The sequence below is a fragment of the Empedobacter sp. GD03865 genome (assembly GCF_029840775.1).
Lineage (GTDB): Bacteria > Bacteroidota > Bacteroidia > Flavobacteriales > Weeksellaceae > Empedobacter > Empedobacter falsenii_B.
In genome coordinates this window covers 1-57671 of the sequence record NZ_JAOCDF010000017.1, presented here as the reverse complement: position 1 = coordinate 57671, position 57671 = coordinate 1, and the positions used below count along the sequence as shown (strand labels likewise).

The window sequence follows — 57671 nt, the reverse complement described above, 5'->3', positions numbered from 1 at the left end:
TCAAAACAAATATAAATTGTGACAGCTGTATCAAATCTGTAAAACCTTTTTTGGACGAAGCTGTAGGTAAAGACAATTGGAAAGTTGATACTTCTGATGAACGAAAAGTACTGACTGTGACAACAACCGAAGATGAAGAAGAAGTTGTAGAAGCTGTGACAGATGCAGGTTTTAAGATTCAGAAATTAGAAGAATAAATAAAAGCGATTCAGTAAACTGAATCGCTTTTTTGTTAGATTAACAATATATTCTTTCTTATTTTTTTACTACTTTTTGAGTAGAAGATTTTCCGTTAGAAGTAGTTTTAACTACATACGTCCCTTTAACTAATGAAGAAACATCTACATTTTGAACACCTTTAACTTCGAAAGATTTTACCAATTGTCCGTTAATATTGTAAACTTCTACAATTGTTTTATCTTTTACATTGAAAGAAGCTGTATTTGTCCATAATGTATTAGAAACTGCTTTAGTAGAAGTTAAATCATATACATTCATATTAACATCCCATAATTGAATGTTATCAATATCCAATGCATAAGCAGCATCTTTACCTACTTTTAAAGCAAAAAAGTCTTTTGTTAAATCAGCAACATTTAAATCTTTTTTATCAGATAAATCCAATGTTACCTTTACCCAATTTCCTTTTGTATCAATAACACCTGTATATTGATTACTTGCAGATGAAGAAATTTTTGAATCTGAAGATAAATCTCCTACATTATATGCGTAATATCCTCCATCACTTTTATATACATTTAATGATAAAGTTTTCCCTGATGTTCCTTTAACCCAAAAAGTAATTTCTTTTGGTTGAGTAGAAACAGTACCTCCTAATAATGATGTAAAAACATAATCATTTGCAGTTGGCGTTGTTGTAATATTTAAAGAATTAGATCCATTAACACCTTTACCAACTCCCTGAACAGCATACGATTTAAGACCGAATTTATTAACTCCTGTAGTAAACTTAGCCCAATCTTCAAAATCAGACCCAGGGATTGCGTTTACTTGAGCAAAAGATAATGTTGATAATGCAGCAACTGCTACTAAAGAATAGAATTTTTTCATATTGTATTTTTTTAATTATTTTTATAAAGATAATTAAAAAACTAAATGAAAACATATCTGTTATAAAATTAACGATTTGGTAAAATAAAAAAGCAGCCAAAAGGCTGCTTCAACTATAAATTTTAATTTTATTTCTTAGATATGAATTGCATGTCCATATGCATCTTCTACCGCTTCCATAATAGCTTCTGCCATTGTCGGGTGAGCGTGTACAGATTTCATAATTTCATGAGCTGTAGTCTCTAATTTACGTGCAACAACTGCCTCAGCAATCATTTCAGTTACTCCATCACCAATCATATGACATCCCAACCATTCACCGTATTTCGCATCAAAAACAACTTTTACGAATCCATCAGCAGCTCCATTTGCAACAGCTTTTCCGTTTGCAGAGAATGGGAATTTACCAACTTTCACTTCGTAACCTGCTTCTTTAGCTTTTGCTTCTGTAAGCCCAACAGACGCAATTTCTGGTGAACAATATGTACAACCTGGAATATTTCCGTAGTCGATTGGTTCTACTTTTTCACCAGCAATATGCTCAACACATAAAATACCTTGTGCAGATGCTAAGTGTGCTAAATCTGCTCCTTTTACAACATCACCAATTGCATAATATCCTTTTACAGATGTTTCACAAAAATCATTGATAACAATTTTACCTCTTTCAGTTGCAATACCAACTTCTTCAAGACCGATATTTTCTGTATTTGGAACAACACCAACAGCAGATAAAACAACTTCAGCTTCGATGATTTCTTCACCTTTAGCAGTTTTAATTGTTGCTTTTACTAAATCTCCAGTTGTATCAACTCCTGTAACTTCTGCATTTGTTAAGATATTGATTCCAGATTTTTTAAGAGATAGTTGTAATTGTTTCGAAATATCTTCATCTTCAACATTTACAATGCGTGGTAAAAACTCTACAATTGTCACTTTTGTTCCTAATGTATTGTAGAAATGAGCAAACTCAACTCCAATCGCTCCAGAACCTACAACAATCATTGATTTTGGTTGTTTTTCCATTGCTAATGCACCACGGTAACCAATTACTTTTTTACCATCTTGTGGTAAAGCTGGTAACTCGCGAGAACGTGCACCTGTTGCAATAATTATATTTTCTGAAGATAATTCACTAACAGAACCATCTGCTGCAGTAACTTTTACTTTTTTTCCTGGTAAAACTTTTGCTTCACCTTGAATTACTTCAATTTTGTTCTTCTTCATTAAGAATTGAACACCTTTACTCATACGATCCGCCACTCCTCTACTACGAGAAACAACATTTCCAAATTCGAATGAAATATCTGAAGGTAAGTTAATTCCAAAATCTTCTGCATGATTTAAGTATTTGAATACTTGAGCAGATTTTAATAAAGCTTTTGTAGGAATACATCCCCAGTTAAGGCAGATTCCACCTAATTCAGCTTTTTCTACGATTGCTACTTTTTTACCTAATTGTGCTGCTCTAATTGCTGCAACGTATCCTCCAGGACCACTTCCAATAACTATAATGTCGTAACTCATTTTTTCCATAATTTGAATGCTAATTTAATAATTATAACCCGAAAAAAAAGGAATTCCTTAAAATAGATTAAAATTTCTTACTTTTGCACTGTGAAAATATTCTTTGAAAATTACGCTGACGACTTACAGGTCGAAACTGAATTACCTTTAGAAGGTAGTTTATCACAAGCTATTGAGATTTTTCATAACCTACCTGATTATGACGGAAGTTATATTGGTTTGATGAATCAAGATGGGAATACTGTTCAGATTTCGAAATATGATCGATTTTTATTTTTAGTAGAAATCCCTGTTTATCAAGAACAAGCTTCATATTCAGTATTATTTACTTATTTTCAAGTAATGCAATTATTAGAAGATTTATACAAAGGATTTGATCCTTATAACATAAAAGGATTGAAATTTGAACAGTATTTAACAAAAGAAGCAACGAAATAATCGTTGCTTTTTTATTTTTATATATTATTTAGATTTTACTGCCAAATATATTTTTCACCTAAACTTAACGTTGATTTCATCACATATTTTCCTTCCTCATTTTTTTCGGTTAATACTAAAATAGGATAATATTCACCTGCGGGAACCAATTTTGTGATATTTGTAGTAAAATTTAGCTTTTCAATTTTAGTAAAAGCAGAAATTGGTGAAACATCTAGATTTAGAAGTTCAAATCCGTCTATTTCTTTAACTCCTGTTATATTTTGGTTTGAAAAATATACCATTAACTTTAAGTCATTTGTAGGTTTATAATCTAAATTCTGTATAGAATTATCAACTCCACCAACTGTAACCATCAACGAATTGAAATCAATTTCTAACTTCCAACCTCCAACTAATTTTAGTTTTTTATTTACATTCGCTATATTCAAAGAACTTTCTACAGGTGTATATATATCTGATAAAGTAGCGTCTATATTCTTTGTAGAAGCTAAAGTATTAGCATCTGTAACTTGAGGTAATTCTACATTCTTTACAACTTTATCAATTAAAATATTATTAGATTCTAAAGAAATTTTATTACTCAAAACTTTATAATTCAAAATAGAACCTGATTCTTTTTCTTTCAATAACAAAATTGGTGTATAATCTCCTTGTGCTAATGTTTGAAGATCTGAAGCTTTAAAAGTAACAATAACGTTATTGAAACTTGTTCCATTTCCTTCTAACTGCCCTAATTGTGCGTTTGTATTGATTTTATTCGGTAAATTATATAAATCTACAGATGTTTTTGATGGAGCAAAATATAAATCAAGAAATAAAGTCTGACTTGTTTTGTTTGAATAATTTGTCAATTTTCCTCCAGATATTTTATAGTTAGATGTATTTCCATCATTCGAAATTTTCCATACTCCTTCAAAAGAATAATCTTTATTAATTGTAGTTGGTAAATTAGTAATGTTTATACTATCTTGTTGAGCAGCAACAAAACTACTCGCCATAACAGTTGTGGTTAAAAATAGTTTAGTAAAAAAATTCATAGGTTATACTTTAAGCTTTCTCACAAAAATAAGAATTAAATTTACAAAAAGTGTTTAAAATCGGATATTTTAAAATTTATATATAAACTATTAATTTTTGATTAATTAATTTTGCGTCGAATTATAGAATTATGACTAAAATATCACCAAAAGATACCGACCAATTTGACGATTTTGTTCACAAGGAAACAACGACATTTGAAGAATTAACTGTTTTCGATCGCAACAATTTGGCACCAATATCTATTGATAATCAATTTGGTTTAATAGATAAAGAAGGAAATGTAATTATTCCTTTTCAATATCAAAAACTTGTGCTCACAACTGTTAATGCCTATAGCGCGCAAAAGGAGAATAAGTGGGGTATTATCACAAAATCTAACCAGATTTTGATTCCGTTCGAATATGATTTAACAAGTGATTTTATTGAAAATATTTGTGCTGTAAAAAAAGATGGAAAATGGGGTTTTATTGATTTATTAAATCAAGTTGTGATCCCATTCGAATATGATGGTTGTACAGATTTTAGAGCTGGTTTAGCTGGAGTTGAAAAAGATGGAAAATGGGGAATGATTGATAAAAACAATCAGTTAATTATAGATTATCAATACGAATATTTAACGCCAGTCGATCAAAATTTTGCCACTTTTGGAGAAGCTACTTCACTAAAAATTGAGCGTCCAGATATATTAGCTTATTTTCCATATTTCTTATCAAAAGAGAATTATTTGATGCATTTTGGTTTAATTTCAACCAAAAACGAACAAATTTTAGGTCCAATTTCTGAATTACCAATTTTAGAAAGTTTCGAGAATCAAGCTGTTATTCGTCAAAATTATCAATTAGGTTACTTAAAAAATGGAAAAGATTTTGTGAAATTTGAACAATTTACAATCGATCCGTACGAAGAAAAAATCTTAATACAATTAGGAGTAATGAAATAAAAAAAGAGCTTTTCTCAAAGCTCTTTTTTTATTATCTATTGTTTTGGTTTATACTGCATATGTTCATGATTTTCGCTCATCAACATTTTTTCCCCAACCACTTCAAAACCTTTTCTTTCGTACAATTTCTTTGCATTTGGGTTTGTAAAATCGACCAATAAACCTAAAGTTTTGCCTTGCTTATTTCCTATTCCATCAATCAAATAATCCAATATTTTAGAACCTATTCCTTTTCCTCTAAAATCTTCAGAAACTGCAATTGTGTCAATATATATTTCACCTGCTTGTGTTTCATCTTGCGGATGAATAATTTGGTTATAATCATTTTTCAATAATTCTAGAACTGGTTTTCGAAGTTCTTCTAATTTTCCTCCATCATAAAAAGTTGTTGTTCCAGCAAATTGATTATCATATTCTACAACAACTGTATTTTGATAACTATATTGATTTTCTTCTTGTTCAATTAATTTTTTCAAGAATAAAACTCCTTCTTCATAATCTGTTTTTCCAATAAAATCATAAACGATTTTATCCATCGCTAACATCATCAATCTTGCAATTGATAACGCATCTGTCTTTGTTGCTTCTCTAAAATTTAACATAAAAAATAGCCTTGAGATTTCTCAAGGCTAAGTTAGCAATAATTATTTTGAAATTATTTCGCTTTTAATTTATCTAACGTATTGTTATATCCTTCTTTTGCTTTTTCTCCAGCTTCTTTCGCTTCTGCTTTCACATCTTTTGCAGCTGCATTGATATCAGCTTTTGCATCTTTTGCAACAGTTTTAATATCTTCTTTTGCTTGATTAGCTTTTGCATCTACTTTATCTACAGTATTATTCACTCCATCTTTTACATCTTGCGCAGCATTATTTACAGCAGCTTTTGCATCAATCCACGCTTTATTAGCATCGTCATAAGCTTTTTGTGCAGCTTCTGTTGCAGCTTTATCACCTTTCGCTTTTGCTTCATCTAAAGCTTTTTTTGCTTCGTCTACTTTCGCTTTTGCATCAGTTTCTGATAATGTAGTTGTTGTAGTTGTCGTTTCTTTGATAACAGCCGTAGAATCATTAGCTAATGAATCTACAGTTACATTAGTTTCAGTTGTTTTTGAAGTTTCTTGTTTACAAGAAGTAGCAAATGATAATGAAGCAACTGCCACTAATACAAATAATTTTTTCATAGTTGTTTATTTAATTGTTTTAATAATAGAATCAATTCTAACAATTTTAATACCAAATTGCGAACGATTATTGAATTAAAATTAAATCTTTTCAGAAAATAAAACAAGATTCTTATAGATAATTATTGATTAGAAGCACTTAGCATACGATCATTTCCAGAAATATCTTTGTGAATGATTACATTTTGATAAAATTTTTGAAATAATTGTTTTGTCTCTTTTCCTAAATATTGATTGATTTCGCAATAAATTTTACCATTCTCTTTCAGATGATTTTTAGCAAAATCTATTACTCGTTCATAAAAAATTAAAGCATCATCATTTTCAACAAAAAGCGCCAAATGAGGTTCAAAATTCAAAACATTTTGATGCATTTCTTTTTTTTCAAGATTTCGGATATAAGGTGGATTTGAAATAATTACATCAAATTTATGGTTTAATTGAATGTCTTCCAGTAAATTATTGTGATAAAAATTTATATTAACTTTTAAATTTTCAGCATTTGATTGTGCTATTTTCAATGCATTTTCAGAAATATCTAATGCTGAAACATTTGCATTTGGAAATAATTTTGCCAACGAAATAGGAATACATCCTGTTCCTGTTCCTAAATCAATCATAGAAATATCTTGATTTTGAGCATAATCATTTCTAATTAATTCAACCAATTCTTCCGTTTCTGGACGAGGAATTAATGTATGTTCATTCACAAAAAAGAAATCGTTATAGAAAAAAGCTTTTCCAGTAATATGTTGTATCGGTTGACCTTTTTTTAATTGTTCTAAATCTGATAAAATTTCAGTCGTTAATTCAATTTCATCTCGGCTAGATAAATCAAGATTCAACTTATCTTCTACATAAATCATGAAAATATGAGAAGCTTCTTCTTTATCATATAGTAATTGCAATTTATCTAAAAACAATTGTTTTAGCTCAACTAAAGTCATTTTGTTAAATTTTTGTAAAGTTAGATTTTATTAATTGAAAGTGCACGATTCTTGATTTCTAAAAAGTAACCAAAAAAGAAATCACAATGAAAATGAATAAATTATTATGTGCTGTTACGATGTTATTTATTAGTCACCTTTCTTTTGCGCAGATAGAAATTGATGGAAATAATAAAAAACTAACGTTAGATTGTAAGGGACAAAAAGTAGAAGTTGGCGGAAGTGGACATGTGATCAATTTGAAAGGAGATTGTACCAAAGTTGAAATCATGGGAACAAATAATACAATATCTGTTAATGGATTAACTTCTGCTGAATTAGCTGGCGAAGGAAATACATTATATTATCGTAAAGCATTATCTAAAAATGGTAAATTACCTCAAATAATTGAGGGAAATAATAATACAATTATCAAAAAGCAGTAAAAATCTTTTCATTTATTATGTCTTTAATAGTTAGAATCTCTTTCTTAATTGTATTATTAAAGAAAGGGATTCTTTATTTCTTAACATTTCCTTATTTTTTTTTCAAATTGGTTCCTAGCTGATTATAAATAAAATGTATTAATTAACTTGTCTAAACAACAAAATATCAATTAACACAAATTATTTATGAAAAAAAATTACTTCCTACTAAGTATGATTTTACTTGGTATAGATTCTTTTGCGCAGGAATACAAAATGCCCGTTTCTAGTGTTACTTCTAAACAAGAGGCACAAAGTGGTAATGAAGCTACTTTTAGCGCAGATGGTATATTAACGACAATGTACCATTCTAAATGGAATCAAAATGGAATCCCAGATCAATTAGATTTTAGTTTCAACAGTCAAGTTAAATCTATAAAATCCCTTGCCTATTTTCCAAGGCAAACAGGTACTAATGGAATTTGGACAAATGTTGAAATTTTATATTCAACTAAAGATGATCCAACAAATTTCAAAACAGCGACTACGAGTGCTATAACATGGGCTGGAGATTCTACATCTAAAAAATTTGATTTTGATAAAGAAATTATCAATCCAGCAGTCATTAGAATAAAAGTGAATGCTGCTCTAGGAAATTTCTCGAGTGCTGCGGAAGTTGAGTTTTACTCGTCTGATCAAATTACTCCAATAGCTTCAGAGTGTGTAATACAAACAAATGAGTTCTCAAACTATAAGGATATGAAAGTTTCTCCATTAGTTGCAGGTTCGTCAGCATCAAGTTTTCAAACAGGAGAAAACATAGAGCAATCATTTGATGGAGATTACAATACGCTTTATCATTCTAACTACAATTCTACTGAAAAAACTTTCCCTATTTCATTAATTTATGCTTTTGATGGAAACACACCATTAGATTATCTGATCTATTATCCAAGAAATGATGGTGGAGTAAATGGTTTATTAGGAAAAGTAAAAGTTAGTTACAATACTATAGCTGATCCTACTTATATTGAAATTTCTACACAAGATTTTGCGCAAACAAATGATGTAAGAAATATATCTTTTCCATCACAGATAAAACCTTCTTCTATCAAATTAGAAATTTTAGATGGCAAAGGAAATTTTGCAAGTGTTGCCGAGATGGAATTTTATCAAAAAAATTCAAACAAGTTTGATCAGAAAAAGTATTCAACAATTTTTAAAGATGATTTATTCTCAGAATTAAATTCAGGCGTAAATCAACAAACAATTAATGGAATTACTACATCTCCTTTTGTTAAATCTTTAGCACAATGCCTATTAGATAATAAATACAAAAAAATAGATCGTGTTAACGAACATAAAGCATATAAAACAATAGCTTCTATCAATAAAGAATACAAAATTGGAAATTACAATGCTTACGAAAATCCAACAGGAATAGTTTTTTCGGAAAAAACAACTAGCGTTATGTTTGTAAGTGGTATTCCTTCTGGTGAAAGTGTATATTTACGTGTTAGAGATTCTGCTAACGAAGCAAATGTAACTGATATCTCTTACCCTTTATCAAATGGAATAAATGCTATTGAAATGAAAAATAATGGATTAGGATATATTTCTTATTATTCTGATTCTAATAATCTACCAAATATAAAATTAAATGTAGTATCAGGTATCGTAAATGGTGTTTATAATACCTACTCTACAACAACTGAAAAATGGAAAGAAATAGTAGAAAATAATGTATATTCTAAAGTAGATATTGTAGGATATTACACACACCTTATTATTGATAAAACTCCTGTAAAATTATATAATGTTAATTCTCCTCAAGCATTAATAGATAAATACGATGCTATCACAAAATCTGAACGAGAATTGATGGGATTCTTCAAATACAATAAAGACTTCAATACAAAACAATTAGTTTACACAGAGAATAAAGGTGGTTGGTTTGCTGGCGGAACTGGAGCACATTTAGATTTAACTTGGGGTGCTGCAAACTCAGCTTCTCCAACAGGATTAGATGTTTGGGGTATAGCTCATGAATTGGGACATGTTAACCAAATTAGACCAGATTTAAAATGGACTGGAACTACAGAAGTTACAAATAATATTTATTCAGTTTGGGCTACTTATAATCTAATAAAACAAAATGGAAGTATTAATTATCTAAGAGTTGAATCGGAAACAGGAGATGCTACTAATTATCCTAAAGTATCAGGAAACAGATATGGTGAATTTATCAAACATACATTAATCGACAAAAAAAGTTTTAATGATATTGATGATGATCCTCATTTCAGAAAATTAGTTCCATTTTGGCAATTAAGTTTGTATTATCAATTAGCTGGAGCTGCTAAAGGTGCACCAACTTTAGCTTTTGATAATGATATGTCAGACGAGTTAAAAAATACTACTGTTTCACCTTCAACTGGTATTGATTACGCACATTGGTTTGCTTATACTGCTGAACAAGCAAGAAATAGAGATTCTTCTAAAATAACAATGGGTCAAAATAATCTAAATTTCGCTAAAGATTTAGCAGATGCTGTACAAGAGGACTTAACTGACTTCTTTACAAATATCGGATTCTTTACTCCTGTTACTAAAGAAATTGATGACTACGGAAAAGTTACTATCATTGTCACGCAAGAAATGATTGATGAAGCAAAATCGTATATCAAATCCAAAAATTATCCAAAACCAGTTTCTCCAGTAATGCATTACTTAAACTCATTTAATGTAAATATTTACAAAGACAAATTAAAACTTTCTGGGAAAACAGGTGAAGGTGCTAGTATTGTAACAAATACGAACGGAACGTTTTTAACTGTTGAAACTGCAAAATGGGCAAATGCTGTTGCTTACGAAACTTACAATGAAGAAGACGAATTAATTTCTGTTTCTGTTTTAGGTACAGGAGATGTTACGTTTAAAAATACATTTGTAGATTTCCCAGTCAATGCTAAAAAAGTATATGCTGTTGGTTTCGATGGCGCTAAAATACTAGTTTATCCAACTAATTTATCTACTAACGAAAGTATCAAATCTACGGATTTTAATATTGTTCCAAATCCAATCAAAAATGACTCAAACATTAAGATTACACTTAACAATTCAAAAGGACAATACAATTTAAGTGTAATTGACATCAATGGAAAAGTCATCACAAATTCGATTGGAAATATAGATGAATTGAATAAAACTATCAATTCAAAATTCAAATCATTACCAAAAGGTATCTATATTGTTACATTGAAAAATGAAACTTCAAATTACACGAAAAAGATTATTAAAGAATAGTTTAACACGTATAATTCATAAACAAAAAACTCCCGCAAATGCGGGAGTTTTTACTACTATATAAAAGATAATTATTTCGCTTTATACTTCGCGATTCCATCTTGTAACCATTTTAGGTAAACTTCTACATCAAGTTCAGCTTCTAAAGGTTTAGAAAAACGATTCAAATCTTTATCAACCAAAATATAATAAGGTTGAGCATTTGCATTGAAATGTTCAATCTCGAAAGAAGTCCATTTGTTACCAACTGTTTTCAAATTACGATCTAACGCTTTCGAAAATACTTTTTGATCTTCTGGTAATTCTTTTGCTTCGTCAACATATAACGAAACTAAAACAACATCTTCAGCCAAAATTTTCTTCACACGCTCATCGCTCCAAACACGTTCTTCAACTTTACGGCAATTTGCACACGCATGCCCTGTGAAATCTAACAACATTGGTTTTCCAACTTTCGTTGCGTAAGCTGCTGCTTGATCAAAATCTTTGAATGCAGGAATTCCATGAGGTCCAGCAACCATATTTGGATCATCAAATTTAGCTGTTGCTTGTCCACCTCCTACACCTTCGTGGAAACCTCGTGGCGCTTCAGAATAGGTCATTGGAGGTGTTAAACCACTTAATAGTTTTAATGGTCCACCCCATAAACCTGGAATCATGTAAATCGCAAATGATATCGAAACCAATGCAAATAACATTCTCGGAACACCAATTGTTTGCACAGGTGAGTCTAATTCTAATCTAAATTTACCTAAAAGATATAATCCTAAGAAGATAAAAATTGCAATCCAAAATGCTAAGAAAATTTCTCTTGGTAACCAATTCATTTGCCAAACTAAATCTGCGTTTGATAAGAACTTCAAGGCAAAAGCTAATTCAATAAATCCTAAAGAAACTTTGATTGTATTTAACCATCCACCAGATTTTGGCATTGAATTTAACCAACCAGGGAACATCGCAAACAATGTAAATGGAATCGCTAATGCTAAAGAGAAGCCAAACATTCCTACGATTAATGAATAATAGTTTCCTCCTTGCGTAGCTTGAACTAATAACGAACCAATAATTGGTCCTGTACAAGAGAATGATACTAATGCTAACGTGAATGCCATAAAGAAGATTCCAATTAATCCGCCTTTATCAGCACCTTTATCAGCTGCATTTACCCATTTACTTGGTAATGTTAATTCAAAAGCACCAAAGAATGAAATTGCAAATACAATAAAAATTGCAAAGAATGCTAAATTCACCCACGGATTTGTTGACATTTCATTTAGGACAGATGGTCCAAAAATAACTGTCGCCAATAAACCTAATGCAACATAAATAACAATGATTGATAAACCATAAATAAAGGCTTTTCCAACTCCTTCTCCTTTCGATTTACTTTGTTTTGTAAACATACTTACTGTCAAAGGGATCATTGGGAAAATACAAGGCATTAATAACGCCGCTAATCCTCCTAAAAATCCTAAAGAAAAGATTTTCAATAAACCATTATCTTTCTTTTCGTTATCTGCTAATAAAGAATCATCAACTTTTTTGATTGTATCTTGTGTAGTCGTAACAACTGCTGTAGAATCATCTTGAACAGAATCTTGCGTAATTTCAGTTACTGCTACTGTATCTTTTGCTTCTGTAGCATCTGCTGGCTTCGCCTCTTCTTTCGTTTCTTCAACTTTTGCAGACGGCGTTAATTTTATTGTTCCGCTTGTTTCATCTGGTGGCAAACAACGTTCGGCATCACACATCTGAAATTCGATTGTGTATGATACATTTACAGGTTTATCACCCGAAACTTTTACTTTTTGAACAAATTTTACTTGATTTTCGTAATATTTTTCATCTTGTTCAAAAATTTGGCTGTATTTATCTATACGTTTTCCAATTTCTCGCGCACCTCCAACTAATTTTGCATTTGCAGCTGGTTTAAATGATGCACTTGCTGGAATTCCAATTCCTCCATCAGGATGTTTCATTGAATAAAGGTGCCAACCTTTATCAATTTTTCCTGTTACCTCGATTTCAAACTCATTCTGTCCAACCTCCTTCACCGAACTCGACCATTTTGCAGGACTAAATAATTGTGCGTTGACTAAAATTGGAAACAAAAAAAGTATCCAAAGTTTCTTTAACATACTGTAATGTTTAAAAAGTTTTTACTTGTTTCTGTCGTTTTGAAACGTTCATCCAAACGATGATTTACCACCCAAATAATCTGATCTTTTTGGTCACAAAGCAACCAAACCTTCTCTTTTTCTAACTTAGAAAGTTTCAAATCTTTCATAAACTTACTCAACAATTTTTTTTGACCTTTCATTCCAATTGGATAAAAGAAATCTCCCTCTTTCACTTTTCTAAGTTTAAGCGGAAATAATATTGATGTAAAGTCTACTATTTCAGTAGCGTTTTCGTGTGGATTTATCGATTTCACGAACTTCAAATTTAACGAATTCATTTCAATTAACTCATCAAAAATCGTTAATTCATCTTCATTTTCTTCTTCTATTTTTTGCAACAACAAATTTTCTCGATTTTTAATTAATCGATAAGTTGCTGATTTTATTTCACTTCCCGTTTCTGCATCCAAAAATTTTAAAATTTCTTTGCTCGACGAAAATCCATATTTTTCGAACAAATAATGTAAAAATGTTTCTAATGGTTGAAGTTTTTTTAATGCTGAAATTTCAATTTCAATCGGATTATCTCCTGAGAATAAATCACTTCTAACTTCTCCAACTTTATTTTGTACAATTTGATAATTATCATTGATATGATTTAAACTTGACAAAAAATTCTCATCAAATTGCGGATGAAGCTCTTTTAGAATTGGTGTAATGTGATGACGAATCTTATTTCTAGTATAATCATCCGTCGCATTCGTATAATCTTCTCGCCAATTTATTTCATTTGATTTTGCATATTCCAACAAATCATTTTTTGTAAAATTTAAAAGTGGACGAAAGATTTTTCCATTATCAATTTGCATTCCAACCAAACCTTTCAAACCTGTTCCACGAGAAAGATTAATCAAAAAAGTTTCAATATTATCATCCAAATGATGAGCTGTCACCAAAACATCCAAACGATTTTGTTGTTGAACTTGCTCAAACCACTCATAACGCAAATTTCGGCAAGCCATTTCTACCGAATAATTTCCTACTTTCTGATAAGCCACAACATCAAAACGAGTCGAATGAAACGGTATATTATATTTTCCACAATATTCTCTCACAAACAATTCATCGCCATTCGCGTCATCTTCACGCAACTGAAAATTACAATGTGCCACCTGAAAATTTGCAGCTGTTTGACGGAATAAATCTAACAAAACCATACTATCAATCCCTCCACTAATCGCCAATAAATAACGATGCGTAGAAAAAGAATGTTGTTCTAAAAGTTCTTTAAACTCTTGTTGTATAGATCTATTTTTCATGAAATACAAATGTTCGAAATTAGGAAGAATTCTCGAAAAAGAGTTATACTTTTTTTCTTCATTCTTATAAAATTTTACAATAAAAAAGCCTGAAAAACTCAGGCTAAAGATTTATTTTAAACTTTCTAAAGATTTATTTTCAAGAATTTCTAAAGTCGAATCTCTCAATTCAACCATCACCTTATTCAATGTACAAATGCCTTCGTTAGGGCAATCATCACATTTTTCGTAGTAATTTTTACTTACACAAGGTAAAAGCGCGATTGGTCCTTCTAAAACACGAATCAAAGATGCTAAACTAATATCTTTCGCATCACGTGCCAAATAATATCCACCACCTTTCCCTTGTTTCGAATTGACGAAACCTAACTTTTTTAAATCCAATAAAATAGCCTCCAAGAATTTTTTCGGAATAACTTCTGTTTCAGAAATTTGTCCAATTAAAACTGGTTTGTTACTTTCTTGTCTGGCCAAATGAGCCATTGCTTTTAGTCCGTATTTTGTCTTTTTTGATAACAATTCTATAAGATTTAACTACAAAAATAACGTTGATTGTCGTATAAAACAAATATAAAATTAAATCGTTGAACCGAGATTTAAAAATATTTCATCAAAAAATCAATTACCTTTTGAGTTGTAGAATTATAAGGATAATTGAGAAATTTTGATGGCGCTAAAAAACGATTAACTTTTAAAATCGGTTTCATATGTGAAAAATCTTTGAAACCTGCATAACCTGTTGAAGTTCCAATTCCAGAATTATTAACTCCGCCAAAAGGCAAATTTGGATGTAAGATTTGCACCAATGTTTCGTTAATTACCACAGAACCAGATGAAGTTTGATTTTTAATTTTATCAATAAAAATAGAATCTTTCGAAAAAATATATAAAGCTAAAGGCTTCTCTTTCTGATTAATAGATTTAATTACTTCATTTATTTCTTTAAATGTATAAATCGGAAAAATTGGTCCAAATATTTCTTCATCATTAATTTTTGCATTTATTGGAACATCTGTCAATAAAGTTGGTTTAATGTACAATTCAGCTTCAATGTATTCATTTCCAAAAGGACAATTTGCACAATTTTCTATTGCATTTTCAATCAAGTTTTTTAATCGATTATAATTTTGAAGATTTACAATTCTCGCTAAATCTTTCGATTGAGCAGGATTTTTTCCAAAAACTTTTTCAATATGTTCAATAAACATATTTATAAATTGCTCTTGAAATTCTTCTTTAATCAAAATATAATCTGGCGCAATACATGTTTGACCAAAATTTATCAATTTTCCCCAAACTGCTTTTTCAACCACTTCTTGCATCGGAATTGTTCCATCAATAATCAAAGGCGACTTTCCCCCTAACTCCAACGTCACCGAAGAAAGATGTTTTGCACCTGCTTGCATCACAATTTTACCCACTTTTGGCGAACCTGTAAAATGAATATGATTAAATTTTTTGGTTAACAAATAAGTTGTTTCCTCAATTTCTCCTTCAACTAGAGCGACATGATTTTCTTCAAAAACTTCAGAAATAATTTTATTAAGAACTTTTGAGACATTTGGACAAAACTCCGAAGGTTTAAGAATTGCTGTATTTCCAGCCGAAATACAAGCAACCAAATGCACTAAACACAATTGAAAAGGATAATTCCAAGGCGAAATAATCAAACAATTTCCCAAAGCTTCCGGTTGAATTTGCGCTTTTGAACCGAAAAAAAGTAGATTATTTGAAACTGATTTCGTTTTTGTCCAACAATTCAAATTCTTTCGAAATAATCGAATTTCAGCTAAAACTGGAAATATTTCGGTAGAATCAGCTTCAATTTTAGATTTTCTTAAATCCAAAAACAATGCTTCTTCTATTTCAGCACGATGATTTAGAATTGAATTTTCTAAGTTTTTCAAACTTTCTTTCCGCTGATAAACAGTAAGATGACGAATATTTGCTTTATTCTCACATTGCTTATCATAAATCTCATCTATTTTCGTTTTAAAATCTGACACATGAAAAAATTTGAACGTTAATTTACTACTATTTTGAGTATTTTTAATCCCAAAAAGCAACAAATGAAAAATAATCTTACTTTGGTTGATAAATTAAATCACATCAAAAATTTATTTATTATTGGTAAAAGTGATGGTAATTTGAATGAAAAAGAAATTCAAATTATCTCTGATATTGCCAAATATCATGAACTTTCTGCCAAAGATGTAAGTTATATTCTGAATGAAAACACGAAGTTTGATTTTACGTTGCCTAAAACATTTACTGATCGACTTTCTTTGTTGTACGACGCTGTTTTGTTAATGGTTGTGGATTTGAATATTCATCAAAATGAAAAAGCAATTTGTATTGATTTAGCTAAAAAATTTGAGTTTAATCCACAAATTATTGATGAATTAATCGAGGATATTTTGAGTTATATTTTAGAAGGAAAAGAATGTGATGAAGTGATGGAATATCTGATTAAATACTCGCATCCAAAGCAAAATTTGAATTAAATTTTTATTGAAAAAGTTGATAAATCGTTAACAAAGAAATCACACTCGTTACTCCTCCTATTACATAGTTGATATTCTTCAAAATAAATGAATCTTCTTCCGATTTTGAGTTAAAAAATTTCAGATACAGTCCAAAAATAATCATCGAACCAACTACAACTCCTAAAGCAAAAACTGAGCTATTTGGTTGCCCAAAAACATTAACATTATACGAAACCAACGTTGCGCTTAAAAACACATAAAAAGGTATAGGAAAAACATTTATAGCAGACAACAATAATCCATAAATGAATTTATTTTTTTTGTTTTACATCACCTTGTTGTTTTAGCTTTTTATTCTTCTTTTTTTGATCTTGTTTCTTCGCAAAAAAGAGAAAATAAATCGTAATAATTACAAAAACAGCTAATCCAACTTCCCTAAATATTTTGGTAACTTCTTCATTAAAATCAATAAATTTTGCTAGAAAAATTGCTAAATAAACCTGAATTGCAATCGTAACCGCAGTTCCAGACATAAAAGTATATGCACTTTTAGTTCCTTCTTGTTTCCCAATTTTCACCACCGTCATATTCAACAATCCAGGAATGGATGATCCAATAAAAGCTGTGAAAATTCCGATTAAAAGTAGTTCTAAATACTGCATTAATTCTTTTTAAAAAGGTTTGCAAATTTAGACAAACTTGTTGGAGAAACCTATTGAAGTAATATGAATCATTCAAAAAAATATTACTTAAACGTCCATATTAACGCTGATTCTATTGATGAATTGAAAATTGTAAAATGATTTTGAGAAGGATCATGTAAATAATTCCAATTTGATTTCAAGTTATCTTTTTCGCGTAATTTTTCTACAAATTGATCTGTAAACTTTGAAATTGAAACTGTTTTAGAACTTGAAATCCAAATCTTTTTATTTACTAACAGATTAAAATCAAATTTTTCAAAATAAGAATCAAACAATTCGTGATTATTCCACCAAAGCGAAGGATCAATTGCAATAAAAGAATCAAAATAATGAGGAAAATAAAACAATATATCCATTACCAACAATCCGCCTAAAGACTCACCTACAATGATTTTCGAGTTATTTGTCTTGTAATTTTTCGAAATATAAGGAAGCAATTCTAACACAATAAATTTTTCAAAATTCTCTGCATTTCCATATTCTGGAACCCATTTTTTGTCTTTTACAACATTTGTATTTCTTGTAAAATCAAAATTTCGATTGATATTTTCGATTCCCACAATCATCAATGGTTGAATACGATTTGATTTAATTAACTCATCAATAAGCTTTGTTATTTGTTTAAATTTCTCATTAATGCCGCCATCCAATAAATACAAAACAGGCAAACTTTCATTTTTAAAACGTTCTGGAATCCAAACAAAAATATTTCTTTCTTGATTTAAAAATTCAGAATATAACTTTTCCTTTTTGTAATTTAATTCGCTTGACATATCTACTTTTTTGAGACTTTATTAAAGTTAATTGAAAAAAATCAATAAAAAAACCACTCCAAAATTTGGAGTGGTTTTTCATATATTTTAAAAATTAAATTAAAATTACAAAGCTTGTAACTGCTCTTCAATTTGTGCAATTTTTTCTAAAGCATCTGCCTCTTTTTTGCGTTCTGCATTAATCACTTGTTCTGGCGCACCAGCAACAAATTTTTCGTTTGATAATTTTTTACGAACAGAATTTAAGAAACCTTTGTTGTAATCCAACTCTTTTTGTAATTTCTCACGCTCAGCTTCAATATCGATATTATCAGACATCGGAACCATAAATTCTAACGTACCAACACGGAAAGCAAAACCTTTTTCTGGTTTATCACCTGTATTGAAATTAGAAACATTTCCTAATTTAGAGAACACATCTACATAAATTTCATTCGCAGCTTGAGCATCAGCAAAAACTTCTAATGCTTCTTTTGGTGACATTCCTTTTTCTGAACGTAATCCACGAATAGCAGTTGTTGCTTCTTTTGTATTTTCAAAATTCTTGATAATCTCTTCATTGAAAGATGTTACTTCAGGATATTTAGAAATAATTAAGGCTTCGTTTTCTGTTCTTTCAGCAATTAAATGCCAAATTTCTTCTGTTAAGAAAGGCATAAATGGATGTAAAACTTTCAATACATTTTCTAAATAAGAAATTGTTGCTGCATAAGTTTTTGCATCAATTGGCTCACCAAAAGTAGGTTTAATTGCTTCTAAGTACCAAGAACAGAAATCATCCCAAATCAATTTATAAATTACCATCAATGAATCAGATAAACGATATTGATCGTAATTATGTTCGATATCTGCTAATGCTTGTTGGAATTTATTTTCGAACCATTCAACCGCTTTTGTTTGAGCAGAAGTTTGTTCTAAATCTTCTTTCACTTCCCAACCTTTTATTAGACGGAAAGCATTCCAAATTTTATTCGCAAAATTACGTCCTTGTAGACACAAATCAACATCGAAAGGTAAATCGTTCCCAGCAGGCGCTGTTAGCAACATTCCCATACGCGTAGCATCTGCACCATATTCGTTCATCAATTCGATTGGATCTGGTGAATTCCCTAACGATTTTGACATTTTACGCCCTTGTTTATCACGAACAATTCCTGTGAAATATACATTTTCGAAAGGTAATTCGTTACGATACTCATATCCAGCCACAATCATACGCGCAACCCAAAAGAAAATAATATCTGGACCAGTTACTAAATCTTGTGTTGGATAATAATAATTGATTTCTTCATTTTCTGGCTCATTGATTCCGTTGAAAACAGAAATTGGCCATAACCAAGAAGAAAACCAAGTATCTAATGCATCTTCGTCTTGACGTAAATCTTCAATTGTTAATGCTGCATTTCCTGTTTTTTCTTGTGCTAATGGTAAAGCTTCTTCTTTTGTTAAAGCCACAACGAAATCTTCGTTTCCATCACCATAGAAAAATGCAGGAATTTGGTGTCCCCACCATAATTGACGAGAAATGTTCCAATCTGTTACATTTTCCATCCAATTACGATACGTATTTTTAAATTTCGCAGGATGAAATTTAATTGTATCATTCATTACATTATCTAATGCAGGTTTTGCTAAATCTGTCATTTTCAAGAACCATTGATTTGAGATTTTTGGCTCAATCACAACTCCTGTTCTTTCAGATGTTCCTACATTGTTTTTATAATCTTCTATTTTTTCAAGTAAACCTTTTTCTTCTAATTCTTTCTCGATTTCTTTACGAACTTTGAAGCGATCCATTCCTGCATATTGCATTCCATAATCGTTCAATTTAGCATCATCAGTAAAGATATCTATGAATTCTAAATTATGTTTTTTACCTAATTCGTAATCATTTGTATCGTGCGCAGGCGTTACTTTAAGACATCCTGTACCGAATTCTAAATCAACATATTCATCTTCAATAATGCTAACTTCTCGACCAACGATAGGAACTATTACTTTTTGACCTTTTAACCATTGATAACGTTCGTCATTTGGATTGATACAAACTGCAGTATCCCCAAAAATTGTTTCTGGACGAGTTGTTGCAACCACAATATATTTATCTGAACCAACAACTTTATATTTTAAATAGAATAACTTTCCATTTTTCTCTTTGTAAATAACTTCTTCGTCAGAAATATTTGTTTTTGCTTCTGGATCCCAATTTACCATACGGTATCCGCGGTAAATTAATCCTTTGTTATATAAATCAACAAAAACACGTTGAACAGATTCAGATAAATCTGGATCCATCGTAAATTTTGTACGATCCCAATCGCAAGAAGCTCCTAACTTTTTTAATTGGTCTAAAATAATTCCACCATGCTTATGCGTCCAATCCCAAGCATGATTAAGAAATTCTTCACGACCAATATCAAATTTAGAAACACCTTCCTCTTTTAATTTCGCAACAACTTTCGCTTCAGTAGCAATCGAAGCATGGTCTGTCCCTGGTACCCAACAAGCATTAAACCCACGCATACGCGCACGACGAATTAAAACGTCCTGAATCGTATTATTCAACATATGTCCCATGTGTAAGACTCCTGTTACATTTGGTGGTGGAATGACGATTGTGTAAGCTTTTCTTTCATCTGGAGTAGATTTAAAAAACTTCTTCTCCATCCAGTATTCATACCATTTTCCTTCAACTTCCGTTGGCGTATATTTAGATGCGATTTCCATTATTTATATATGACTTAAAATAAATTTGGGCAAATTTACACAATCTGCCTTAAACTGCCTAGTATATTAAATATATATTATAAAATTGGAATGTTATTTGTAATAAATTCGAAAGTAATTTTATTTAAAGTAAAATTCTTTTGTACATTTGATTATAAATTAATTATCGTCATGAAAAAATTAATGTTTTTAGGTGCTTTTGCTTTAGGCGTTACAAGTTTATTTGCTCAAACACTTAGTTTAGAAAAAGAAGAAATTCAATTTGGAAATATAAAGTTGAATACTGAAGTAACAGCTAAGATGAAAGTAACCAATTCTGGTGATAAACCTTTAATTCTTAAAAGCGTTGTTGGATCTTGTGGATGTACAGTTCCTGAATATCCTACAACACCTATCGAACCAGGGAAATCTGCGGATATTACCGTTAAATATTCAAGTGGTTCTGTGACTGGAGATTTTAATAAATCCGTAACAATCACATCTAACGATCCTGTTTCTTCACGAAAAATATTTAGAATAAAAGGAAAAGCAGAATAATAGTAAAGCAAGTTATTTAACTTGCTTTTTTTGTTCCTCTTTAATAAATTCTAAAATATTATTATACATTCTTTCATCCATTTCTTTTAAATAAAACCCTTTTTTAATATCTGTAGAATCAATCTGTTGAGGATAAGCATTATTTATTAGATAAGAATTCAAACTAGAAGCACCAATTGCTTGGATTGTAGCAGAATAAATTAATGGATAATCTGTTGGATAATTGTAATCTATATTTCCTAGCTTCTTTTTTACCGTTTTTATATCATCATATTGTCCAGGAATCAATAATTGATTCACCTCTATTTTCTTGATAAAAGAAAACGTTTGTATGATTCTTAAATTTTCTAAAAAAGGAAATAACATAAAAGTTGACAACAATAAAACTAACAAAAAACTAATTAAATATGAATACTTCTCAAGTTTTCTTATATTAAAAAACATTAATAAAATTATCAAATCTATAACCAAAACATCTAACAAAAACCTAAATTGAAGCGAGAAAACTAACATCAAAATCAGTTTTATCCAGCAAGAAATATTTAGAATTTTTAATCTATAGCTTTTTGAATATAAGGTTACTATCGACGAAATAAAAGTTAATCCAAAAATTACAAAAATTATTAAAGATCGAAGTGAATTTTGGAAAAAATTAGCTTTTAAATATTCTGAAAAATTCATTTTTGCAACTTCTTCAAACGTAAACGAATCTTTAAGTGGAATAAATTTTCCGTTCTGTGCAGATAGTTCATATAAATGCTGTGGTGAAGCCCATTTCAAACTATTTATTGAAGAAAATTCTAAAGGAAATAAAGGATTTGCTGAAACAATTATTCCTTTACAACAGAATAATAAAGCAATAAAAACGAGTAAAAATAAATTCTTATCTTTTAAACTCTTGTATTCTTTATTTCTTAGATATTCAATTCCAAAAAACAAAATTAAAATAATACTTATTGGTTTAATTACAAATAAAATAGTAGCGTAAAAAAGGTAATCAGATGCTTTATTTTTATAACGTAAATATTCATTGATTAATAGAATCGAAAGAACAAAAACAGGAAGATCTGGCGAAGGAGTATTTAGAAAAAATAAAAAAATGAGATTAAAAATGAGTAGTTTTTTCTGCTTCAATTCAAAAACATAGAGATTGAAGATTAAAAATATACAAAAATTCAATCGATAATAAATATCTAATGTTTCGTTAATCGAAGCTTGCAAAATATGCCAGAAACTATTTTGTGCCAAAACCCATTCAAAATTGGAAAGACCTTTTACAAAACCAGCAAAGTCTAACCATTTTATTGTTGGAATATAATAACCAAAATGATCTAAAATAAAAGGATATGTAACTGCAACCAACAATCCAACAAAAGTAAAAGCATAAAAATATCGCGATATATTTTTCAGTTTCAACAAACTTACTTTCACTTCGTTTCTATGATAAATTAACGATAAAATAGCAATTGAAATTAATACTACTTCGTATGTGAAGTTTAATGGAAGAAAAAATGCTACTAAAAAACTTATCAATCCTACTCCTATCATCCCATTTATAACTGTAAACGAAATAGTTGAGTTTATTCTAGGGAAAATTTTCTGAAATAAAAATCCAATCCCTAAAAAAAAGAGAAATAAGACGATTGATAAAAAAAACTGTAAAACCATTATCTACCTAATAATCTTGAAGTCACATGATTACTAAATGTTTCAATTTCATTTGATTTTAGAAATTTAACCTTCATTGTTCCATCAAAATCTTCAACAGAAATGATTTCAATTTCATCATTCAAATGAATATTTTTTGAATTCAAATACTTCAAAAATTCATCCGAAGAACCAATAACAGCGCATATTTCTACTTTATCACCTTCTTTAAATTCGGCCAATTTTTTGTAATTGATAATTTCTATTTTTCCATTTTTATCTGGAATTGGAGAACCATGCGGATCTAATTTAGGAAAATTCAATAATTCGTCCATTTTATCGAAAAAAATTGGACTTTGAATATGTTCTATTTGCTCAGCAATTTCATGAACTTGTTCCCAACCAAATCCCATTTTATCTACCAAAAACATCTCTGTTAATCGGTGTTTTCTTACAATCAAAGAAGCTTTCAGAATTCCTTTATCAGATAACCGAAGTGGTTTATACGATTCATAAATCACCAATTCTTTTTCAGCTAATTTTTTCATCATACTGTTTACAGTAGGCATTTTTATTTCCAAATGCTTACTCAAATCCTTCACATTCACTTCTCCTTTCCCATTTTCAGAAAGATGAAATAATGCTTTTAGGTAATTTTCTTCGACCAATGAATTCATGGAAACAAATATAGTTGAAAATTAAGTAAAATTTAAAAATTCATTTTTAATAATATTTTTGTTAGATTTGTCTAACTTTTTAATTTGATTATAAATTTTACTTAACATGAAAACAACATTTTATTTATTCATCACCTTAACCTCCATTCTATCAAATGCTCAGGAACAAAAAGATTCTATTTATATGGAAGATTCTTCAGAAAATTTAGATGAGATTGTAATTACAGGAACAATGAAAGCTGTAAGAAAATCTGATAGTCCAGTTCCAATTGAAATCTATACACCAAAGTTTTTTCAAAAAAATCCAACACCTTCATTATTTGACGCTGTACAATTAATAAATGGTGTTCAACCACAACTAAACTGTAATGTTTGTAACACAGGTGATATTCATATTAACGGAATGGAAGGTCCATATACCATGATTTTAATTGACGGAATGCCAATTGTTTCTTCTTTATCTACTGTTTATGGTTTGAGCGGAATTCCGAACTCTTTGGTAGAACGAATAGAAGTTGTAAAAGGACCAGCATCTTCCCTTTATGGAACAGAAGCCATGGGTGGTATAATTAATGTAATTACGAAATCTCCTAAATCTGCTCCAAAATTATCTTTGGATGCTTTTACAACTTCTTGGTTGGAAACCAATCTTGATGGTGGATACAAATACAATTTAGGAGAAAAGGTAAATAGTTTATTTGGTTTTAATTACTTTAAATATGGTAATAAGAAAGATAAAAATAACGACGGTTTTACGGATGTAACGTTACAAGATCGCATCACGTTATTCAATAAATTTGATTTTGAACGTCAAAAAAATAGAACAGCATCAGTTGCTTTACGTTATTTATACGAAGATAGATGGGGAGGTCAAATGAATTGGAAAAGAAAACTACACAGAGGAAGTGACGAAGTTTATGCCGAAAGTATTATGACAAATCGTTTTGAAGCGATAGGAATGTATCAATTACCTATAAAAGAAAAAATAATGACTCAATTTTCTTATAATTTTCATCAACAGAATTCATTTTATGGTCCAGAATCTTATCAAGGAAAACAACAAGTTATTTTTGCTCAAGCTTATTGGGATAAGATAATTGGACAACATAGCTTACTTTTAGGATCTTCATTTAAATATACTTATTATGATGATAACACAAGAGGTACTGGAGAATATGATGAGGATAATAATCTAATCAAGAATAACCCAATGAATACACAGATTCCTGGTATTTTTGTACAAGACGAATGGACATTAAATTCTGAAAACAAATTATTACTTGGTTATCGATTTGATTATGATAAAACACATAAAGGAATACATTCTCCAAGAATTGCATACAAATTTTCACCTTCATCTCATCATACTTTAAGAGCAAGTTTTGGTACGGGATTTCGTGTTGTGAATGTCTTCACAGAAGATCATCGTGCATTAACTGGAGCTAGACAAGTAGTTTTTGAAAATGAATTAAAACCTGAAAAATCATATAATGGAAATATTAATTATGTATTCAAACTACCAACTTCTTTCACCGCTTTAAACTTTGATTTTACAACATTCTATTCTTATTTCACAAACAAAATTATTGCTGATACAGATACTGACGAAACAAAGATTATCTATGACAATTTAGATGGACACGCAATATCTCAAGGAGTTTCTTTAAACATAGATGCAACATTTGACTTTCCTCTAAAAATAATGCTTGGCGCAACCTATATGGATGTATACAAAAAAGAAGATGGAGAAAAAGAAGTTCAATATCATGCACCAAAATGGTCTGGAAATTTCTTAGCAAGTTATACATTCAAAAAAGGTTTTACTGTTGATTTAACCGCCAATTATAATGACAAAATGAAATTACCTCAAGTAGAAAATGATTATCGACCAGAATATTCAAAACCAACTGTTATTGCAAATATTCAATTAAGTAAATCATTTAAGAATAATATTGAAATCTATGGTGGAATCAAAAATATTTTTAATGTTTTACCAAAAGGCGATGTTATTGCTCGTTGGTGGGACCCATTCGGAGAACCAGGAAATGGCGTTACTCCTCCTAAAGGAAGAAACGATGTTATTTTTGAACCAAATGATTACAGCTATACACCTATGCAGGGAACAAGAGGTTTTATAGGTGTTCGATACAATTTACGTTAATGAAAATCTGGTACTTCATATTCATTTTATCATCATTGAATCTCCAAGCACAGATTTCATTAGAAAAATTTAATTCAATTTTTAATGAAAATCCTAAACCAATTCTGCTTTATTTTTCAACCAATTGGTGTAGTTACTGTATGATTCAAAAGAAACAATTAGAAAAAGATGATGAATTACTTCAAATTCTAAATAATGACATTTATTTTATTGAATTTGATGCAGAAACAAATGAATCTATTATTTTTTTAAACAAAAAATATGAACCTAAATCGAATAAAAAAACTCATCCATTTTTGGAAGAATTTATTGATAAAAACGAACAAATTAGTTATCCATATTGGGTTTTAATCTCAAAAGATTTTAAAATTGAAATGACTTATGCTGGATTAATTAAAAATAAACCACTAAAACTTTTATTGAAAAAGTATTTACAAAAACCTTAATTTTTAGATTTACAAAAAAAAGCCTCAATGTTAATTGAGGCTTTTTAATCACAAAAATTTACTCAAACGCAATTATCGAAAGTTTTGGATTTTCAATAATCTCTTTTTGTTTGAGCTTTTCTATATCAATCACACCAACAATGTGATTGTAATTTTTACTTTGATAACGCTCTTCAATTTCATCAAAAATGTTTGAAACATCATCTGCTTGATTCTCAAAACCGATATAAATTCGCTTCTTTCCTGTTTGATTAAAAACTCCTTCTTCTTTGTTTTCATATTTTCGAATCGAATATTGATAATCATATTTCAACGCAGAAATATCACTCAAAACAGCCGAAGAAGTTGGGAAACGCCCTGCTCCTTTTCCATATAAAAATTGCTCATCTGAAAGCGAACTTCCAATCAAAACTCCATTATATTCGTTATTCACAAGCGCAATTGTTTTATTTAATTCAACAAAAGTTGGCAAAACTGTTGATGTAATTTCACCCGTTTGATGATTAATTTTAGAATTAGCAATCAACTTTATTGTATAATTTTTTTCTTTTGCGTATTTAAAATCTTCCACTTTCAATGAAGTAATTCCTTTTCGAATAACTTGATCAACATCAATCTTTTTACCGAAAGCATGCAACGTAATAATTGCTAATTTACTCGACGCATCAAAACCTTCTACATCAGCCGTTGGATCAGCTTCTGCAAAACCACTTTCTTGCGCTGCTTTTAAGGCATCTTGATACGACTCATTTTCATTCGCCATTTTCGTCAAAATGTAATTTGTTGTCCCATTTACAATTCCAGATACATAATTCAATAAATCGTTATCAAAATATTCTTCTAGATTTCTAATAATCGGAACTGACCCGCAAACAGAGGCTTCATAAAGAAAAGAAACATTGTTTTGTGCTTGCAAATCCAATAATTCTTTGTGATGATCTGCAATCAATTTTTTATTTGCACTTACCACATGTTTACCTTTATTGAACGCTTTTATAATGATATCATGTGCCGCATCAGCATCCGAAATTAACTCAACAACAACATTTATTTCATCGTCATTTAAAATATCATCCGCATTAGTCGAAAATAATTCAGACGGAGCATTTCTAGATTTAGAATTATCTTTAATTACAATTTTTTTAATTGCAGCATTCAATTGTGGTTTTTCTTCCAATACCTTGTAAATTCCTTCTCCTACAACTCCAAATCCGAACAATCCGATATTTATTTTTTTCATTTATTTGTTTTGTTTTTAATTATTTACCAAAGAAAAGTGAAGAAAAAAAATGGTTCAATCGCATAAAAACAATTGAACCATTTTGAATAAAGAATATTATTGAAGATTGGTTTACAGTAGTTTTTATTCATCTTTCCTATAAGGATGGATTTAGCACCTTGATTCATTAATCAGGTTGCTAAAGTTTCTTTGGGCCATTTCCCTCCACTTTTCTTGATAAAATGTAAATTTTAATGAACTATTTCTGAGGACAAATTTAGGCGAAAGAATTCTATATATCCAAATTAATTTCATTTCTTTAATTTAATATTTTCCGTAATTATAGATAAAAATACACAAATAATGAATTTTATTCTATAAATATTTATAGACAAAAATAATTTTCTAAAAAATACAATTAAAAGAAAAAACAAATCTTAATAATTTTTAATAAAACCCTATTTTTATTAAAAATATTCTAAAAACTACAATTTTCAATAACTAATTAAAATATTATTTCTTTAAAATAGTAATTTTAAAGAAATATTTTCTAAAATAAATTTCAAAAATGACCTATTAGAGATTTTGAACTATTTCAAACAAAAATTATTTCTATGAACCAAGTTTCGAACTCGTTTTTTTCAATCTTGATTTTTTTATTCTCAATACTTTAAATAATTTTGCACATAGCTTTATAAAGAAAGATGGAGGGAATAGGCCCGTTGAAATCTTAGCAACCCAAAGTATAGTTGGGTGCTAAATCCTACTCAAATAGAGAAAGATAAGGACTTACCTCACACTTCTTCCCATAAGGCTTTTAAAATATTTAGAATGAAATTAGACGATATACTAAAAGAGCGTATTGTTATTTTAGATGGTGCAATGGGAACGATGATCCAAAAGCACAATTTACAAGAAGAAGATTATCGTGGAGAACGATTCAAGGATTTTCATACTTCTTTAAAAGGAAATAACGATTTATTGGTTTTAACCCAACCTCAAATCATAAAAGATATTCACCGAGAATATTTGGCTGCTGGTGCAGATTTAATCGAAACAAATACGTTCAATGCCAATATTATTTCTATGGTTGATTATGATATGGTTGATTTGGTTGATGAATTAAATTACGAAGCCGTTCGCTTAGCAAAAGAAGCTTGTGAAGAGTTTTCTACCCCAGATAAACCTCGTTTTGTAGTTGGATCTTTAGGTCCAACCAACAAGACAGCCTCTATTTCGCCACAAGTAAATGACCCTAGTTATCGCGATGTGGATTTTGATTTATTGGCAAATGTATATTATCGTCAAGCAAAAACAATGTTAGAAGCTGGTGCAGATATTTTACTTGTCGAAACTATTTTTGATACTTTAAATGCAAAAGCAGCATTTTATGGAATTCAAGATGCGATAGAAAAAACAGGAATCAACGTTCCTCTAATGGCTTCTGGTACAATAACAGATAAATCTGGACGTACACTTTCTGGACAAACAACAGAAGCTTTCTTGATTTCATTAGAACATATTGATTTAATTTCAGTTGGGTTAAATTGTGCTTTAGGTGCAACAGATTTGATTCCATATTTAGAAGTATTAGCCGAAAAAGCACCATTTTATGTCAGCGCATACCCAAATGCTGGTTTACCAAACGCTTTCGGTGGATACGATGAAACTCCTGAAATGATGCGAGATTTTATCAAACCTTTCTTAGATAAAAAATTGGTTAATATTTTGGGTGGATGTTGTGGAACTACACCAGATCATATCAAATTGATGGCAGATTTAGCAAAAGAATACGAACCTCGAAAAATTAGTGAACAATGTCAGGCGTAAAAATTCAACTTTCTGGATTAGAACCTTTAATTGTACGAGAAAATTCAAACTTTGTAAACGTTGGCGAACGTACAAATGTAACTGGTTCTAAAAAATTCTTGCGATTAATCAAAGAAGAAAAATTTGAAGAAGCACTTCAGGTTGCACGTGACCAAGTGGATGGTGGCGCGCAAATTATCGATATCAATATGGATGAAGGTATGCTTGATGGTGTAGCTTCTATGGTAAAATATTTGCGTTTGATTGCTTCTGAACCTGATATTTCGAAAGTTCCAATTATGATTGATTCTTCGAAATGGGAAATTATTGAAGCTGGTCTAAAAAATGTTCAAGGTAAAGCGATTGTCAACTCAATTTCTTTAAAAGAGGGAGAAGAATTATTTATCGAACATGCGAAGAAAATTAAACGTTACGGTGCTGCAACAGTGGTTATGGCGTTTGATGAAAAAGGTCAAGCAGATAATTATGAACGCCGAATCGAAATTGTAAAACGCTCTTATGATATTTTGGTGAATGAAGTAAATTTCAATCCAAGAGATATCATTTTTGATGTGAACATTTTCCCAGTTGCAACAGGAATGGACGAACATCGCCGAAATGCCATCGATTTTTTTGATGCAACTAAATGGATCAAAGAAAATCTTCCACATGCATTAGTTTCGGGTGGAGTTTCGAATGTTTCGTTTTCGTTCCGTGGAAATAATGCAGTTCGTGAAGCGATGCACACAGCGTTTTTATATCACGCCATCAAACACGGAATGGATATGGGAATCGTCAATCCAGAAATGATTGAGATTTACGATGATATTCCAAAAGATTTATTAGAGCACGTTGAAGATGTTTTATTGGATCGACGTGACGATGCAACAGAGCGTTTGATTGATTTTGCCGAACATCTAAAAGGTGTTACAAAAGAGAAAAAGAAAGATGATACTTGGCGCGAATTACCTTTGGAAAAGCGTATTGAAATTTCTTTAGTAAAAGGAATTACAGAATTTATTGACGAAGATACTGCAGAAGCTTTGGAAAAAATTGGTTCTCCATTACGTGTTATTGAAGGTCCTTTGATGGACGGAATGAATGTCGTTGGAGATCTTTTCGGAAGTGGTAAAATGTTCTTACCGCAGGTAGTGAAATCGGCTCGCGTAATGAAAAAATCTGTTGCTTATTTAACGCCATTTTTAGAGGAAGAAAAACTTAGAAATAAAACAGACAAAGAGCCTTCTAAGATCTTGATGGCAACTGTAAAAGGTGATGTTCACGATATCGGAAAAAATATTGTTTCAGTCGTTTTAAGCTGTAATGGTTTCGAGATTATCGATTTAGGCGTAATGGTTTCTTCTGAAACAATTTTAGACGAAGCGCAAAAAAATAATGTCGATGTGATTGGTCTTTCTGGATTGATTACTCCATCTTTAGATGAAATGGTGCATGTTGCCAGAGAAATGAAACGCCTTAATCTTGATATTCCATTGATGATTGGTGGCGCAACAACTTCTAAAGCGCATACAGCTGTAAAAATTGCACCAGAATATGACAAAGCAATTCATGTTTTAGATGCTTCGCGTTCGGTTACGATTTGTCAAAAATTGATTGGAAATCAACAGGCGGAATTGCTAACAGAAACTACTACTGATTATACAAAAATTAGAGAAGGTTTCTTGAATCGCGCTGTATCAAAGGAATATCTATCGATTGAAGATGCTCGAAAAAACAAATTAAAAGTTGATTTTGAAGAAAATAAACCTTTTAAACCAAATAAATTAGGTGTTTTTACACATCAAACAACAGTTTCTGAATTAAGAGATTTTATCGATTGGACGCCATTTTTCAAAACATGGGATTTACATGGTAAATTTCCTGCGATTTTAGATGATGAAATTGTCGGAACAAATGCCAAAGAACTATATGTAGATGCTTTGTCAATGTTAAATAAAATTGAAGCTGAAAATTTAGCTAAACCGAAGGCTGTTTTTGGACTTTTCAAAGCGAATACGGTAAACGATGATACGATTGAATTGTTTGATGAAAATGATAACAAAATCGAGGAATTTTATACACTTCGTCAACAAGCGAAAAAATCGAAAAAACAACCAAATATTTCAATTGCTGATTTTATTGCGCCGAAAGATTCAGCAATTCAAGATTATATCGGTGCATTTGCTGTAACTGCTGGTCAAGAAATTGAAGAAGTTGCTAAAGCTTACGAAACAAATTTAGATGATTACAATTCGATTATGGTGAAAGCAATTGCCGATCGTCTAGCTGAAGCTTATGCAGAATATTTGCACAAATATGTTCGTACAGAAGTTTGGGGTTATGCGAAAGATGAAACTTTATCAAATGACGAATTAATTTCAGAAAAATATAAAGGAATTCGCCCTGCTCCTGGTTATCCTGCATGTCCTGACCATTTAGAAAAAGAAACAATTTTCAAAATTTTGGATGTAGAGAAAAATGCAGGGATTGAGTTAACAAGTTCGTTGGCGATGTATCCAGTTTCATCTGTTTCGGGTTATTATTTTGGAAATCCAGAAGCAAAATATTTCGGAGTTGGTAAAATAAAAATGGATCAGGTTGAAGATTTTTCAAAACGTAAAAATATAGAACTTGATAAAGCTGAACGTTGGTTGAGTCCTAATTTGGCGTAAAAGCGTTAAGCAAAAATAAAATTTATCATTCAAAATGAGCGTTTCGAAATAAAGAATCTCAGATTCCTCGACAAGCTCGGAATGACAACGAACGTAGAACAAAATAAAAAAATGCGTTAGGGATTGTAGTGAAAATCCTTTTTTGTTGATTGGACGAAGTCGAAATTAACAAAAAAGATTGTAACGAAAAGCCCGCCCGAAGGAAACGCTCAAATAAAAGAAAATATATAATCGAAATTCGAGATTCGAACTTCGCTAAACGATAAAATAAAGAATGAAAGTTACCGAACATATAGAACGCGCAAACGGAAAACCATTATTTTCTGTAGAGATTTTACCGCCTTTGAAAGGGCAAGATGTCAATGCGACGTTCAAAACTTTAGACCCGTTAGTTGAGTTAAATCCAGCTTTTATCGATGTAACTTATCATCGTCAAGAGTATATTTACAAACAGAAAGAAAACGGGTTATTGAAACGTTATCAGGTACGAAAACGTCCTGGTACAGTTGCGATTTGTGCTGCGATACAGAATCATTATAAGATAGACGCAATTCCGCATTTGATTTGTGGTGGATTTACAAAAGAAGATACAGAAGATGCGTTAATTGATTTGAATTTCTTGGGAATTGACAATCTTTTGGTTTTACGTGGAGATCCTATAAAATCGGAAAAATCTTTTGTTCCTGAAGTTGGTGGACATGCAAATGCTTCGGAATTGATTGAGCAAATTACTGCTTTGAATACAGGAAATTATCTAGACGACGAACTACAAGAATCGCATGCAATGGATTTTTGTATTGGTGTAGCGGGTTATCCTGAGAAGCATTTCGAATCACCAAATCTTGCAATGGATTTGTATTATTTGAAAAAGAAAGTGGAATTGGGAGCTGATTATATCGTGACGCAAATGTTTTTTGATAATCAGAAATATTTTGATTTCGTTAAAAAATGTCGCGAAATGGATATTAATATTCCGATTATTCCAGGTATAAAACCTTTGACAACTTTCAATCAACTAACGTCGATTCCACAAAATTTCTATTTGGACTTACCAGAAGCTTTGGCAATGGAAGTTTTGAAGTCGAAAGATAAGGAACGAATCAAGGAAATCGGAATTGAATGGTGTATTCAACAATGTAAAGAGTTGATCGATTTTGGTGTTCCTGGATTACATTTTTATACAATGAGTAATTCTATAAATACAAAAAGAATCGCTGAGACAGTTTATTAAAATAACAATAGTTGGTTGTTTATCTTTTCACAAATAAACAACCAAAATTATTAATTAAATTAATACGTAAAAATTAATCCATAGAAAAATTGTTTTTCCCCCTTATAGTCTTATAACTCATCATTACAGCGATAAGCGAAATAATTGTAACCGAGAAACTGATGTTCAAGATAAAATCCGCATGATCTACATTTAACATTTTTAAAAAGACAGAAACAAGAAGTAAAATACTACTTACAAGGAAGAACTTAATTGTGTTCTTAAAAATCAATTTATTCATATTGTGTTAAATTTTGGTTAAATAAAAATAAATAAAAAATTATATAATCCAAATTTTTTTTGACTTATTCAATATTAAATTTTAAATAACAAACGTTGTAAAACTTTATTTATCTGCACATTACATTAACTGAATTAAATCTAAATTCCTTATTTTTGATCATATAAAACTATAAATGGATCTTTTTAACGATTTATTTGACGGACAACAAAATCTACTTCCAAAAGATGGAACTGTAAATTATTTTGGACAAATTATGACCGATGAAAAAGCGCATCATTATTATTCTATATTATTAAATGAAATTGAATGGAAAAACGATCAAGCAATAATATTTGGAAAATTGATAGAAACTAAACGAAAAATTGCTTGGTATGGAGATTTTCCATTTGCTTATACCTATTCCAAAATCATGAAAACAGCTTTGCCTTGGACTGATACTTTACTTGAATTAAAAAAATTAGCTGAGGAAAAAACTGGCGAAACTTATAATTCTTGTTTGGTAAATTTATATCACGATGGTTCCGAAGGGATGGCTTGGCATAGTGATGGTGAAAAACAATTGAAACGTCATGGCGCAATTGCCTCGCTAAGTTTCGGCGCTGAACGTAAATTTGGTTTTAAACATAAAGAAACTAAAGAAGTAATTGCTTTAAATCTTGCAAGTGGTAGTTTATTAGTTATGAAAAATGAAACACAAGATTATTGGCTGCATCGCTTACCTCCTACTAAAAAAGTAAATTCGCCACGAATTAATCTAACATTCAGAACAATAGATTTGGAGCAATAATTATTTTTGCTTGGAGATTTCAGCTTTATAAAAAGTCAAACTTTGTTGATTAAATTTATTCAGAAATGCATCATTAAAATCATTCAAAGAAATAACATCCAAATCAATTTTGGTTTTTAACGTCGGTAAAGCAATCACTTTATTTGATGATTTATCCAAACTATTCCATTTTGCAATAAACTCTTTTGTAGCTGTAATAAAAGTTGATTCGCCATTTTCTTTCGAATAATCATCCGAAACTATTGAACGTTTTATAGCAGATAATTCAATCTTTTTTGTCTGACGATTGTATCGAAAATAAGATGTAAACAAAACATCTCCTATTTTATTGATAATCTTAAAACCTTTCTTTGTTTCCTCAATCTTCGCATTGTGATCCAATTCATGAAAAGCTAAACTACTCTGCTTTTTATATTCAGTATCAGAAAGTAAAAACTCTATTTTATTCGTTTCAAAATTAATCGAAACCTTGTCAAACTTTCCATCTCCGTCCAAATCTTTCACAATAGATTGTTTTGCAAAAGTCAGTAGACTCATGCTCAAAAACAACGATATGAAAAATGTTAATCTCATCAGAAAGTATAATCTCTTAAATTTTATTTAAAGATACCACAAAAAAAGCTCCAAAAAGGAGCTTTAACTATTTAATAACAGGATTTATATCCAAAATATTTTCTTTTCGATATTTTTCGATAAAATCATCTGTAAAATTTTCGCTTCCTAACAATTTATTTTCTTGTAAAACCTTTTTAATATCAAGCTTTTTATAAGCTTGTAACATCGGTTCAGAAATCGCTTTATACGTAAAATGCCACGGTTCATATTTGAATCCTTTTCTCGCTGAATTATCCGTGTACACCAAATAAAAACCATATTTAGATGCATTTTCATCTAACCAAAGTTTAAATTTATGCATTGATCCTCCTTCGTTAAAATGTTTCTCATTCAACGGATCTGCTGGTATTCCGCGCGTTCCGTCTATAATATCCAAATCAGTTCCCCAATGGTGACGAGAAGTTCCTGGAATGGTAGAATATTCAATAATCTTTTCGATGTTTTCTTTCGCTGCAATTTTCTTCGCTTGATTTGCTTTATACTTGCGCTCCCAAATTCCGTTTTGATACGTATAATTTCTATAGCTCGAAATCACTTGTATTTTAAAACCTGCTTTTTGTGCATCAGCTTTCATTAATTCAAATTGTTTTGCAACTTCTGGCAACAATTTATACCCATTTCCAACCATCGTAGGGTTGCCTTTACCAATCAATTCAGCCGTTGTAAAAGTAGGTAAAATAGTATCTGTTTCTTCTGGAGTTTGATCGCTGTTACCGAAAGCACAACCAGCATTTAGCATAAAAGCAAGTAAAATTAAATAAGAAAATTTCATAATATTAAATTGAGACATTATGGTAAGTATTAGATTTTGGTTTATTTTTATCAAAATTAAAGAATAAAAGTGGAGATTGTTATAATAATCGTATTGATTTTATTGAACGGAATTTTTTCCATGTCAGAAATGGCACTTGTTTCGTCAAGAAAATTCAAATTAGAAAATCAAATGAAGAAAGGAAGTTCTGGTGCTAAAACGGCTTTAGAACTTGCTGAGAATCCGAACAAATTTTTATCAACCGTACAAATCGGAATTACCCTTATTGGTATCTTATTAGGGGTTTTCTCGGGTGATAAACTAACTGCAAATTTAACAGAATTTTTAACATCTATTTCTTTCATTGCACCTTACGCCAAAACACTTTCTCCAATTATTATGGTAGTAATCATCACTTATTTTTCGATTGTATTTGGCGAATTATTACCAAAACGTTTGGGAATGAAATTTCCTGAAATGGTTTCTACTATTGTTTCGAAACCGATGAAATGGTTATCTATCATCACTTCTCCATTCGTTTGGTTGTTAACAGTTACCAATAATTTTTTCTTAAAATTGTTTGGTATTAAAGACGATAGCAGCGAAGTTGTTTCGGAAGAAGAAATTAAAAATATCATCAAAGAAAGTACAGAAGGTGGTGAAATTCAGGAAAAAGAACACGAAATCTTAGAACGTGTTTTCGAGCTTGGAGATCGTCGTGTGAACACGTTAGCAACGCATCGTTCGGAAATTGCTTCATTAGATATTTCGGATGATTATGAGAAAGCACGTGCAAAAGTTAAGAAAAATAAATATTCAGCCTACCCTGTTACGAAGAACAATAATCTGGACGAAATCGTTGGTATCTTGAAACTAAAAGATATGTTTGGTGTAAGTAAGGAAGATTTTAGCCTGAAAAAATTTATACACAAACCTATTTTTGTCAATGAAAATTCGTTTAGTTATCCTTTGTTGGAAATGTTACAGAATTCACAAGCACATTTTGCCATTATTTTAGACGAATATGGTACGACGGCTGGAATTGTAACAATAAACGATATTTTGGACGAATTGGTTGGTGATACACCAGAGAACCAAGACGAAGATTACGAAATCGTAGAACGTGAAGATGGTACATGGTTGATCGATGGGCAATTTTCGATCTATGAATTCGAGAAGTTTTTTGAGATTGATATCGACGAAGACATCGAAAATAGATATGTTACCGTTGCTGGAATTTTCTTAGATAAATACGAAACCATTCCAAATGTTGGTGATAAGGTAGAAGTAGAAGATTTGACACTAGAAATTGTAGACAAAGACGGTAATCGTATTGATAAAATATTGGCATATCGTAAGAAATAAAAAACTCAACCAAATGGTTGAGTTTTTTATTAACTCACTAATTTATTTTTTGAGCAGTAATATAATTTTCTCCATTAGCACTAATCCCTAGACCAGTAAATAGATTTATAGCGATGCTGTCTGGGTAGTGGTATTTGAATTATTCTAATTAGAATATTTTCTAGAACCTTGTCAAAATGTTGTAATTTGTTGTTTCTCTTGTCCCTTCACCTATTATATTAATTCAATAACTGAAAAGGCTGTTTTATAATAAATTATAAAACAGCCTTTTATTAAATTACTAAATATTAAATCTTCCTAATGTCCTCCTTCAGATTTAACTTCACCAAGATTTATTCCTTGTTTTTTAAGAATTTTAGGCGTTGCAATTGCATAAAATACAAGATACACAAAACATAAAATACAAACAATATAACTAGAATGAACAGTTGATAAATCTGCAATATACCCTTGGAATATACTTACTAATCCTCCTCCCATAATCATCATAATTAAGAAGTTACTTCCTTGCGAAGTGTTTTTTCCTAAACCATTAATTGCTAATGCAAAAATACAAGGCCATAATGTACTACAGAACAAACCAACACTTGTAATAGAATAAATAGAGACTAAACCAGTTGTATTCATTCCGATTAATAATGCTACAATTCCAATAATTGAGAAAGTTAATAACATTTTAGCAGGGTTTCCATTTGTCCATAAAGAAGCTAAAATCATTATTAAAATAATTACACTATATAGATAAAATGGTTTCAAATCATGCCCTGCAATGTAATTAACTAATAAGAAAATCCCAAAAGCTAAATAAGGTGCTATAAATTTAAGAGCCAATGTTTTTGTCTTATCTAAACCAAATGCTTCTGCTGCACCACCCCAACGACCAATCATCATACTTGCCCAATATAACGAAACATATGGTGTTACTCCTTGTATATCGAACCCTAATTCATTGTGCATATATGCTGGTAAATTACTTACAGTAGAAACTTCTACACCTACATATAAGAAGATCGCAAGCATTCCTAATAATAATTGAGGATATTTTAAGGCTGATGATTTATCATTTTTTGAAGTTGCAATCGCACTATCCTCTTCTTGTTCTGGATGATTTGGTAAAGACGAAAATTTCAAGAAAATAGCAACAGCTAAAAAAGCAACACCCAAACACAAATATGGAATTTTAACTGCTTCTATACTCAAAGTTGTTTCTCCTTCTCCTCCTGCACCAAAAATTGCATAAGCAACAATTAAAGGTCCAATTGTAGTTCCTAAGTTATTAATACCTCCAGCTAATGTTAAACGTTGAGATCCAGTACTTGCATCTCCTAAAGCAATTGCAAGCGGATTAGCAACAGTTTGTTGCAACGAAAAACCTAGACCTACAGTAAACAAACCTGTTAACATTAAAGGAAATGATCCTGTATTGGCTGCTGGAATAAAAAAAAGCGTTCCAATAGCTGATAAAAGAAGTCCAAAAGATAATGAATTCTTATACCCAAATTTATTGATTAAATCTTGTTTAGCTAATAATGAAACGCCCATATAAATTAAAGCTCCAACCGTATAAGCGATATAATAAGCTACTGCGACTAATTGACTTTCGGCTTGGGATAAATCAAATGATTTTTTAAAAACTGGAATTAAAATTTCATTACTTGCCGCTACGAATCCCCAAAAGAAGAATACTGTAACCAGTGGGATAAATTGACCCCAATTAGTTTTTTGTGATTGACTCATGTGTTTTGATATAATTTTTTTTTAAATATTGGTTGATGATTGCCTAAACAACCAGCTTATAAATATAGGTTATTTATAGTTTAATTTACAAATAGGTGAATGCTTAAATATTATACAGCACAAAGAAAAAAACTATATATTCAATAAATAAATATTATTTTTTTACAGATCAAATAATAATTAATAGATTATTTTTAACAAAAACATGTTAAATGTATTTAAAATTTAATTTCTCACTTTTTTATAAATCAAAAAAAAACTGTCCGATTAAGACAGTTTTCATTGTGTATTTATTCTTTATTTCACAGGAGTTTCTCTCGCTGCTTCGTATATAATAGAATCTCTTTGCTCTTGCGTCAAATCGTATTTGTAATCAAATATTGCAGATTCCCAATCTCCATATCCAACATTTGGCAATACAATAAATCGTTTTCCAAATTCAGATTTTAAAGTTTCTACGGCTGCTGCTCTTTCTTTTTCAGATTTATGATTATCAAATAAAGAAGAAAAATCTGTTAAACTATCTCCCAACAATAATACAATGTCATAATCTTTCGAAATATTTTGACGACGCGCTTCTTTACTGCTTTCTTTGCTTCTCAAAATCAAATTCTGAGCACTTTGAATTGGATAATTATATTTCTCTAAATTTGCCAAAGTTCCAGGACGTTCCACTTCGTATCGATTTGTAACGTAAAAAATCTGAACACCTTTGCTAGCCGCATACTGAAAAAACTCTTGAGAACCAGCCAAAGGCGTAGCAATTCCTTTCGACGTCCAATTTGCCCAAGTTTCTTGTGACCATGTTTTTCCTTGACGCGCCATTTCTACTGCATAGTACGAATTATCCAAAAAAGTTTCATCAATATCCGTTACAATCGCCAAAGGTTTTGCGCCTTTTTTCGCAATTGCTTCATCCAATCTCATTTTAGCAACATTATAAGCTTGCTGGCTCAAGGCTTGATATTCAGCGGCACGTTGTTGAAAAAATGCAGCATAAATTTTACCATCAACTTGCAAACTTTTTTGCTGAACCGGTTGTTGTTCAGTAACTATTTTTGGTGTTTGACAAGCTGTTAATCCAAAAAGCATCAAGCTTCCAAGCATCAATTGTATATGTTTCATATCTCTAAATTCTGAAATGCAAAATTAAGCCTTACAATTCAAATCAAAAAATCGGATTACTGAATGTATTTAATCGATTCGAAAGTTGTTTGATGAAAATATTTTTTGAACTGATGATGTTCTCCATTAATCTCTATATCGATTTCTAAATAATCATTTTGATTAAAATGAATTAAATCTATTTCGAAGAAATAAATATTTCGGATAACGTGAGAATCGGGTAAAATGGTATTTTTCAATAAAATATCATTTGTTCCCATTGCCAATTCTCCATAAAATGTAACATCCGCTTTGATCTTTTTTTGAGAAGAATTTGAATAAAAATCAGCTTTAACGATATTTATACGAACTGTTTTTTCGGTATTATTTTGAATAGAAATTAAAAATTCTAATGTATTTTTTTTCTTTGTTACCGAATCTATTTTTACTTCAAATTCTGAAATTTGTTCATTAGAATCATCAATCAAATCATCATTTTTTTCAATTTTCAAAAATGATATTTTTGGTTCTTCTTCTTTCAGAAGTGGTTTTTCTATTTGAGCTGTTTTTAGTTTTTTGTAAATAACGAACAGCACTAACAATACAAGTAAAATGAATAAATATTTCATTCTACAAATTTAAAAATTAAATCGTTTTTCTGATTTCGAAAAAATGATTTGTTTCGTTTTAGACAATTTTTTTTCTGAAACGAAAAGCACAAAAAGCTAAAACAAGTACACTTCCTGCTACAGCCAAACTAATAGGATTTGAAGATTTAGAGCTATTTTTACTAAAATTTGTTTGTATTAATTGACTATTTAAACCAGAAGATTGAGCAAATGAAATAGTTGTACTTGCTATCAATAGTAATAAAAATTTGAAGAGAGTTTTCATAATAATGAATTAAATAAAAAGTTTGGTTTTGGTATTAAAAATTTATAAAACAAATACAATGCCTAATTTTCTTAAAATCAAATAATTTTCAATTTAGTCATGACCATTCAATAATCTTTTTTTTTTGAGGAGGATAAATCACAAACACTTATTTATCAACTATATAAAAAAAACTCAATCCATTTACTGAATTGAGTCCTTTATTTATGATGTAAAAACTTTAATCTAGTTCTATTTTAACAAAATGATTGTCCAATAAATGATCAATTAAATCTTGTGATTTATAATCAATCGAATTTTTCACTTGCTCTTTTGCTTTTGTATGTTCTTCAATTCGATGCAAAGCTTTATAAAAACGTCGAACTTCATTCAAATTCTTCAAAATTAATTTTGGAGCTTCAGCTTTTTCTCCATTTTCTTCTTTGCAAATCATCGTAAAATAAGACGAATTACAATGTTTAATTTCGCCCGTTTGGATGTTTTGACTTTCTACTCGAATTCCTACAACGATTGACGTTCTTCCTACATAGTTAACCGATGCTTTTAGGGTTAATAATTCCCCTACTTCTACTGGCGTTAAGAAATCTACTCTATCCACAGATGCCGTGACACAGTACTTTCCAGAGTATTTGGAAGCACATGCGAATGCAATTTGATCGAGTAGAGAAAGAATGAATCCACCATGAATTTTTCCACTAAAATTGGAATGTGATGGAAGCATTAATTGCGAAAAAGTTACCAATGAACTTTTTACCGTTTTGTAAATCATTTTATCTATTGTTGTGTGTGTGTTCAATTTGTAGTAATTAAGTTTAGACTGTAAAATTCATCTGCAATTTCGCGATTATTAGACAAACGAGGAACTTTATTTTGTCCACCCAATTTTCCTATCGATTTCATATAATGCTGAAAACCTTCTGTTTTAACCTCAGAAACAACAAGCGGACGCAAAATATTTCCCGTAATCAAATCATCATAATATGTATTTTGATGACGCATTTGTGCATCCAATTCTTTATTAAAAATGGTTATATCTTGTGGTTTTTGATCAAACTCGATTAACCATTCGTGATAAGGCAAACCTTCTGTTGGATTAACTTGAGGCGCAACTGTAAACTCATTTACACTCGCTGGATATTTTTCTAAAGTTTTTTGTAAAGCCTGTTCCACTTCATGACCAATTACATGTTCACCAAAAGCAGATGTATAATGTTTGATTCGACCAGAAACAACAATTCTATAAGGTTTTATCGACGTAAAACGAACTGTATCACCAATATTATATCCCCACAAACCTGCATTTGTATTGAGAATTAGAACATAGTCTTTTCCAATTTCAACATCTTTCAAGGAAATTCGGGTTGGATTTTCATCAAAAAATTCATCAACTGGTACAAATTCATAAAAAATTCCATTGTTCAATAAAAGCAATAAATCATCACTTTTTTGTGAATCTTGATATGCAATAAACCCTTCTGAGGCAGGATATGTCTGAATACAATCTATTTTTCGACCAATTAATTGATTCACTTTATCGCGATATGGTTCATAATTTACACCTCCTGTTACCATTAATTGTAAATTCTTAAAAATCGACTGAACATTTTCTTTTCCAGAAACTTTAATCAATCGTTCAAAATACATAATCAACCAAGGCGGAATCCCAGAAATCAGCGTCATATCAGCTTTCACCGTTTCATCCACTACTCTATCCACTTTCGTTTCCCAATCTTCAATCACATTTGTTTCATAAGACGGTAAACGATTTTTTTGCAAATAATTTGGAACAAAATGAGCACTAATTCCAGAAAGTCGACCAACTTTCAATCCGTTTTTATCTTCGAGAATTGGACTTCCTTGTAAGAAAATCATTTTTCCGTCAACAAAATTAGAATTCTTAGTTTCATTAATATAAAACAATAAAGCGTTTCGAGCAGAATTTATATGAGATGGAACAGATTCTTTTGTAAGCGGAATATATTTTGCACCAGAAGTTGTTCCAGAAGTTTTAGCTAAATAAAGAGGTTTTCCAGGCCAAAGAATATCAGACTTTCCTTCAATTACCTCATCAAAATAATGTTTCAAACCTTCGTAATCGTTGATTGGAACTTGCAATTTGAAATCTTCATAATTTTTGATTGATTCAAAATGATGATCAACTCCAAACTTTGTATTTTTTGCAGCAATAATCAATTCATTTAGAATTTTGTCTTGTGTTTCTAGCGGATTATTTATCCACTTTTGTTCTTTGTTGACAATGTATTTTGCAAAAATTTTCGCTAAAAAAGCTTTCATGCTGTTCCTTTAAAACATTATTATTGGTCGAATTTAAACGAATATTCTAAATAATTTAACAACAATTGCAATGATTTTTCTTAGTCAAATCACTAATTACATTAAAGCTAAAACGTTAGCTATCATTTTATAATCATCCCGTAAAAAGTCGCTTCTCTATTATTTCTATTCCACATAAAATTATCTTATTTTTTCGAAGGATACAAGATTTTTTCTAATCGAACGTTTTATTGTAGATTTGTTTTTATTCGCTATCATGAAAAAGATTGTACTGAGTATCTTCGCCGCAAGTTTTTTAATCGGCTGTTCTACGCAAAAAAATAGTTTCAAAAACCGACAATATCACAAGATGACATCGTGGTTTAATGGAGTATTCAATGCTGAGGATGAGTTAGAAAAAAAGAACACAGAACTACAAACAAATTATGTAGAAAATTACTCGAAGATTTTACCTGTTGGAATAGAATATTTTTCTGTTTCGGACTCTGCTAATTTAGGTGAATTTAATACGCCCAATTTTGGTATTGGAAGTGGAAATCGAAATAATCAAGATAAAGTAGAAAAACCTCTTGGATTTGCTGCTGTAGAGGCAAAAGCTTCGAAAGCAATCGAAAAACATTCGATGTTAATTAAAGGAAAAGAAAATAATCCTTTGATGGGTCGCGCTTATTTATTGATTGGAAAATCATTATTTTATCAAAAAAAATACTTTGAAGCGCTTGATGCTTTAAACTATGTTGTCAAAAATTTCAAAGATTCTAAATACGCGCAAGAAGCGCATGTTTACAAAACTGTTGCCGAAATAAAAGGTGGAAATTACTTTGATGGAATCGAAACTTTACAAAAACTTTACGAAAACGATCCGTATAAAAGTAAAGAATTAAAAACAATGATTGCGCGTACCTATGCTCAATTTTTAATTGATCAAAAAAAGTACGAAGAAGCACTTGATCCATTGCAAAAAGCCGAATATTTTTCTACAAATAAAGATGAACGAGTTCGAATATTTTATACGTTAGGACAAGTTTTTTCTAAATTAGGAAAACAACAAGAAGCTGGTGAAGCTTTCACGCAAGTTTATAAAATGAAGCCTGGATTTGATATGGAAATCAAATCGCAATTAGCGATTGCTGCTAATTTTGATCCAAAAATTAATAATTATGGAAATTACAAGCAAAACTTGTTGGACATCTCGAATAAAGGAATTTATGCATCGAAGAAAAACGAGTTATATTACGGAATTTCTGAAATGGCTTTTCGAGCTGACAAAATGGATGATGCTGTAGAATATGCAAAATTGAGTTTGAAGGAACCAATGTCTGATCCTTATATTCGTGGGCGCGCTTTCGAAAATTATGGTGATATAAAGTTCAAGCAAAACGATTATGTTTACGCATCGGCTTATTATGATTCGGCACAAACGAGTTATAATTTGCCAGAAGATCAAACGCGTATTCAGAAACGAAATGATGTTTTGAAAAAATTGATGGAAAAACATTATTTAGTTCAGAAAAATGATTCGATTCTAAAACTTGCTGCACTTCCAAAAGAAGATCAATCAAAATTCTTCACAGATTATATTGAAAAATTAAAGAAAAAAGAAGAAAAGCAAGCTATAGAAGAGCAAAAAGAAATGGAAACTTTTCAGTTAGAGAATAAAACAGCAAGTTTTACGACGAGTTTCAATAATGCTGATAAAGGAAAATTCTATTTCTATAATCAAAATTTAAAATCGACTGGACAGCAAGAATTCCAACGTATTTGGGGAGGAATTTCGTTGAAAGATAATTGGAGAAATTCGAATGCGATAAGTACTGTAATTGAGGACAAACAGAATGAATTGACAGGGCAAATTGCTGCTGGCGATCCAAGACGTTTTGAACTTGATTATTATTTAGATCAAATTCCAACTTCTCAGAAAGTATTGAATGAGTTGAAAGTTGTGAGAGATACAACGCAATTGTCTTTAGGTACAGGATATTTTGATATTTTCAATAATGCTGAATTAGCTGGAAAAGAATTGAAAGCCTTGGTTGCTTCGCCTCCAAAATCTGATGATGTGTTATTAAAAGCGACTTATCAATTGTATCGTATTTATAAAAATCGTGATCAAAAATTAGAAGATGAATACAAAAATGTGATTCTAACAAAGTATCCAAATACGATTTATGCAGGTTATATTCTTAATCCAGAAGTTGAATACATCACTGCTGAAACAAAAGAAGCTTTAGAAGCCTACAAAGTTGCATACACGTTGTATCAAGATAAAAAATATGATGACGTAAAGAAAAAAGTACAAGAAGTAATTGTAAAATTTCCTACTGAAATTATCATTGCTAAATTTGCTTTATTAAATGCTTATGTAATCAAACAAACTGGAAAAGATAGCGATTTTGAGCAAGCTTTAGAAATTGTAATTACGGCTTATGACGGAACCGAAGAAGCTAAGCAAGCAAAACGTTTGTTGGATAAATTGCGTAACACCAACCGAAAAACTACTGAAAATCAAAAGATTGAAGAAAACCAACCACAAATTAATGCTGTAGATAGATCACCTACACAAATCATTGAAAAAGAAATAAATCAACCGAAGAATAACAATGATGATAAAAATGTTCTTAAAAAAACTGTAAAAGAATCAAATACAGTTAGTCTTGAAGGAGGGGATACGAATTATTAAAATATAAATTAAATTAACACCATGAAAACAATTCATTACATCTTATTCTCTCTTTCCGTTTTGGTTGGAGGAAATGTAATCGCACAACAAACAAAAACTTATGACATTCCTTTGGTTGGAAATGCTTTTGAAGTCGGTCATAAAGAAGGATCATCTTCTACAGTTACAAAAGTGAATGCTTTAATTTCTCCACAAACTAAAAATGTAACAAAAACGTATTTCAAAGTTTTAGGAACTGGAAATGTTAATATTCAATTAAAGGGTGAAGCTAAAAATGACGCTCAATTAAATGTTGGTTTCAATAAAAAAACAAAAAAATACAATTGGAAATCTACTGATAAAACTATTTCTGTAGGTACATTCGCTATTTCAAAACCGGGTTATGTTTCTGTTGATTTAAGCGGATTGAAAGGCGAAATCCCTATTACAGATTTGATAGTTAGTGGAACTGCAGTAGACAACGGAATTATTTATAGCAACGATCCGCAGTACTATTATTGGGCGAGACGTGGACCTTCTTGCCATTTGGCTTACGAGATCCCTACAGAGAAAAATGTTTCATATTACTACAATGAAATCGTTGTACCAAAAGACGCTGATATAATTGGTTCTTATTATATGGCAAACGGTTTTGGAGAAGGATATTTCGGAATTCAAGCTAATTCACAAACGGAAAGACGTATTTTGTTTTCAGTTTGGAGTCCTTTCGTAACTGATGACCCAAAAAGTATTCCTGATGATGAAAAAATCGTTTTGTTAAAGAAAGGAGACAATGTGAAAACAGGAGAATTCGGTAACGAAGGTTCTGGTGGACAAAGTTATATGAAATACAATTGGAAAGCCGATACAACGTATAAATTCTTATTGAAAGGTGTTCCAAATGGTGATAATTCGACAACTTATACAGCTTGGTTTTTTATGCCAGAAACGAATAATTGGCAAATCATCGCAAGCTTTAAACGCCCTAAAACAAATACATACCTAAAAAGATTTCACTCTTTCCTAGAAAATTTTATGCCAACACAAGGTTACTTAACTAGAAAAGTAAACTTCAACAATCAATGGGTTTATGATGGAGAATGGAAAAAAGTAAATGGAGCAAAATTAACTGTTGATGCAACTTATAAAGCAAATCAACGTATTGATGCAACTGGAGGAACAACATCTACTGGATATTTCTTGAAGATGGGAGGCTTTTTTAATGAAATTGAACAACCTGGAACAGCTTTCAAGTTTGATAACAAACAAACTGCACCACAAATTGATTTTTCGAAATTACAATAATCAATATTGTATAAACTAAATAAAAAATCGGTTGGAATTATCCAACCGATTTTTTATTTACCTCAACTTCATATCACCATCTTTTATCCAGTTTTTCTTTTTCATGAAAATGTAAATTAAATATGAAATAATTGCTGGAGCAATGATTTGCAAAATTAATATTGAAGTTAAAATATATGAAGTATCATATTTAGATTTCATAGCATTGAAAGTTCCTATTTGTCCAACCAAACCACAAGAACCCATCCCCGATTCTAGAGCTGTATTTTCCATATTGAAATAAATAATTGCAATTGGACCTATAATCGCTGAAGCTAAAGTTGGTGGAATCCAAATTTTCCAATTTTTATAAATGTTCGGAACCTGTAACATACTTGTCCCTAATCCTTGTGCTAAAACACCTTTCAAACCATTATCCTTAAAACTGATTGTAGCAAATCCAATCATTTGTGCACAACAACCTATTGTTGCAGCTCCAGCTGCTGAACCGTCTAATTCTAACATTAGACACAAAGCAGCTGATGAAATTGGTAAAGTCAAAACCATACCGACAATTACAGCAATTACAACTCCCATTATCAAAGGATTAGAATCGGTTGAAAATATAATTATTTCACCAATCCATTTCATCATTTGTTGAACAGAAGGACCAATGATTTGTGCTAAGATTACTCCAACCAAAACAGTAATAATCGGTGTAATTACAATATCTATACGTGTTTCGCCTGCTACCATTTTTCCCACTTCAACCGCTACAATTGTCGCTATAAAAACACCTAAAGGTCCACCTAATTGATATGCTGCAATTCCTATAACTGCTGACGAAAATAACACCAATTGAGGTGCTCGTAAACTATAAGCAATAGCCAATGCTATCGCAGGTCCTGTCGCTTGATTCGCAACTGGCCAAACAATATCAGTTAAAAAAGAAATATCTAACTCTTCACCAATAGTTTTCAAAATTGTACCAACCAATAAAGTCGCAAATAAACCATAAGCCATTGCGCCCATTGCATCGATAAAATATCGTTTTGCAGAAATTTGTATATCTTTTTTGAGTAGGAAATTTTTCATGTTTGAAATTAAAAAAATCTATTATTTGTATAAAAAACTAATCTATTTCATTCTCTTTTTTACACCAATCAAGCATATATTCATATAAATCAGTCATATTAATTGATGGATTTTCTTTGTACTTTGCAAGCATTACTTGATTAAAATCTGTAAATTTCGCAAAACCTCTCATATTACTCATCATTCCATTCAATTCTGGCAAATATTTATCCAAATCTGTTTTGCTATAATTATCATGAACATATAATGTATAAACAGCAAAAGTCATGTATTCGTTAAAAACCTTGTAAGGTGATTCATACATATCAGTTATTGTAGGTTTCGCCCACTTTTTACGATTTGACAATGCTTCATTGATTTGTTTCACATATTTATCAGAAACAGGATTTACATAATTATGATCGATTTCAGTAAATACAACACGTGATTCTAACAATTCATTTTGCGTAGGAGTCAATTTTGAATCAAAATCTGCACGAGCAATGAACATAATAGTTTGTGTAAATCCGTTATCCTCAAAACGCGATGTAGAATGCGCTCCATAAATTAACGGCGAAAAATATACTGCGTATGAACCATAACCAAATCCGAACTTTTTATCCAACCAATTTTGCATTTTCTGAATTGGATTTAATTGATTATACCTTTGCAAAAGTTCTGTATAATACGGTTGGTTGTTCTTATAGAATACTCTAAAATTACTCACTTTTGCAAAATCTTGGAACACTTTTGCATCTTTCATCGGATCAAACGTATACCAGCCTTTTGCCATTTGACCTATGTTTCCATTATTTTTAATCTCTCCGTTTTTATCAAAATTATATGCACAAGCATTCATTTTCAAGGCATAATAATAGCGATAACTTGTATTAGAAAACATATTTCCTTTGTAATCCTCAATATACTGTAAATCTGTAATATATTTTTTAATCGTATCTATCGCAGGATGATTCAAATAAGGCTTAAAGTACTCTTTTACTTGTTTATAATATTCTGTTTTGGTGTCAAACATATTAATTTCTTTCTCAGCATCGGGATGCAAAGCCATTAAAATATTGACCAATTCACTCACTTCCGGAATCGCAACTTCAGTTTTTCCTTTATATTTATTGATATAATCTTTTGTAAAATTTACGTTAGGTGCAATTCCAATAATACGTTGATAAGCGGTATCTTTCTTATTCTGAATGATTAAAAAATCAATCGTTTCACCTTTTTTTAAATCAAAAGAAAGATTATTCTTTCCATCAGAATAAATCACTTCACTCTTTTCATTTGAAACTTCTGCCATAAAAACATCTGGCTTAATTTTAGAATTAATAGCCCAAGATTTGCTTGATATTTTACCATTTACTTTTATTTCAAGCATTTTTTCATTGGTATGTAAAACTTTTTGTGCAAAACTTGGCATTGCTAACAAGGTGAATAAAGCTACAATTACATTTTTTTTCATATTAGTTTATAAGTATTTTTAAAAGAAAACAACCCCATCAAAAGATGAGGCTGTTAAAGTATTATTAATAAAAAAATTACATATTTCTACGGTACTGTCCGCCTACTTCGAATAAGGCAGAAGTGATTTGTCCTAATGAACAAACTTTGGTTGCTTCCATCAACACTTCAAAAATATTTTGATTGTTAATAGCCGCTTGTTGTGCAGTTTCTAATGCACTTTCAGCTTGTTGTTCATTAATTTTATTCAAGTTTTCTTTAGTTTTAATTTGAAATTGTTTTTCCTCTTCTGTTGCACGAATAACCTCCGCAGGAACCACTGTTGGCGAACCTTTTGAACTTAAGAACGTATTTACACCAATAATTGGGAACGTTCCGTTGTGTTTCAATGTTTCGTAATACAATGATTCTTCCTGAATTTTAGAACGTTGATACATCGTTTCCATCGCTCCTAAAACGCCACCACGTTCTGTAATACGATCAAATTCTTGTAAAACTGCTTCTTCTACTAAATCCGTTAATTCTTCAATTATAAATGAACCTTGAATTGGATTTTCGTTCTTCGCTAAACCTAATTCTTTGTTGATAATCAACTGAATAGCCATTGCTCTACGAACCGATTCTTCTGTTGGCGTTGTAATTGCTTCATCATACGCATTGGTATGCAATGAGTTACAGTTGTCATAAATTGCATATAAAGCTTGTAAAGTTGTACGAATATCATTGAAATCAATTTCTTGTGCGTGCAATGAACGACCCGAAGTTTGAATATGGTATTTTAACATTTGCGCACGTTCATTAGCTCCGTATTTATTTTTCAAGGCTTTTGCCCAAATTTTACGTGCCACACGACCAATTACCGAATATTCTGGATCGATACCATTCGAGAAGAAAAACGATAAGTTTGGCCCAAACGCATTGATATCCATTCCGCGAGATAAATAATACTCAACATACGTAAATCCGTTAGCTAACGTAAACGCTAACTGCGTAATAGGATTCGCTCCTGCTTCAGCAATATGGTAACCCGAAATAGAAACCGAATAGAAATTACGTACATTTTGATTGATGAAATATTCTTGCACATCGCCCATTAAACGTAACGCAAATTCAGTTGAAAAGATACACGTATTTTGTGCTTGATCTTCTTTCAAGATATCTGCTTGAACCGTTCCACGAACTTGAGCTAATGTATTTTTCTTGATTTCAGCATAAACATCCGCAGGTAAAACCTGATCTCCCGTTACACCTAAAAGCATCAATCCTAAACCATCATTTCCTTCTGGTAAATCACCATTATAACGAGGTCTTTCCAAACCTTTGTCTTCGTAAATAGCTTTGATTTTTGCTTCAATTTCAGTTTCTAAACCATTTTCTTTGATGTATTTTTCACAATTTTGATCGATTGCAGCATTCATAAAGAAACCTAACAACATAGGTGCTGGTCCATTAATCGTCATCGAAACTGAAGTTGCTGGATGCGATAAATCGAAACCAGAATATAATTTCTTCGCATCATCTAAACAACAAATCGAAACTCCGGCATTACCAATTTTTCCATAAATATCAGGACGATGACCTGGATCATTTCCGTATAATGTTACCGAATCAAACGCTGTAGACAAACGCTTTGCAGGCATTCCTTTCGAAACATAATGGAAACGACGATTGGTACGCTCTGGTCCACCTTCACCCGCAAACATACGCGTTGGATCCTCACCTTCACGTTTAAATGGATATAATCCCGAAGTAAAAGGAAACTCTCCCGGAACATTTTCTTGTAAAACCCAACGTAAAATATCGCCCCAAGCTTCGTACTTTGGCAATGCAATTTTAGGGATTTGTAAATGCGATAAAGACTCAGAATGTGTCTGAATTTTAATTTCTTTATCACGCACTTTAAATGTATAAACTGGATTTTTATATTTGTTTACCTTTTCGTCCCAAGTCGTGATTACTTCCCAGTTGAAAGGATCTAAATTCATTTTTAATTTATCAAATTCAGCTAAAAGAATTTTAACTAAATCTGCATTTTCAGTTCCAGAAATATCAATTCCGTGTTGAGAAATTGTTGGCTTTTTTCCAGAAAGTGTTTCAATTGTTTTAAAGAAACCATATAGTTTTTGAGCTACATCTCTCTGTGCATTTGCACGAACATCATATCCACGATTATTCTCTGCAATCTCAGATAAATAACGTGTTCTTGAAGGTGGAATAACAAAGATTTTCTCTGACATTTCTTTTGTAATTTGAAAAGAAGATTTCAAATCTGCATTTGTTTTTTCAACCACTTTATCAATGATTGATTGGTATAATTGATTGGTTCCTGGATCGTTAAATTGTGAAGCAATTGTTCCAAAAACAGGCATTTCATCAGGATTTATATCCCAAAGATTATGATTACGTTGGTATTGTTTTTTTACATCGCGTAAGGCATCTAACGCACCACGTTTATCGAATTTGTTAATCGCAACAATGTCAGCAAAATCTAACATATCAATCTTCTCTAATTGCGTTGCAGCACCAAATTCTGGCGTCATAATGTACAAAGAAGCATCAGAATGATCTAAAATTTCGGTATCTGACTGACCAATTCCAGAAGTTTCTAAAATAATCAAATCATATTTCGCTGCTTTCAACACTTGAATTGCTTCCTCTACATATTTCGATAACGCTAAATTTGATTGACGAGTTGCCAACGAACGCATATAAACACGAGGATTGTTGATAGAATTCATACGAATACGATCGCCTAACAAAGCACCACCCGTTTTCTTTTTCGATGGATCGACAGAAACCAAAGCAATTGATTTTTCTGGAAAATCAATCAAAAAACGACGCACTAATTCATCTACCATAGACGATTTTCCTGCTCCTCCTGTTCCCGTAATTCCTAAAACCGGTGCAGATTTATCAGCTACTTTATCGAAATCAAATGCCTTCAAAAAATCTTCTTCACGATTTTCTGCCAACGAAATTAGTCGCGCAATCGTCGTGATATCTTTATCTTCTAATGATTGATAAACATCTTTTCCTTCTGGCAATTCTAATGGCCCTGTCGGAAAATCTGCTTTCTCCACCATATCATTAATCATTCCTTGCAAACCTAATTCGCGACCATCATCAGGAGAGTATAAACGTGTAATTCCGTAATCCATCAACTCTTTAATTTCTGACGGTAAAATTACTCCACCTCCACCTCCAACGATGCGGATATGACCCGCTCCTTTTTCTTGAAGCAAATCGTACATATATTTGAAATATTCGTTGTGACCTCCTTGATAAGATGTCATTGCAATTGCATTTGCATCTTCTTGTATCGCAGTATTTACAACATCTTCAACCGATTTATCGTGACCTAAATGGATTACCTCGCAACCCGTTGCTTGAATAATGCGACGCATAATATTAATCGACGCATCATGCCCATCAAACAAAGCAGCAGCAGTTACAATACGTACTTTGTTTTTAGGAGTGTATACTTCTTGTATTGGATGTACAAACTTTTCTTTCTTTTCTTCTTGAGTAATTTGTGACATTTATTTGTGATTTTGATTTTTTATGACTCTTGCTAAGATAACATAAATTTCAATGTTTTTCGTGCAGATAAAATTATCATATTCAATAAAATATTAATGTTTTATTAATAAATCACTATAATTTATATTGATTTATTTACAATATATTATTAACTTTAAAGAGAACTATTTTAGAATTCTACTTATGAATACTTATTCTCTAAAAGATCTATCAGATCTGTCAAGACTAGATGAACAAATGATTGTTTTATGGGATAAAAAGTTCAAATTGTTTAACGAGGATAAGATTGATAAAAATTCATTATTTAACCACGATCACTTAAAAAAAGTTATTATTATTTCTTTTTTAATTGAATCAAACAAAAAATATACAGTAGAAAATTTAAGTGTAAAATCACTTTCAGAAATACAACTTTTATCCGAATTTGAAATTCAAAATTATATCCAGAAAAACAAAAGTTACGAACCAATTATTGTGTTATTAATCTGTTCTTGTTTTTCATATGACACACGTTTCTTTGACGCTATTCTTACACTTTGTTTCAATAAAATTGGAATCGAAAAATGTTGTATAGATATTGTTTTTCCTTTTTTAAGCAAAATGTCTATCATTATGGAAAAGTATACGATTCAAGAATCGGTTATTTCCTTTTCTAAAAATTTAATTAGAAAACATCTATTTTATTTGATTAAATCAATTCCATATTCAGATCAAAATTCTCGTAAATGGCTTTTATTTTTACCTGAAAAAGAAAATGAAGATTTAGAATTAATTTATACTCATCTTCTTTTAAAAATTAATAACGAAAAAGGAATTTATTTAGGGGAAAATCAGAGTTTAAATTCTATTTTAGAATGTATTGAAAATACTCAAATAACACATATTTTTATTTATATCTCTAAAAATTATGATTCCACTTCTCTTGAAATTTATCTCGAATCAATCACGAAAAATCTTCCAAATGTTACCATTTTTGTAGCTACTTATACTATTCTAAAAGAAAAAATAACCGAAAAAGTTCCGTATATAAACGTAAACACCCCTACAGCTTTTAATTCTTATTTACAAAAAATTATGGCGATGTAAATTATTTACTTTTGATTTCCCAATTTATAGGTTGTAGATTCTTACTTTTCAAAAAATCATTAGTTTTCGAAAAAGGTTTACTTCCCCAAAAACCTCTGTAAGCTCCTAATGGAGAAGGATGAGCAGATTCTATAACAACATGCTTATTTCGGTCAATTTTTGCTCCTTTTTTTTGAGCATAAGCTCCCCAAAGTATAAAAACTAAATTTTCTTTTTGATCAGAAAGCTTCTGTATTACAGCATCTGTAAATATTTCCCAACCTTTTTTCTGGTGCGAACCTGCCTTAGAAGCTTCAACCGTCAATGTTGCATTTAATAATAATACACCTTGTTTGGCCCATGTTTCCAAATTTCCTGAAGTCGAAATTCCTATTCCTAGATCATCATTCAACTCTTTATAAATATTCTGCAAACTTGGAGGTAATTTAATTCCATCGGCAACTGAAAAAGACAAACCATTTGCTTGTCCAACTCCATGATAGGGATCTTGACCAATCAAAACAACTTTTACATTATCAAAAGGCGTATAATCTAACGCAGAAAATATTTTGGATGCGGGAGGATATATTGTTTTTGTTTTATACTCATTTCGTACAAAATCTGTCAATATTTTAAAGTAATCTTTTTCAAATTCATTCTTTAAAACTTCTTTCCAAGAAGCATCTAATTTCACATCCATTTTCATATATTTATACAGAAACAAAATTAACCAATTTTAACCTCTATGAAAAAGTTTCTTTACCTAATTCCCTTTTTTATACTAAATTCTTGTATAGATTTTGCTGATGATGATCCTTATGATTTAGGCCGGAAAATTGAAAATAATATAAAAGTTTTGAATACAGATATGATATATAATGCAGACCGAACATACAACATAAGCACTGAAGTGAAGAATAAAAACAAGGATTTTTCAGTAAAAGTTAAATTAACTTTTGAATTTAAAAATCCAAATCCGACAATCAATTCCGAAACTTTAACTATTGATTTAAAACCAAATGAAACTAAAAAATCAGTTTTCAGAAGTAGCAAAGCAAATACTAACACAGATCAAATGACATATATTAATAAGGTCAAAATTAATGTCATTCACTTTGATCGGTCATAAAAAATCACGGATTTCAAAGTATTTCATGATTTTGAATTTGTCGAAATTTTATCCGTAATTTTGCGTTAATGCAAATATCAGAACAAACTTTAAAAGATTTAGAATTTAATGCGGTTCAAAAAGAAATCGCAGAATTTGCTTATACAGAAAAGGTTGAGGCACTTATTTTTAACTTAAAACCTTATCAGGATCACCAACTTTTGGTACAAGATCTACAAACGACAAACGAATATTTAACAAGTTTCGAGACGGGAAATCGTTTTCCGTTTTCAGAATATTATATTTTAGATGAAAATCTAAGCCGATTAGAAATTGAGAATTATTATTTGCCTGCAGAAGAATTCTTCAAAATCAAGGCAAATACGCTTCAAGTGAAAGAAATCTTGAAATATTTGACAGCTTTCAACGAATATGCACCTGTTTTGTTTGAGAAAGCTTCAACGATTACTTACGAAAAAAATATCATAAAATTAATCGATCAAGTATTCAATAAATTTGGAGAAATCAAGGACGACGCAAGTCCTGAACTGAAAATTGTACGCGATCGTTTGCGTCATTTGAATGGACGAATTACCGAATTATTCAATAAATCGATGTCTTATCATTCGGATTATTTGGATGACATTCGTGAATCTGTTGTTGGAAATCGTCGCGTTTTAGCCGTTAAATCTGCTTTGAGAAAACGTGTGAAAGGGCAATTTTTAGGTACTTCTAAAACTGGATCGATTACGTTTATTGAGCCAGAAAGTGTACAAAATCCTCGTCGTGAATGGGAAGAATTAAAAGAAGAAGAAAAACATTTGGTTATTCAGATTTTATTAGATTTAACTGCTCAAATTGCAGAATACAAACCAAATCTTGAAGAATATCAAACGTTTTTAGAATACATCGATTTTACACAAGCGAAAGCAAATTATGCTTTTTTGATTAATGGAATTTTACCTCAACTTTCTGAGAATCGAATTATCAAATTAGTCGATGCTTATCATCCTGTTTTATTCTTAAACAATAAAAGAAAAGCTCAAAAAACGATTCCGCAGAGTTTAGAAATTAACGAAGATTGTCGTATTATCATTATTTCTGGTCCAAATGCTGGAGGAAAATCAATTACGTTAAAAACGATTGGTTTGCTTCAAATTATGATCCAGAGCGGTCTTTTAGTTCCTGTAAAAGATGAAAGTCAATTTGGATTCTTTAATCAAATTTTCACAGATATTGGAGATAATCAATCCATTGAAAATCACTTATCAACATACAGTTATCGTCTAAAACAAATGTCGTATTTCTTGAAAAATGCTGATGATAAAACATTATTGTTAGTTGATGAATTTGGGACAGGTTCTGATCCAGAATTGGGTGGAGCTTTGGCCGAAGTTTTCTTTGAAGAATTTTATGAACGTAATTCTTTCGGTGTTTTTACGACGCATTATACCAATATCAAATTGAGTGCAGAAAGTTTGCCAGAAGCGATCAACGCATGTATGTTGTTCGATAAAAAAAGTTTGGAACCGCTTTATCGTTTAGAAATTGGACAAGCCGGAAGTTCGTTTACATTTGAGGTTGCAGAGAAAAATAAAATTCCGTTTCGTTTGATTAATCGCGCAAAGAAAAAGGTTGAAAGTGAAAAAGTGAGTTTGGATAAAACCATTTTGAAACTTCAACAGGAAAAATTTGAGATTCAGAAAACAAAAGATCATGTTGAAGAGTTGCGCGAAACGAATATTGAACACAATGAAAAATTAGAACAAACAAACGAAAAAATTCAACAAAAACTATACGATTTTCAGCAATTATATGATCGTGAACAAAAACGTTTGAAACTTGGAGAACGTATTTCAGACATGGCGGATTCTTATTTGAAAACGAAAAATAAAAAGCAAATGATTTCGAATTTCTTGAAATTAATTGAAATGGAAAACTCGAAAAAAACGAAAGAAGTTCAACAATTAAAGAAAATCGAAAAGATTGTAGAGAAAGAAGTTAAACGCGAATTAAAAGAAAATTCAGAAACAATTTCTCAACAAAAAGAAGTCATCGAAAAGAAAGAAAAAGCAGCTACTCAGAAAAAAATTGATGCTTTGAAAGTTGGTGATCGAGTAAAAATTCATGGTTCTTCAAGTGTTGGAACAATTGATAAGATAAAAAAAGAAATTGTTTTTGTAAACTATGGTTTATTTACAACACAGATTAATGTAAACGAAGTATATAAGATTTAAAAAAAAAAAGAA

Annotated in this window: 47 protein-coding genes and 2 riboswitches (1 of these 49 running past the window's edge); of the genes, 19 read left to right on the top strand and 28 right to left on the bottom strand. The window is 30.6% G+C overall.

The features are described from left to right. Positions 1-197: the 3' portion of a hypothetical protein gene (locus N5D46_RS08035; RefSeq protein ID WP_180906652.1), read on the top strand. Its footprint begins 16 nt before the window's first position; the window shows 197 of its 213 coding nt (coding positions 17-213); its start codon lies off the left edge, out of view; its stop codon occupies positions 195-197. Between the two features lie 58 nt (positions 198-255). On the opposite strand, the gene N5D46_RS08030 is transcribed toward N5D46_RS08035, so the two are convergent. Together N5D46_RS08030 and lpdA are read right to left on the bottom strand one after the other, a co-directional pair. Next, the gene (locus N5D46_RS08030) at positions 256-1071 is read right to left on the bottom strand and encodes a T9SS type A sorting domain-containing protein (RefSeq protein ID WP_180906651.1); all 816 of its coding nucleotides are present in this window, start codon (positions 1069-1071) and stop codon (positions 256-258) included. Between the two features lie 135 nt (positions 1072-1206). Further along, positions 1207-2598 (bottom strand): dihydrolipoyl dehydrogenase, encoded by a 1392-nt coding sequence (gene lpdA, locus N5D46_RS08025; RefSeq protein WP_180906650.1) that lies wholly within the window; start codon positions 2596-2598, stop codon positions 1207-1209. Between the two features lie 90 nt (positions 2599-2688). On the opposite strand from lpdA, the gene N5D46_RS08020 reads away from it, so the two are divergent. Then, positions 2689-3036, top strand: a complete 348-nt coding sequence (locus N5D46_RS08020; RefSeq protein ID WP_280049691.1) for a hypothetical protein — start codon at positions 2689-2691, stop codon at positions 3034-3036. A gap of 35 nt (positions 3037-3071) precedes the next feature. Here N5D46_RS08020 and N5D46_RS08015 read toward each other — a convergent pair whose 3' ends face one another. Then, on the bottom strand, positions 3072-4076 hold the full coding sequence (locus tag N5D46_RS08015; RefSeq protein WP_280049690.1) for a hypothetical protein: 1005 nt from the start codon (positions 4074-4076) through the stop codon (positions 3072-3074). A 131-nt stretch (positions 4077-4207) separates the two neighbouring features. Between N5D46_RS08015 and N5D46_RS08010 the strand changes: the two genes are divergently transcribed. Then, a complete protein-coding gene (locus N5D46_RS08010; RefSeq protein ID WP_280049689.1) occupies positions 4208-5020 on the top strand; it encodes a WG repeat-containing protein in 813 nt (270 codons plus the stop codon). A 35-nt stretch (positions 5021-5055) separates the two neighbouring features. Here N5D46_RS08010 and N5D46_RS08005 read toward each other — a convergent pair whose 3' ends face one another. From N5D46_RS08005 to prmC, 3 genes are all read right to left on the bottom strand, one after another. After that, complete coding sequence (locus N5D46_RS08005; RefSeq protein WP_280049688.1) at positions 5056-5622, bottom strand: N-acetyltransferase; 567 nt, start codon at positions 5620-5622, stop codon at positions 5056-5058. A 53-nt stretch (positions 5623-5675) separates the two neighbouring features. Next, the gene (locus tag N5D46_RS08000) at positions 5676-6203 is read right to left on the bottom strand and encodes a hypothetical protein (RefSeq protein ID WP_221857126.1); all 528 of its coding nucleotides are present in this window, start codon (positions 6201-6203) and stop codon (positions 5676-5678) included. Positions 6204-6325: 122 nt separating this feature from the next. Continuing rightward, on the bottom strand, positions 6326-7150 hold the full coding sequence (gene prmC, locus N5D46_RS07995; RefSeq protein WP_125350425.1) for a peptide chain release factor N(5)-glutamine methyltransferase: 825 nt from the start codon (positions 7148-7150) through the stop codon (positions 6326-6328). A gap of 92 nt (positions 7151-7242) precedes the next feature. On the opposite strand from prmC, the gene N5D46_RS07990 reads away from it, so the two are divergent. Both N5D46_RS07990 and N5D46_RS07985 read left to right on the top strand, forming a co-directional pair. Next, on the top strand, positions 7243-7575 hold the full coding sequence (locus N5D46_RS07990; protein ID WP_160279610.1) for a DUF3060 domain-containing protein: 333 nt from the start codon (positions 7243-7245) through the stop codon (positions 7573-7575). A gap of 186 nt (positions 7576-7761) precedes the next feature. Further along, positions 7762-10860, top strand: a complete 3099-nt coding sequence (locus N5D46_RS07985) for a M60 family metallopeptidase (RefSeq protein ID WP_125350424.1) — start codon at positions 7762-7764, stop codon at positions 10858-10860. Positions 10861-10931: 71 nt separating this feature from the next. On the opposite strand, the gene N5D46_RS07980 is transcribed toward N5D46_RS07985, so the two are convergent. From N5D46_RS07980 to N5D46_RS07965, 4 genes are all read right to left on the bottom strand, one after another. After that, positions 10932-12998, bottom strand: coding sequence for a cytochrome c biogenesis protein CcdA (locus N5D46_RS07980; protein ID WP_280049687.1), 2067 nt, complete (start codon positions 12996-12998; stop codon positions 10932-10934). Next, positions 12992-14299, bottom strand: a complete 1308-nt coding sequence (gene tilS, locus N5D46_RS07975; RefSeq protein ID WP_280049686.1) for a tRNA lysidine(34) synthetase TilS — start codon at positions 14297-14299, stop codon at positions 12992-12994. Before tilS ends, N5D46_RS07980 begins: the two co-directional genes overlap by 7 nt. Positions 14300-14410: 111 nt before the next feature. Continuing rightward, positions 14411-14818: an Rrf2 family transcriptional regulator gene (locus N5D46_RS07970; protein ID WP_219035236.1), complete on the bottom strand. Its 408-nt coding sequence runs from the start codon at positions 14816-14818 to the stop codon at positions 14411-14413. A 77-nt stretch (positions 14819-14895) separates the two neighbouring features. Continuing rightward, a complete protein-coding gene (locus N5D46_RS07965) occupies positions 14896-16305 on the bottom strand; it encodes an aldehyde dehydrogenase family protein (RefSeq protein ID WP_280049685.1) in 1410 nt (469 codons plus the stop codon). Between the two features lie 63 nt (positions 16306-16368). Between N5D46_RS07965 and N5D46_RS07960 the strand changes: the two genes are divergently transcribed. Further along, positions 16369-16803 (top strand): hypothetical protein, encoded by a 435-nt coding sequence (locus N5D46_RS07960; protein ID WP_280049684.1) that lies wholly within the window; start codon positions 16369-16371, stop codon positions 16801-16803. Positions 16804-16807: 4 nt separating this feature from the next. On the opposite strand, the gene N5D46_RS07955 is transcribed toward N5D46_RS07960, so the two are convergent. From N5D46_RS07955 to N5D46_RS07940, 4 genes are all read right to left on the bottom strand, one after another. After that, positions 16808-17077: a hypothetical protein gene (locus N5D46_RS07955; protein WP_280049683.1), complete on the bottom strand. Its 270-nt coding sequence runs from the start codon at positions 17075-17077 to the stop codon at positions 16808-16810. Between the two features lie 19 nt (positions 17078-17096). Then, positions 17097-17447, bottom strand: coding sequence for a hypothetical protein (locus N5D46_RS07950; protein WP_280049682.1), 351 nt, complete (start codon positions 17445-17447; stop codon positions 17097-17099). 83 nt (positions 17448-17530) lie between these two features. Continuing rightward, positions 17531-18262: an alpha/beta hydrolase-fold protein gene (locus N5D46_RS07945; RefSeq protein ID WP_280049681.1), complete on the bottom strand. Its 732-nt coding sequence runs from the start codon at positions 18260-18262 to the stop codon at positions 17531-17533. Between the two features lie 105 nt (positions 18263-18367). Next, the gene (locus N5D46_RS07940; protein WP_280049680.1) at positions 18368-20989 is read right to left on the bottom strand and encodes a valine--tRNA ligase; all 2622 of its coding nucleotides are present in this window, start codon (positions 20987-20989) and stop codon (positions 18368-18370) included. Between the two features lie 171 nt (positions 20990-21160). Here N5D46_RS07940 and N5D46_RS07935 point away from each other — a divergent pair, with 171 nt between their 5' ends. Further along, positions 21161-21526: a DUF1573 domain-containing protein gene (locus tag N5D46_RS07935; RefSeq protein ID WP_038334454.1), complete on the top strand. Its 366-nt coding sequence runs from the start codon at positions 21161-21163 to the stop codon at positions 21524-21526. Positions 21527-21538: 12 nt separating this feature from the next. Here the strand turns inward: N5D46_RS07935 and N5D46_RS07930 are convergent, their stop codons facing one another. After that, positions 21539-23074 carry a hypothetical protein gene (locus N5D46_RS07930; RefSeq protein WP_280049679.1) on the bottom strand — a complete coding sequence of 512 codons (1536 nt, stop codon included), beginning with the start codon at positions 23072-23074 and terminating at the stop codon, positions 21539-21541. Between the two features lie 119 nt (positions 23075-23193). Next, complete coding sequence (locus N5D46_RS07925) at positions 23194-23850, bottom strand: metal-dependent transcriptional regulator (protein WP_115000633.1); 657 nt, start codon at positions 23848-23850, stop codon at positions 23194-23196. A 106-nt stretch (positions 23851-23956) separates the two neighbouring features. Between N5D46_RS07925 and N5D46_RS07920 the strand changes: the two genes are divergently transcribed. Both N5D46_RS07920 and N5D46_RS07915 read left to right on the top strand, forming a co-directional pair. Beyond that, on the top strand, positions 23957-26011 hold the full coding sequence (locus N5D46_RS07920) for a TonB-dependent receptor (protein ID WP_219035242.1): 2055 nt from the start codon (positions 23957-23959) through the stop codon (positions 26009-26011). Continuing rightward, positions 26011-26457: a thioredoxin fold domain-containing protein gene (locus N5D46_RS07915; RefSeq protein WP_084106839.1), complete on the top strand. Its 447-nt coding sequence runs from the start codon at positions 26011-26013 to the stop codon at positions 26455-26457. The genes N5D46_RS07920 and N5D46_RS07915 overlap by 1 nt, the downstream gene beginning before the upstream one ends. 58 nt (positions 26458-26515) lie before the next feature. Here the strand turns inward: N5D46_RS07915 and N5D46_RS07910 are convergent, their stop codons facing one another. Then, entirely contained in the window at positions 26516-27697 is a 1182-nt protein-coding gene (locus N5D46_RS07910; protein ID WP_219035244.1) for a homoserine dehydrogenase, read from the bottom strand. A 124-nt stretch (positions 27698-27821) separates the two neighbouring features. Beyond that, positions 27822-27920, bottom strand: a riboswitch (SAM riboswitch). 445 nt (positions 27921-28365) lie between these two features. Beyond that, a riboswitch (SAM riboswitch) is annotated at positions 28366-28464 on the top strand. A gap of 43 nt (positions 28465-28507) precedes the next feature. Between N5D46_RS07910 and N5D46_RS07905 the strand changes: the two genes are divergently transcribed. The 4 genes from N5D46_RS07905 to N5D46_RS07890 all read left to right on the top strand — a co-directional run bounded on the left by N5D46_RS07905 (position 28508) and on the right by N5D46_RS07890 (position 34458). Then, positions 28508-29506: a homocysteine S-methyltransferase family protein gene (locus tag N5D46_RS07905; protein WP_219035074.1), complete on the top strand. Its 999-nt coding sequence runs from the start codon at positions 28508-28510 to the stop codon at positions 29504-29506. Continuing rightward, positions 29494-32157, top strand: coding sequence for a methionine synthase (gene metH / locus N5D46_RS07900; protein WP_280049678.1), 2664 nt, complete (start codon positions 29494-29496; stop codon positions 32155-32157). Before N5D46_RS07905 ends, metH begins: the two co-directional genes overlap by 13 nt. A gap of 274 nt (positions 32158-32431) precedes the next feature. Beyond that, entirely contained in the window at positions 32432-33388 is a 957-nt protein-coding gene (metF, locus tag N5D46_RS07895) for a methylenetetrahydrofolate reductase [NAD(P)H] (protein ID WP_219035072.1), read from the top strand. Positions 33389-33843: 455 nt separating this feature from the next. Continuing rightward, positions 33844-34458 (top strand): alpha-ketoglutarate-dependent dioxygenase AlkB, encoded by a 615-nt coding sequence (locus N5D46_RS07890; RefSeq protein WP_219035071.1) that lies wholly within the window; start codon positions 33844-33846, stop codon positions 34456-34458. Here N5D46_RS07890 and N5D46_RS07885 read toward each other — a convergent pair whose 3' ends face one another. Next, positions 34459-34995 carry a hypothetical protein gene (locus N5D46_RS07885; RefSeq protein WP_038335856.1) on the bottom strand — a complete coding sequence of 179 codons (537 nt, stop codon included), beginning with the start codon at positions 34993-34995 and terminating at the stop codon, positions 34459-34461. A 103-nt stretch (positions 34996-35098) separates the two neighbouring features. Beyond that, positions 35099-35845, bottom strand: coding sequence for a M15 family metallopeptidase (locus N5D46_RS07880; RefSeq protein ID WP_280037621.1), 747 nt, complete (start codon positions 35843-35845; stop codon positions 35099-35101). A 69-nt stretch (positions 35846-35914) separates the two neighbouring features. Here N5D46_RS07880 and N5D46_RS07875 point away from each other — a divergent pair, with 69 nt between their 5' ends. Further along, positions 35915-37189: a hemolysin family protein gene (locus N5D46_RS07875; protein ID WP_125350320.1), complete on the top strand. Its 1275-nt coding sequence runs from the start codon at positions 35915-35917 to the stop codon at positions 37187-37189. Between the two features lie 297 nt (positions 37190-37486). Here N5D46_RS07875 and N5D46_RS07870 read toward each other — a convergent pair whose 3' ends face one another. The 5 genes from N5D46_RS07870 to N5D46_RS07850 form a co-directional block, all read right to left on the bottom strand. Further along, positions 37487-38926 (bottom strand): MFS transporter, encoded by a 1440-nt coding sequence (locus N5D46_RS07870; protein WP_125350321.1) that lies wholly within the window; start codon positions 38924-38926, stop codon positions 37487-37489. A gap of 297 nt (positions 38927-39223) precedes the next feature. Beyond that, positions 39224-40051, bottom strand: a complete 828-nt coding sequence (locus N5D46_RS07865) for a 5'-nucleotidase, lipoprotein e(P4) family (protein ID WP_180906414.1) — start codon at positions 40049-40051, stop codon at positions 39224-39226. A gap of 56 nt (positions 40052-40107) precedes the next feature. Then, complete coding sequence (locus N5D46_RS07860) at positions 40108-40659, bottom strand: hypothetical protein (protein ID WP_280049677.1); 552 nt, start codon at positions 40657-40659, stop codon at positions 40108-40110. A 485-nt stretch (positions 40660-41144) separates the two neighbouring features. Then, positions 41145-41693: an acyl-CoA thioesterase gene (locus N5D46_RS07855; protein WP_181816338.1), complete on the bottom strand. Its 549-nt coding sequence runs from the start codon at positions 41691-41693 to the stop codon at positions 41145-41147. Positions 41694-41716: 23 nt separating this feature from the next. Then, complete coding sequence (locus N5D46_RS07850; RefSeq protein WP_280049676.1) at positions 41717-43219, bottom strand: GH3 auxin-responsive promoter family protein; 1503 nt, start codon at positions 43217-43219, stop codon at positions 41717-41719. 349 nt (positions 43220-43568) lie between these two features. Here N5D46_RS07850 and N5D46_RS07845 point away from each other — a divergent pair, with 349 nt between their 5' ends. Continuing rightward, positions 43569-45899, top strand: a complete 2331-nt coding sequence (locus N5D46_RS07845) for a tetratricopeptide repeat protein (protein ID WP_280037628.1) — start codon at positions 43569-43571, stop codon at positions 45897-45899. A gap of 21 nt (positions 45900-45920) precedes the next feature. Continuing rightward, the gene (locus tag N5D46_RS07840) at positions 45921-47183 is read left to right on the top strand and encodes a DUF3472 domain-containing protein (RefSeq protein WP_125350328.1); all 1263 of its coding nucleotides are present in this window, start codon (positions 45921-45923) and stop codon (positions 47181-47183) included. A gap of 57 nt (positions 47184-47240) precedes the next feature. Here the strand turns inward: N5D46_RS07840 and N5D46_RS07835 are convergent, their stop codons facing one another. From N5D46_RS07835 to N5D46_RS07825, 3 genes are all read right to left on the bottom strand, one after another. Continuing rightward, the gene (locus N5D46_RS07835) at positions 47241-48257 is read right to left on the bottom strand and encodes a PTS sugar transporter subunit IIC (protein ID WP_125350329.1); all 1017 of its coding nucleotides are present in this window, start codon (positions 48255-48257) and stop codon (positions 47241-47243) included. Between the two features lie 37 nt (positions 48258-48294). After that, the gene (locus N5D46_RS07830; RefSeq protein WP_125350330.1) at positions 48295-49710 is read right to left on the bottom strand and encodes a DUF4932 domain-containing protein; all 1416 of its coding nucleotides are present in this window, start codon (positions 49708-49710) and stop codon (positions 48295-48297) included. A gap of 76 nt (positions 49711-49786) precedes the next feature. Further along, a complete protein-coding gene (locus N5D46_RS07825) occupies positions 49787-53248 on the bottom strand; it encodes a methylmalonyl-CoA mutase family protein (RefSeq protein WP_280049675.1) in 3462 nt (1153 codons plus the stop codon). Between the two features lie 184 nt (positions 53249-53432). On the opposite strand from N5D46_RS07825, the gene N5D46_RS07820 reads away from it, so the two are divergent. Next, positions 53433-54335: a hypothetical protein gene (locus N5D46_RS07820; RefSeq protein WP_280049674.1), complete on the top strand. Its 903-nt coding sequence runs from the start codon at positions 53433-53435 to the stop codon at positions 54333-54335. A gap of 1 nt (position 54336) precedes the next feature. Here N5D46_RS07820 and N5D46_RS07815 read toward each other — a convergent pair whose 3' ends face one another. Continuing rightward, positions 54337-55014 carry a uracil-DNA glycosylase gene (locus tag N5D46_RS07815; protein WP_115002030.1) on the bottom strand — a complete coding sequence of 226 codons (678 nt, stop codon included), beginning with the start codon at positions 55012-55014 and terminating at the stop codon, positions 54337-54339. Positions 55015-55059: 45 nt separating this feature from the next. On the opposite strand from N5D46_RS07815, the gene N5D46_RS07810 reads away from it, so the two are divergent. After that, positions 55060-55443, top strand: coding sequence for a hypothetical protein (locus tag N5D46_RS07810; RefSeq protein WP_115000084.1), 384 nt, complete (start codon positions 55060-55062; stop codon positions 55441-55443). Positions 55444-55511: 68 nt separating this feature from the next. Further along, positions 55512-57659 (top strand): DNA mismatch repair protein MutS, encoded by a 2148-nt coding sequence (locus N5D46_RS07805; RefSeq protein WP_280037633.1) that lies wholly within the window; start codon positions 55512-55514, stop codon positions 57657-57659. Positions 57660-57671 lie beyond the last annotated feature (12 nt).

Excerpts from the sequence above, each read along its gene's own strand:
- N5D46_RS07830 (WP_125350330.1), bottom strand. The coding sequence starts at position 49,710 with ATGAAAAAAAATGTAATTGTAGCTTTATTCACCTTGTTAGCAATGCCA.
- N5D46_RS07850 (WP_280049676.1), bottom strand. The coding sequence starts at position 43,219 with ATGAAAGCTTTTTTAGCGAAAATTTTTGCAAAATACATTGTCAACAAA.
- N5D46_RS07810 (WP_115000084.1), top strand. The coding sequence starts at position 55,060 with ATGAAAAAGTTTCTTTACCTAATTCCCTTTTTTATACTAAATTCTTGT.
- N5D46_RS07920 (WP_219035242.1), top strand. The coding sequence starts at position 23,957 with ATGAAAACAACATTTTATTTATTCATCACCTTAACCTCCATTCTATCA.
- N5D46_RS08000 (WP_221857126.1), bottom strand. The coding sequence starts at position 6,203 with ATGAAAAAATTATTTGTATTAGTGGCAGTTGCTTCATTATCATTTGCT.
- N5D46_RS07905 (WP_219035074.1), top strand. The coding sequence starts at position 28,508 with ATGAAATTAGACGATATACTAAAAGAGCGTATTGTTATTTTAGATGGT.
- prmC (WP_125350425.1), bottom strand. The coding sequence starts at position 7,150 with ATGACTTTAGTTGAGCTAAAACAATTGTTTTTAGATAAATTGCAATTA.
- lpdA (WP_180906650.1), bottom strand. The coding sequence starts at position 2,598 with ATGAGTTACGACATTATAGTTATTGGAAGTGGTCCTGGAGGATACGTT.
- tilS (WP_280049686.1), bottom strand. The coding sequence starts at position 14,299 with ATGAAAAATAGATCTATACAACAAGAGTTTAAAGAACTTTTAGAACAA.
- N5D46_RS07935 (WP_038334454.1), top strand. The coding sequence starts at position 21,161 with ATGAAAAAATTAATGTTTTTAGGTGCTTTTGCTTTAGGCGTTACAAGT.
- N5D46_RS07860 (WP_280049677.1), bottom strand. The coding sequence starts at position 40,659 with ATGAAATATTTATTCATTTTACTTGTATTGTTAGTGCTGTTCGTTATT.
- N5D46_RS07845 (WP_280037628.1), top strand. The coding sequence starts at position 43,569 with ATGACATCGTGGTTTAATGGAGTATTCAATGCTGAGGATGAGTTAGAA.
- N5D46_RS07880 (WP_280037621.1), bottom strand. The coding sequence starts at position 35,845 with ATGAAATTTTCTTATTTAATTTTACTTGCTTTTATGCTAAATGCTGGT.
- N5D46_RS07870 (WP_125350321.1), bottom strand. The coding sequence starts at position 38,926 with ATGAGTCAATCACAAAAAACTAATTGGGGTCAATTTATCCCACTGGTT.
- N5D46_RS07840 (WP_125350328.1), top strand. The coding sequence starts at position 45,921 with ATGAAAACAATTCATTACATCTTATTCTCTCTTTCCGTTTTGGTTGGA.
- metF (WP_219035072.1), top strand. The coding sequence starts at position 32,432 with ATGAAAGTTACCGAACATATAGAACGCGCAAACGGAAAACCATTATTT.
- N5D46_RS07815 (WP_115002030.1), bottom strand. The coding sequence starts at position 55,014 with ATGGATGTGAAATTAGATGCTTCTTGGAAAGAAGTTTTAAAGAATGAA.
- N5D46_RS07885 (WP_038335856.1), bottom strand. The coding sequence starts at position 34,995 with ATGAGTCTACTGACTTTTGCAAAACAATCTATTGTGAAAGATTTGGAC.
- N5D46_RS07945 (WP_280049681.1), bottom strand. The coding sequence starts at position 18,262 with ATGTCAAGCGAATTAAATTACAAAAAGGAAAAGTTATATTCTGAATTT.
- N5D46_RS07960 (WP_280049684.1), top strand. The coding sequence starts at position 16,369 with ATGAAAAATAATCTTACTTTGGTTGATAAATTAAATCACATCAAAAAT.
- N5D46_RS07855 (WP_181816338.1), bottom strand. The coding sequence starts at position 41,693 with ATGATTTACAAAACGGTAAAAAGTTCATTGGTAACTTTTTCGCAATTA.
- N5D46_RS07990 (WP_160279610.1), top strand. The coding sequence starts at position 7,243 with ATGAATAAATTATTATGTGCTGTTACGATGTTATTTATTAGTCACCTT.
- N5D46_RS08005 (WP_280049688.1), bottom strand. The coding sequence starts at position 5,622 with ATGTTAAATTTTAGAGAAGCAACAAAGACAGATGCGTTATCAATTGCA.
- N5D46_RS07910 (WP_219035244.1), bottom strand. The coding sequence starts at position 27,697 with ATGAAAAAAATAAATATCGGATTGTTCGGATTTGGAGTTGTAGGAGAA.
- N5D46_RS07825 (WP_280049675.1), bottom strand. The coding sequence starts at position 53,248 with ATGTCACAAATTACTCAAGAAGAAAAGAAAGAAAAGTTTGTACATCCA.
- N5D46_RS07925 (WP_115000633.1), bottom strand. The coding sequence starts at position 23,850 with ATGAATTCATTGGTCGAAGAAAATTACCTAAAAGCATTATTTCATCTT.
- N5D46_RS07835 (WP_125350329.1), bottom strand. The coding sequence starts at position 48,257 with ATGAAAAATTTCCTACTCAAAAAAGATATACAAATTTCTGCAAAACGA.
- N5D46_RS07980 (WP_280049687.1), bottom strand. The coding sequence starts at position 12,998 with ATGTTAAAGAAACTTTGGATACTTTTTTTGTTTCCAATTTTAGTCAAC.
- N5D46_RS08030 (WP_180906651.1), bottom strand. The coding sequence starts at position 1,071 with ATGAAAAAATTCTATTCTTTAGTAGCAGTTGCTGCATTATCAACATTA.
- N5D46_RS07930 (WP_280049679.1), bottom strand. The coding sequence starts at position 23,074 with ATGATAGGAGTAGGATTGATAAGTTTTTTAGTAGCATTTTTTCTTCCA.
- N5D46_RS07820 (WP_280049674.1), top strand. The coding sequence starts at position 53,433 with ATGAATACTTATTCTCTAAAAGATCTATCAGATCTGTCAAGACTAGAT.
- N5D46_RS07805 (WP_280037633.1), top strand. The coding sequence starts at position 55,512 with ATGCAAATATCAGAACAAACTTTAAAAGATTTAGAATTTAATGCGGTT.
- N5D46_RS07985 (WP_125350424.1), top strand. The coding sequence starts at position 7,762 with ATGAAAAAAAATTACTTCCTACTAAGTATGATTTTACTTGGTATAGAT.
- N5D46_RS07950 (WP_280049682.1), bottom strand. The coding sequence starts at position 17,447 with ATGCAGTATTTAGAACTACTTTTAATCGGAATTTTCACAGCTTTTATT.
- N5D46_RS07890 (WP_219035071.1), top strand. The coding sequence starts at position 33,844 with ATGGATCTTTTTAACGATTTATTTGACGGACAACAAAATCTACTTCCA.
- metH (WP_280049678.1), top strand. The coding sequence starts at position 29,494 with ATGTCAGGCGTAAAAATTCAACTTTCTGGATTAGAACCTTTAATTGTA.
- N5D46_RS08010 (WP_280049689.1), top strand. The coding sequence starts at position 4,208 with ATGACTAAAATATCACCAAAAGATACCGACCAATTTGACGATTTTGTT.
- N5D46_RS07865 (WP_180906414.1), bottom strand. The coding sequence starts at position 40,051 with ATGAAACATATACAATTGATGCTTGGAAGCTTGATGCTTTTTGGATTA.
- N5D46_RS07915 (WP_084106839.1), top strand. The coding sequence starts at position 26,011 with ATGAAAATCTGGTACTTCATATTCATTTTATCATCATTGAATCTCCAA.
- N5D46_RS08015 (WP_280049690.1), bottom strand. The coding sequence starts at position 4,076 with ATGAATTTTTTTACTAAACTATTTTTAACCACAACTGTTATGGCGAGT.
- N5D46_RS07940 (WP_280049680.1), bottom strand. The coding sequence starts at position 20,989 with ATGGAAATCGCATCTAAATATACGCCAACGGAAGTTGAAGGAAAATGG.